Origin of the sequence: Chitinophaga sp. sic0106 (assembly GCF_019219075.1) — a bacterium.
GTDB lineage: Bacteria > Bacteroidota > Bacteroidia > Chitinophagales > Chitinophagaceae > Chitinophaga.
The window spans coordinates 57,672-115,342 of the sequence record NZ_JAHUWJ010000021.1 but is presented as its reverse complement, the minus strand read 5'-3'; the positions used below and the strand labels follow the sequence as shown (position 1 = coordinate 115,342).

Below are 57,671 nucleotides of genomic sequence, written 5' to 3'. Positions count from 1 at the left end.
TTTTTAACTCAGAAACAACCATTAATCTGGCTGTCAACGGCGTATATCTCAGCATTGCAGACAATAACCTGTATGGAGCTAACTTATCCACTACCACAGTAGAAGTTTTGGCCCAGCGTTACAACATTGCTGCATCCGGTAGTACATTTTCACAATATAACGCATATGCCTATAATGACGCAACTGTTCAAGGGGGCTTTGATGCAATCTGGACCAATGCTTATGCCAGCATCCTAAACATTAACAAGTTTCTGAACAAACTGGAAAATTCCAGGCAGGTAATCCCGGCTGGCAAAGCCGACATTCTTAAAGGTGAAATGCTCGGACTACGTGCTTGTTTACATTTTGATTTGCTGCGACTCTTCGGGCCGATCTATAATACCAGCGATTCAACCGCACCTTCCATTCCATTCCGTTCACTACCCACTGCTGACCTACAGTCTATCCTGCCTGCCAACCAGGTCATGGATAGTATCCTTACGGACCTAAACAAGGCTGAATCCTTACTGGCAGGAGATCCTGTGCGCACCGCCGGCATGATGAATAACCTGCTCAATGATGGTACTGATTTTTACAGGATAAGAAACAGAAGGATGAACTTTTATGCTGTAAAAAGTCTGCAAGCCAGGGTACAGCTCTATCGGGGCAGTAAAGCAGCAGCCCTTACTGCCGCTAACCAGGTGATCTCCGAAGGAGAAACCTGGTTACCATGGCTAAATTATAAACGTATTACCAGCGATCAGGCCAACCCCGACCGCATATTTTCCCCGGAAATAATATTTGGAGCAGAATGTAGCCAGATGTACAACAACCAGTTGAAATTTTTCGCAGGCACTGTTACGGATGCTTCTATCCTGGCTCCATATGCTACCAGGCTCTCCGATAATTTCGAAAATAATGAAAATGATTACCGATACGTTTATGTATGGATACTGCCATCCGATGGTGGGAAAAACTACCGGACGTTTTTTAAATATGCTGATATACAAAGCAAAGACAGTTTATACAGATTCCTTCAGCCGCTGATCCGCAAAACAGAGTTGTATTACATTATAGCGGAATGCGAAACAGATCCGGTAAGAGCGCTGACCGCGTTAAATACAGTCCGGTATAACCGTGGCATTACCGACCTTCCTGCCACCGCAAACATTGCTACAGAAATTCAGAAGGAGTATGTCAAGGAGTTTTATGGAGAAGGACAACTGTTCTTTTTCTATAAGCGCAGGAACCTGCCAAGTATTCCAAGAGGCAGCGCCCCTACCGGCGTCATCAGTATGAACAAGGCTACTTACGTAGTGCCGTTACCGTTATCAGAAACTTCCATGAGATAAAAAATATAAAGATGAAAATATTCACAAACCTTTTATATGCTCTGGCACTGACAGTGCTTACGGCCTCCTGTACAAAAGAAGGACTGAAAACTTTCAACAGCAAGGCCGATGTTTATTTCTACAATTTTAAAGGAGCCGTTGCTGCCGGACCTGGGGTTGATAGCGCTATGTTTACCTTTGCATATGCACCGGAGACTGTGAACGACTCTGTAATTAATGTCGGATTCAAGGCCACAGGACCTGTTGCTAATGTGGACAGAAAAATCAATATAAGAGCCAGTATCACGTCCACAGCAATCGAGGGTACGCATTTTGAAGCGCTCCCTCAAAACATTATCCTGCACGCAGGAAAAGCTTCGGATAGTTTCCCGATTCGACTACTGCGCAGCCCTGATCTCTCCAGTGTTCCTGTAGAACTGGAACTGGAATTACAGGCAAATGAAAACTTTGGAACCAATATACAATATACCATTACCAACAGTCTCTCCGGCGCGCGTATCAACTACAATAAATATCGTATATCCATCAGCGATATTTTAATACAACCTGTGGCCTGGAGTGCAGCTTATTTTGGAAATTTTACCAGGAAGAAGTTCAATTTCATCTGCGAAGTATTGGAATTAGCCCCGGATGTATTCACAGATAATACGATGTCCATTCAACAAAAGCAATACTATGGCATCTTTATACAGCGTTACCTGCGAGAACTTGCCGCAAATGGCTCCCCGGTATTAGAAGACGATGGTACGCCAATGGCAATGGGAACTTCCGTACAATAACCACTTTAATCCATGCAACATGAAACATAATTTTTTCCTTTTTATTTTTACTTCCTGGATATTGTGCAGTTGTTATAAAGACAAGGGGAACTACGATTACCAGCAGATTAATGAAACCAGCATTAACAATATTGATAGTGCCTACACCGTATTTATCGGAGACAGTTTGCATATTCATCCGCAATTGTCTTTTTCCAAGGACCCGGCTGGAACTGATAGTGCGTACGAATACGAGTGGTGGGGTATTTCTTCCGCCAGCCGTTTCCAGCAAGTAAGCCTGGGTGTATCCAGGAACCTGGATATCAAATTTGGCTTACCATCCGGCATCTATGATGTATATTATCGCGTAACAAGCAAGAGTACTGGTATCCAGGCCCAACAGAAATTTCGAATCACCGCGCAAACGATTATTTCCGAAGGCTATCTGTTGCTTTGCGATAATAATGGTAAAAGCAGGCTGGATATGCTATCTTATTCCCAAAATGATTTCCGTTACCTGCCCAATGTTCTGAATACAGTGGAATCAAAACTACCGGAACAGGGCAAACCAATAAATATCTACTGTTATCCATATCAACCAACTGTTTACGGCATTTACCTGATGACGGAAACCGGCACTAACCGGATAGACCCCGAATCATTCGACTATAATGCTACTTACAATATTTCCTATGAATTCTTGTCCAAACTCCCTGCAAACTTTGCTCCGCAAAATATCTCCAGTGGCGGAAACTGGGCATGGCTATATGAAAATGGGAACATTTACAACTATTTTCGTGCTGCTAATATTTATTACGGTTTGCCCCTGAATATTTACCAGGGGGAGGTAAATACTTTCCGTACCTCACCTTTTATTGCTGCTACCAGCATAAATGCGATATTGTACGACGAGGATCATAAGCGCTTTGTAAAATCAAATATCCAGCAGAGCTATTGCACACAGCTGCCAACGGGCACAATGTTTAATTTTACCACTGGTAAAGATCTCCTGTATATGAACTACAACAGGTATACCGGAGGTGTTATCTGTGCAGTATTGGAAGACAAACCTTCCGGAAAACGATATATCGGCCGTTTTACAATGGCTGGGGTACAAAATTATTATGCAGAGATCACCGCCACTGATATAATGCAGGCAGAGAACTTCGCATTTAGTCCTGACCTTGGTTTTATGTACTACAATGTAGGCAGTAAAGTTTATCAGTATAATCTCTCCACGAAAATCAGTCACCTGGTACTCGATAAAGGGCAACCGATTACTGTATTGAAGTTTCATACTTTTTTTTATGAAGCATCGGCTTCAAAAACAAATACATACAAAGTGTGGGCGCCCAAACTACTCATTTGCTCCTATGACCCCGGTTTACCATCCGCGGTGTGTGGAAGCATGGACATGCTTACAGTACTGCCAGTAACTGGCGACCTGACGCCGTTCCTGTCATTTGAGGGGCTCGGGAAAGTGGTCAGTCTGTCGTATCGGGAAAGGATCTAAAAATCTCAAATACATATACTATCATGAGAAAAATATTATTAACAGCAACATTATTATTGGTGATCAGTTGCCTGCAGGCAGGTGTGATCATTAAAGGAACCTGGCAACGGAAGAACGCAACCAGCATTAGCTTGTATCGCATCAATCATGGTCGGCTGGAGGAGGTGTCCTCCTGCAAACTTGGCCCGGATCAGCGTTTCGGGTTCTATTTCGAACCGGCAGCCGCAGCGATTTATGTCATTGGTAACAGTAAACCCGGTTATACAGATAAATATAACTTTTACCTGAAGCCACAGGATGAATTGTCTATTGCAATCAATGACAGTAGTTATGTGTTAGAAAAAGCCAGCCCGGAAAACAGGGAAATGGAGCGCTGGCACAACTTCATACGGCCCATTGAATGGAAGGGGGCATACTTTAATGTGGCAAAGAGTACCTATGTCGACTTTTTCCCTAACCTGGAATCAAAGGCTGCGGAGGCGCAACGCTTCGAGGCAAAGAAAACAGGTAATAAGCAGTTCGATTCATTTTTCAATGCTTACCGTAGGATAGATCTTACCTTTTATGCCAGTCTTTTCCTCTCAACACCCCGCACGGCCCATCCTGAAACAGCGCAACTAACTGATTTTTACAGGCAGCTGCATGTGGCTGACTATACAGCCAATACTGATCTGATTCGATTTCCATATGGAGCAAGCTTATTGGAAATGCTTACCAGGCTGGAGTTCCGCCTAGCCGGTAATATGCGCCCGGATATAGCCACCAGCCTGGAACACATCAAAAATGACACACTTAAGGGTGAAATTGTGCTCGTATATGCCAAGCGGCTAAGATCCTACCCCGGTTACAAAGAGCTGGATGAGCAGGATGGTAAATATATCCTTACTGATGACCAGCAGGCTCGTTACAAAGATGAAATTGCGAGGATTGCCAAACTCGTGATCAAACCCGGAACACCTGCCATTGATTTCCGATATCCTGACCAGAACGGGAAGCAAACAGCTCTGAGTGATTTTAAGGGAAAGGTAGTACTGGTAGATGTATGGGCTACGTGGTGTGGTCCTTGCAAAGCCGAATTGCCTTACCTGAAAAAGCTGGAAGAGGAAATGCATGAGAAAGATGTAGTGTTTATGAGTGTTTCCGTGGATGTTGAAAAAGACCATCAGAAGTGGAAAGATTTCATCGTAAACCAGGATCTGAAAGGCGTACAGTTATTTGCCTCCGGCTGGACGGATATTACCAAGTTTTATGAAATAAAAGGAATACCAAGATTTATGGTATTCAATAAGAAAGGAGAAATTGTAAACACCAATGCGCCAAGGCCAAGCACGTCAGAGTTAAAATTGCTGCTGGAAGAGGAACTCAGGAAGTAACAAGTGACTGCTTTGATAGTATAATTCTGACACACCGACCGGTGTGTCAGAATTATACTATGTGGCATTATGGTGCTAAAACGTATTGATCCTATGCACCTACCTACATGCGAATTTGTTGTGTTAATGGTAGTGGAAGAGGCAATGTGGCAAAAACCGAATCGATCAAAAAATAAGAAAGGTTGTAAGTCAAATACTTACAACCTTTCTAGTGCCCAGAACTGGATTCGAACCAGCACACCCTTGCGAGCGCTGCGACCTGAACACAGTGCGTCTACCAATTTCGCCATCTGGGCATCACTGATTTGTGTTACAGGGCTGCAAAGATAGGAATTGATTTTAATCTGCAAAATTTATTTTCTGAAAACCTGTTTTGCCATGAAATTCTTAACTTAACACCTATAACCAAAACGGTTACACGCCTACGAAGCCCGATATGATCAATTACTATATACTGCTGGAACTGCATAATTTCGCCTCTATGGAAGAGGTGAAAACCGCGCACCGCCGACTCTCCAAACAGTACCATCCCGATCTGAACCAGGGCAACAGGGCCGCAGAAGAAAAGTTTAAGATCGTTCAACATGCGTATGAGCAACTGAAAGACCCGGTGCGGAAACGGAACTATGACGATATCCTTCGCGCTAACATCTTCCGAAATAATAACACTACCAGCAGTAACACCAATACAGGTAGCCGGACTTATACCCGCCCGCAGCCTGCTGCTCCTGTAACGCCGCCACCATCGCCGAAACAGGTAAAAAGGGACCTGTATTTAAAGCTGGGCGTTGCAGGTGGCATTCTGCTGATCATTGTTCTCGGCGTGATTTTCGGCAAAGATGATAATCAGCTGGAAAGACTCAAAGCCACTAACCCTTCCGGAATTATTATTCAATCGGATGTAAATACCAGTGAGCTGGGATTTATGCCCGATGGGGGCAAGGAAGAAGTGGTGAATGCGATGGGTATTCCCGAAACGAAAATCTACGGACAGCGAGGACTCGAAATGTGGGTGTACAAAGATTATACGGTATTTTTTCAGGAGGGTAGGGTGGTAGGTTGTATCCGTACTGCCAGGCAAAATATCCGTTAAAGCGACATGAAAACCATTTCTATCAAACCATCTCCGGTGTCGTGAAAGTCTTTACTGCGACCGGTTTCCACAGCCTGTATCGCCTGCATACTTCTGAAGGTCTGGTTGACCGCGCCAAATTCAATGGTTAGTTGCAGCAGCTCGCCCCGGTTGTTACGGTTAAATCTCCCCTGAATAAATGTTTCAAATATTTCCAGCAGCTGCTGATGCACAGGGCGGTTGGCAAATGGGACCGACTGCGGATCCAGCGTGTAATCCATGATCATTTTGTTTCGCTTGTCGGGAGTGGAAAACAATTTCATCAACCTTACAAATTCTTCATTCGTGATATAATGTAGTACGCCTTCAAATATGATGGTGGTAGGGAGATGGGGATCAAACCCGGCCAGCTCCAGCGCAGGAGTCAAGGTTCCCGCGGTGGCCAGGTCGTGGTTTACAAATGCTATTTTACTGGTGTTCAGTCCCAGAGATGTATACAGCTCTTGTTTAATGGCCGTATGACTGCTGTCTACCTCAAATATTTTCCTGATCTGGTTATCATAATGAGAGAGAAGATGAATCGCCAGCGGGTCGAGCCCGGCGCCCAAAATACAAACCTGTTCATCCTGGCGCTCTATTAAACGTTTGCGCAGAAATGAGCGCACACTTCGTTTGCGAAGCAGTATCACTTCTTTAAACAGGGGATAAACGTTTTCCAGTACTTCCCCGAGCGCTCCCACCTGGCTGTAATTGAGCCGGGATAGGTATTGCTGCTCCAGGGGTGAATTATAAACCTCTCCGGCATACTGCATGATCAGGGTGGAGGTAGCGGGAACTTGATATTGGTTGCTTTGCATACATTCGGGTTGTGCAACAAGGTAAAGCGGCGTAACGGAAGTTAAATAGCGGTGGGTGGGGGAGTGAAGAATCGTAATATCAACTAATTTGTATGGGGTGGAAATTTTATTACCTCGATAAGATCAAACTGTAACAATAAGAATTTCCCCGCGTTTAACGGCAAAGCCACTAGTATGAAAAATGTTATTTACCTATTACTGATCACCCTGTTGTTTGCAGCCTGCAAAAAAGATAAAATTGAACATAAAAGCGACTTTCAGAATAGTTATAATGCCTGGATGGATTTTAAGAAAGCAAGTAGTAATTCTTACCGTTATACTGTAGCTACCAGCTCATGGATAGGATTGAATTCAGAAACAACGGTGACGGTTCAATCCGGAAAAATTGTTCACCGCACTTATATAGCGAAAGGTCCTGATGCTAATATACCGTCAACAGTAGTAACCTACGAACAATGGGAAGAAGATGAGGCGGCTGTTAATTCCCACACAAGTGGGTTCGCAGCAGTAACATTGGATGAAATCTATCGGCAGGCGGAACAGGAATGGTTGGTGAAAAGGGCGGATGCTACTATTTCTTTTGAAGCCAAAAACAATGGGATGGTATCCACCTGTGGATATGTGCTAAAAGGTTGTATGGACGACTGCTTCATGGGGATAAGGATTACTGTTATTGAAAAGATCTGATAGCGGGGAAATTAGGTGGTTTGTATCGTTTTTCCTGATTTGTATTCGTTTTACCGTAAAAAATGCCAAAAATATCAGTTTTACAGTACTTTTTATTAAATTTACTGTAAAGGAATGTTATGACTTCAATACCCGTTGGTAGCTTATGGTTGAAAAATAAATTTAATATAACGGGTGTGTCGCTCACACACTGTTCTTACATTGGAAACAATGATTCAATTGAAATCAGTAATAAAGGCAATATTGATCAGGTGTATAGTCGAAAGTATTCTCCTGTGGAGGATACGCCTTTGTCTCATTTGGAGTTCTCCCTAAAATATGATGATTTAAGCCTGGCATTTTTGAGAAAGATCTTTGATTATATTCCAATTCAAGATATTGAGCGCTTTATTGCATCTTCTCCGGCCGGTAAATATTCCAGAAAAATTGGTTTCTTTTTTGAGATGCTGACAGGCAACAAATTGGCGATAAAAAGCTCCATTGGTGGAAATTATGTTGACTTATTAGAAAATGAAAAGTATGTCACGGGTACTGTTATAAAGAACACACGTTGGCGTGTAAATGATAATTTGCTTGGTACGGATTTATATTGCCCGATCGTAAGAAAAACGAATAAGCTAAAGGAATTATTAAAGGACGACATTCGTGCAAGGTTGGAGCAGTTAAAGACTGATTTTTCTCCGGCAGTTTTTAATAGAGCCATCAATTATCTATATAATAAAGAGACAAGATCATCTTATGAAATTGAAAAGGAGCAACCAACTCCTGATAGAATGGAAAAATTCGTTGCCTTACTTACACAGGCAGGTGCCGAAGAATCTGAATTATTGCTTGATGAAAAAAGATTGACCCATTTGCAAAATGCAATTGTTGATAACAGATTTTGGGCTCAAGGTTATCGGGATTTTCAAAATTACATTGGTCAAACCTTACCAGATTATATGGATATGATCCATTACATCTGTCCACCTCCTGTTTTTGTCCGGTCCATGATGAAAGGGCTGGTAAATGTTGCCAATAAAACAAGCAAGGTACCTGCCGAGGTGAGAGCTGCCATCATTTCATTTGGCTTTGTATTTATTCATCCTTTCGAGGACGGTAACGGAAGAATACATCGATTTTTGATTCATGATATATTAGTACATGATAAGGTAGTTCCTAAAGGGCTTATCATACCAGTATCAGCTCATATGTTGAGTAATATGCGTGATTATGATGCTGGGCTTGAGCGTTATTCAAAACCTATAATGCAGGTGATCAAATATGCAAAAAATAGGGATGGAGAATTGGAGGTGCTGAATAAGGAAGAAGTTGAGGCTTTCTACCGTTTCCCGGATTTAACAGAACAGTGTATTTATCTTACGGAAACAATTCATGCGACGCTGAAAGAAGATATGCCGGAAGAATTATTATTTATAGAACGGTACGATGAAGTGAAACGTGCGCTTCAGGATATTGTTGATATGCCAGACCGCCATATAAATTTGATGGTGCTGTTTTTACATCAAAATAAAGGAGTGTTTCCCAAACGAAGAAGAGAACAATTCTCAAAATTAACAGACGGAGAAATCGGAAAAATGGAGACTGAATATCGCAGGATATTTGAATTGGATAAGTTATAAATGCTAAAGCCTTTACAGTTTTGCAGTATTATTATTGATCATGTTTACATCAATTAAAGCACTGTCTGCATGCTAAGGGAGAAACTATTTCATCTTTTTTCACTAGCCTTAAAACGATCTGCTAATTTTATCTGCTGATGAAAAGAGTGTGTTCTTGATAGGTTGGGGCTTGGATGCCAGCTATATTTGGGTAAAACCAAAACGATCAACTTCTTCATACTGTCGCATTTGAAGTATAATTGATTGCGCTATCATTCCAGCACTTTCTTACGTTCAATCCTTTCCTTAGCCTCCATGAAGAGATGATGTATTTTCTTCTCCAGCTCTTTTTTAGGAGGCAGTTCAGTCCAATATTCCGCCACCATAATCCCATCCTTGTGCATTTCCAGCAACTCTACTTGCTCCCGTCTACTTTCAGCACATAGAATTAAGCCTATAGGAGAGAGTTCTCCTTCTTGCTTTTCGTATTTATCCAGCCACTTTAAATACAATTCCATTTGACCTTTGTGTTGGGCTTCAAATTTTCCCAGTTTCAACTCAACTGCTACCAGGCGTTTTAGATTTCGATGGTAGAATAAAAGATCTAAATGAAAGTCTTCGCCATCAATAATCATCCTTTTTTGACGCGCTATAAAGGCAAATCCCTTACCCAGTTCCAGTATGAAAGCCTCCAATTCACGAAGTATAGCTTCTTCGAGATCTTTTTCAAGATAGCTGTTTTGCAACCCCAGAAAGTCTAAGAAATATGGGTCTTTGAAATTGTTATTAATAGCTGGATGGTTACTGGTATTCTGTATATTCGCAATACCTATCCGTTCAAATGTTTTAGTTGAAATTTGTTTCCGTAAGTCCCTGATCCCCAATGCCTGATCTGCCGCTACTTGAGCATAAAACCATTTTGCCTCCGGCTGCTTCACTGGCAATAACTCCACGAAGTGTGACCAACTCAATTGTTGGGACAGTGGTAAGATCGTCTCCAGGTTTTTGAATTGCTCGGCAAACTGCATCATTCTCCTTAAATTCCTTATCTCGAAGTTTTTCCCGTATTGCCTTTTTAATTGTGTCGACAGTGTCGACACAATTTGTTTTGCATACTCCGCCCGCTTATTTTTTAAGACTTCATCGTTAATGCGATGACCAATTTTCCAGAAAAGGACAGTAAGCGTGCTGTTAGCATATGAAAATACTTGCCGCTGGCTTTGCTCAATAAGCAGCGAAAGCTCATTGAATAAAGATTGTTCGATTGATATTGTGCTTTTTCCTTTTGCCATTATGCTATAGCTTATTAGCATTCCAATATTTGGAAGTACCATATCTCATTAGATGAATAATCTGAAAATTAAATAAAGAAAAGATGATAAGCGTTAATCGGAAGTTAATATCGGAGATTAATTCGATTGTAAAAGGAAGTGTTGTTCTATTTTTCACATAAAACTCATTTTTGACAGGATCAATTATCAAACTGCCGGACTTAACGAAGCTGTTAAGGTAATATATACGCTGGACGTGAGTTATATCGAAAATAAAAATGGACAAACCGAGATGAGTTTCGATTTGTCCACTTTCGTGCCCAGAACTGGATTCGAACCAGCACACCCTTGCGGGCGCTGCGACCTGAACACAGTGCGTCTACCAATTTCGCCATCTGGGCATCACTGATTTGTGTTACAGGGCTGCAAAGATAGGAATTGATTTTAATCTGCAAAATTTTTTTTCAAATAACGATTACGGTTATACGAAATATAATTTTTGCTTACTTACCAGTAAGTAAGTAGATTTGCATTTTAATAATTAGATTATCATGTCCGAAACGAGAGAGAAAATCATCTCACTGGCCGATAAGCTCATCCGCGTAAAAGGATTCAACGCCTTCTCCTACAAGGATATAGCACAGCCACTCGAAATGAAAAATGCCGCCGTACACTACCACTTCCCAGGCAAAGCCGACCTCGGAATTGGCGTCATAAATGAAGAACTATACCGCTTCACCCAACAAACACATAAATGGCATAAACTACCGGAAGAAGAACAGCTCAAACACTTTATCGACGTGTTTCGCAAACAAAACCAACACGGAAATATATGCCTCATGGGCTCCCTGTCTCCCGATTATAATACCCTGGCACCCGATATGCAACAGAAAGTACAGGAAATGGCCAACGCCATCCTCCAATGGCTCTCCGATTGCCTCGAAGCCGGCAGAAAACATAAACGCTTTAAGTTCAAAGGCAGCGCCAACGACAGAGCACTGCTTATCATCACCAACCTCCAGGCATCCCTGCTGATGTCCAGAGTATTGGGAAACACCATTTTTTCCAGGATCACCCGCCAATTACTGGACGATATCCTGATCTAAAACCTCTATTATGAAACGAGTAGTAGTAACCGGCCTCGGCGCCATCACCCCGCTTGGTAACAACACCGCCGACTTCTGGAATAACCTCACCGCTGGCGCCAGCGGCGCAGCCACCATCACTAAATTTGATGCGTCCAGGTTTCGCACCCGCTTCGCCTGCGAACTCAAAAATTATGACCCCTCCATGGCGCTCGATAAGGCCGAACTCCGTAAAACAGACCCCTTCACCCAATACGCCTTATCCGCCGCCGCTGAAGCTATCCAGGACGCCGGCATCGACTTCTCCACCCTCGACCCCTTCGATACAGGCGTTATCTGGGGCTCCGGACAGGGAGGTATGCAGACGTTTGAAGAACAGGTAACGGAATACGTACAGGGCGACTTCAACCCCCGCTTTAGTCCATACTTTGTACCGCGACTCATCACCAACATGGCTTCCGGTATGATCTCCATCAAGTATGGCCTGATGGGTATCAACTACACCACCGTGTCCGCCTGCGCTACCTCCAACACCGCCATCATGGATGCACTCAACTACATTCGCCTGGGCAAAGCCAAAGTAATCATTACCGGCGGCTCCGAAGCGCCCATCACCCCCGCCTCCGTTGGCGGCTTCTGCGCCATGAAAGCCATGTCCACCCGCAACGATGACCCCGCCACCGGTTCACGGCCATTCGACGTACACCGCGACGGATTCGTGATGGGCGAAGGCGCCGGCGCACTCGTACTCGAAGAATATGAACACGCCATCGCCAGAGATGCCAACATATACGCAGAAGTAGTAGGCGCCGCCATGACCGCCGACGCCTACCACATGACCGCCACCCACCCGGAAGGCCTCGGCGCCATGAAAGCCATGCAGTTCGCACTCAAAGATGCCGGACTCAAACCTTCCGACGTCGACTACCTCAATGCACACGCTACCAGCACCCCCGTGGGCGACCTCAGCGAAATCAGAGCCATCGCAAAAGTATTTGGTGATAAACCAAAACACCTGCATATCAGCTCCACCAAATCCATGACTGGTCACCTCCTCGGCGCTGCCGGCGCTATTGAAGCCATCGCCAGCATCCTCAGCATCCACAACGGCGTGGTATTGCCTACCATCAATACCACCAGCCTGGACCCTGAAATCCCCGCAGGACTACAGATACAGCTGAATCACGCCATCGAAAAAGATGTGAAAGTGGCGATGAGCAATACCTTCGGCTTCGGTGGCCACAACGGAATCGTTATCTTTAAAGGAATAGAATAAGGTGTCCGGAACCGGACACCCATTGTGCTGTTTGTGAACATTCATTTTTGCATACATACCACGCAATATGCTGAGCCACAGCATATTGCTAATCTGGTATTTTTCTTGGTCCGTGGGTGCTGTCATCGATTACCCTAACCATCTTTCTATATGCTCAAGAATTATCTCAAAGTAGCATGGCGACATATCAAACAGTATAAACTACTGTCCTTTATCAATATTTTCGGCCTGGCAACAGGAATGACCTTCGCATTGCTTATCTATATGTGGATCCTGTATGAAAAAAGTTTCGACGCATTCCACGTAAATAAAGATAAAATAGGTATGGTCATCCAACACGTGGAATTCAACCACGTGAAATCGTCTCAGGCCGTTACACCATTGCCGCTCTATTATGAGCTTAAAAGCAACTACCCGGAAGTAGCCTACAACTCCCGCCTCTCCTGGGTGCAGGACGAAAGCGTGATCTCCGGTGATAAAAAACTGGTCAAGAAAAGCTTGTATGTAGATCCCGACTTCCTCCTCATGTTTTCCTTCCCGCTCATAAAAGGAGATGTTAATACCGTTCTTAAAGATCCCAACAGTATCGTCATCTCCAGCTCCATGGCACAGTCACTCTTCGGCAAAGAAGACCCCATCGGGAAAACAGTGCGCGTAAGCAATAAATACGATATGCTTATCACCGGTGTCATGAAAGACATACCGGAAAACTCTACCTATATTTTTGATTTCCTAGGCAGCTACGAATTCATCATGCAAACAAATGATTTCGTAAAAAACAGTCGAAACGACTGGGGAAATAACTTCATGTCGAATGTGGTACAGGTAAAGGAAAATGCATCACTGGTATCACTGGAGAAAAAAATCACCCGGCTGATAACGGAAAAAGATCCCAAACTGAAAAACAGAATGGTAACCCTGCAGTCAGCGGCAGACTGGCACCTGTTCAATAATTTCCAGAATTGGAAAATTGACGGCGGTCGTATCATATTGGTGAGACTGTTTAGCATCATCGGCATATTTGTGCTGCTTGTGGCTTGTATGAACTTCATGAATCTCACCACTGCCCGTTCAGCAAAACGTGCCCGCGAAGTAGGCGTGCGCAAAGCGGCCGGCTCCACCCGCCGTCAACTCATCCTGCAGTTTCTAAGCGAATCTATGCTCACCGCTATGATTGCATTTGTGGTGTCACTGGTCCTGTGTTTGCTGCTGCTACCCTACGTGCGCCTCCTCGGCTTAGAGCATATCCATTTCAACTCCCTTAATCTGAGCCTGCTGGGCATCATGTTGGCCATATGCCTCGGAACCGGACTCCTCGCCGGCTCATATCCTGCATTTTATCTGTCCGCATTTAAGCCGCTGGAAGTGCTAAAAGGCAAAATAACCAGTGGAGGAAACTCCGGCTTCTTCCGGAAAATACTGGTAGTATCACAGTTTGTAATTTCCTCCGGCCTCATTATTTGCACTGTAATCGTATATCAGCAGATAAAATTTGGACAAGGCAGGAGCATAGGCTATAATCCGGAAAATCTGATCTCTGTAAGAGCCAGCGATGATCTCAATAAAAACTATCAACCATTACGCAATGAGGTGATGGCTTCAGGATATTTTGAGTCGGTTGCACGCGCATCGCAACCCATGACCGCCTTGTATAACAGCTGGTCCGACTTCACCTGGGAAGGTAAATCAGCAGACCTGGATGTTTCCCTCAATGTGATCCTCACAGAATGGGAAATGGACAAAACAGTAGGCCTGAAATTCAGGCAGGGCCGCGGTTTTTCCCAGCAATATCCCACCGATTCCACCGGTATCATTATCAATGAGTCGGCACTGAAAGTAATGGGCTTCAAAGATCCTATCGGCAAAATAATACGCCTGGGAACAAAGCAGCTGCACGTAATCGGGGTAATAGAAAATGTGCTGTTGACTGAACCGTTTAAGCCGGTAGCTCCATTAGTGATGATCTTTACCAAAGATGCTTTCAACAATATTTTTCTGCGACCAAAACCTGGGGTAGACATGAAAGCCGCACTGGCAGCCGTTGCGCCCATCTTCGAAAAATATAATCCGACCCTGAATTTCGATTATACATTTACGGATCGGGACTTCGCAGCGAAATTCGATATGGAAAACCAGGCAGCACGACTGGCAGGCATTTTCGGCATATTTGCCATCTTCATTTCCTGCCTGGGCCTATTTGGACTGGCCATGTTTATGGCTCAGCGCCGTACCCGCGAAATCGGTATCAGGAAGGTGTTGGGGGCCACTACCTCGCAACTCTGGCTGTTGCTATCTACGGAGTTTATGTGGCTCGTTCTATTGGCCTGCCTCCTGGCAAGCCCGGTATCCTGGTACTTCATGCACAATTGGCTGGAACATTATGAATACCGGATTAATATCAACTGGTGGATATTCCCGGCAACGGCCATTTTAGCACTGATAATCGCTGTCGCTACCGTTAGTACCCAATCTATTAAGGCAGCAATGGTGAATCCCGCGAAAAGTTTGAAAACGGAATAATCCTATTAGAAACAAGAAGGGGAAGAGCAATTGCTCTCCCCCTAAAAAATATTGAAACAGCACACCCTCGCGGGCAACTATACCGCTACATTAAACTCACGCAGGGTATCGTTCAGGCTCGTTTTCAGATCTGTAGAAGCTTTACGCTGACCAATGATCAGTGCGCAGCTCACCTGGTATTCACCAGCAGGGAATTTCTTGGTGTAAGTACCAGGAATTACCACGCTGCGGGCAGGTACACGGCCTTTGTATTCTTTAGGCTCCGGACCGCTAACATCAATGATTTTGGTAGACTGCGTCAGCACCACGTTTGCACCCAGCACTGCTTCTTTTTCCACAACCACACCTTCTACCACAATACAACGGGAACCTACAAACACACCGTCCTCAATGATTACAGGGCTTGCCTGCAGTGGTTCCAGAACACCACCGATACCAACGCCACCGCTCAGATGTACGTGTTTACCGATCTGTGCGCAGGAGCCTACGGTTGCCCAGGTATCCACCATGGTGCCCTCGTCTACAAACGCACCAATGTTTACGTAAGAAGGCATCAGGATACAACCTTTAGCGATATAGGCACCATAACGTGCAACCGCGTGAGGTACTACGCGAACGCCCAGGTCTTTATAGTTGGTTTTCAGCTTCATTTTGTCATAGAACTCGAATGGAGCCAGTTCCATGGTTTCCATTGGCTGAATGGAGAAATACATCAGGATAGCCTGTTTAACCCATTCATTCACTTTCCAGCCGTCGGCTGTTGGCTCTGCAACTCTCAGATTACCTTTGTCCACTGCTTCGATAACAGTTTTAACGGCATCTGAATACACTGTTTCCTGTAACAAACTGCGGTCTGCCCAGGCAGCCAGTATCTGTTGTTGTAAATCCATCGTTTTAAATTTTTTGCAAACATAATGCGAATTTTTCTTTCCCGCAATCCTTCATGTCGATGTCCTGACAGTAACTTTATATACACTCCGATTCCACTGCCAGGCTTAAAACTCTCCCGGAAACTCCCTATTTTGCAGCCATGAAAATCGGATTCGACGCGAAACGCGCGTTTCAAAACAATACCGGACTGGGAAATTACAGCAGGAGCCTGATCGACTCACTCGCCATCGGATACCCGCAGCACGACTACTATCTCTTTGCACCTAAGGAAACCAGCATGTACAACTGGAAACGTTTTCCGGACATGCACCTCATCACTCCGCAAAAGCGGGTTCACAAGTGGTTAAAATCAGTATGGCGCAGCCGGATGGTAGTGCCTGTCCTGCAACAACAAGGTATCGATATCTACCACGGCCTCAGCCACGAAGTTCCGTTTGGCATCCATGAAAGCGGCGTAAAGTCGGTAGTGACCATGCACGACCTGATATTCGAAAGGTATCCCAGCCAGTATAATCCGATTGATGTGATGACTTATCGTCGTAAGGCCCGCTACGCCTGCAAATATGCGGATGTGGTGGTGGCCATCAGCGAGCAGACCAAACAAGACCTGATCACCTATTACGCTACCCCTGCCGAAAAAATTAAGGTTGTATACCAGAGTTGTGATCCGGCTTTCGGCCAGTTGCATGCAGCGGACGACATACAGGCCCTGAAGAACAAATACCAGTTACCTGCAAACTACTTCCTGTATGTAGGTTCTGTTATAGAGAGAAAAAATTTGCTCAGTATAGTAATGGCCATGCGTACACTCGATGTAGCAGATCGTTTGCCATTAGTGGTATTAGGCAGTGGCGGCGGATATAAGAAGAAGGTACAGGAGTGGCTTAAACAAAATGGCATGGAGCAGGAGGTGATCTGGCTCAATGAACGGGCAAGGCTGGAAAACAGCGAACTGCCTTACCTGTACCAGGGTACCCGGGCACTGGTATATCCGTCCCTGTTTGAGGGATTTGGTATACCGATATTAGAGGCTTTGTGGAGCGGAACCCCCGTTATTACCTCGTCGGGTTCCTGTTTCGGAGAAACAGCGGGAGACGCAGCCTTGTATGTGGACCCGTTGGAACCCGCTACTATAGCGGCTGCCATGAAACGGATCGTGAATGAAGAAGCGCTGGCAGCAGATTTGCGTACCAAAGGTTTCAAACATGCACAGCTGTTTACCGCTGAAAAGTGTGCCGCCGCCATGATGAATGTATATAATAGTATAAAATAGCAAGTGATGGAGATTTTTGAAGACGATATTGTAGCGTCCCTGGGAGCTTTACGTAACGGAGGACTCATTCTTTACCCTACCGATACCATCTGGGGCATCGGTTGCGATGCCACCAACGAGGCAGCTGTAAGCCGGGTATATGCCCTCAAAAACCGGGACGAAGCCAAAAGCCTGGTGATCCTGCTGGCTGACGTCAGAGATTTATTGCACTATGTGGCCAATCCAAGGCCGGATATAGCCGAGATCATCGCTGGATTTGAACGGCCTACCACCGTTATTTATGAAGGTGCGCTGGGGCTGGCATCCAATGTGATCAACGCCGATGGCAGCATCGCCATCAGGATAGTAAAAGACCCTTTTTGCAGGCACTTGATAAAAAGATTGCGTAAACCATTGGTTTCCACCTCGGCAAATATTAGCGGTGATCCTTCTCCGGCAACTTTTTCTGCGGTAAATCCGGCCATTGTAAATGGCGTGGACTATGTCGTGAAACACAGGCAGGATGAGGCCGCAGCCAGTATTGCCAGCCGTATTATCCGCATCCATAATGATGGTAGTATCACGGTTATTCGCGACTAAAGGCGTTTATTTCTTACATTTGCGCCCTGGTTTTGGGAAAAGGACCTACATCAACAGGATAAATTTAATATGATAAGCAACAAGCCGTTGGATATTCCCTGCTCACTGCAGGAAAGAAAAATATTGGAAAAGATAGCGCTGGCAGCTCAGGAACTGAAAGTGCCAGCTTATCTTATTGGAGGCTTTGTGCGGGATAAACTCCTCGAAAGAAGAACGAAAGATATGGATATAGTGTGTGTAGGAGATGGTATCGCCCTCGCGCACAAAGTAGCTGCCAGCCTGGGCGATCACGTCCCTGTCAGCTTCTTCAAAACCTATGGTACCGCCCAGGTAAAGTGGAATGACCTCGAAATGGAATTTGTGGGCGCCCGCAAAGAAAGCTATCGCCAGGATAGCCGCAACCCGGAAGTTATAGAAGGTTCCCTCCAGGACGACCAGAATCGCCGCGACTTTACCATCAACGCACTGGCTATCAGCCTGCGCGACCAGGACTACGGCTCCCTGCTCGACCCGTTTAATGGCCTGGCCGACCTGGACGCCAAAATCATCCGTACACCACTGGCACCAGCCCAAACCTTCAGCGATGATCCGCTGCGCATGATGCGCGCCATCCGGTTTGCATCTCAGCTCCAGTTTACCATCGTGCCGGAAGCATTTGTGGCCATACAGGAGAATGCAGAAAGAATTCGTATTATTACCCAGGAAAGGATTACTGACGAATTCAATAAAATTATGCTCTCCCCAAAACCTTCAGTCGGACTGGATTTATTATATAAATCGGGTTTGCTGAAAATTATTTTTCCGCAGATGATTGACCTCGTAGGTGTGGAAATGTACGAAGGCAAAGGGCATAAGGACAATTTCTATCATACCTTGCAGGTAGTGGATAATATTGCACAGCATACCAAAGACCTATGGCTGCGCTGGGCGGCACTGCTGCATGATATCGGTAAACCTGCCACCAAAAAATTTGAACCCGGCCATGGCTGGACGTTTCATGGCCACGATGCCGTAGGTGGCAAAATGGTGACCCGCATCTTCTCCCGCTTTAAGTTACCAATGGGGGATAAGATGAAACTCGTGAAAAAGCTGGTAGAGCTGCACCTGCGCCCTATCTCGCTCACCAAAGAGAATATAACTGACTCGGCTATCCGCAGATTATTATTCGATGCCGGCGATGATGTAGACGGACTGATGATGCTTTGTGAAGCCGATATCACCTCAAAAAATAAAGTTAAAGTAAAACGATACCTCGAAAATTTTGAACTGGTCCGTGCCCGCATGAAAGAAGTGGAAGAAACAGACAGGATCAGGAACTGGCAGCCACCTATCACCGGCGAAATGATTATGGAAACATTCGCATTATCACCAGGTAGAGTGGTGGGCGATCTTAAAACCGCCATCCGCGAAGCAATTCTGGATGGAGAAATCCCCAACACCTACGAGGCTGCTTACGCATATATGCTGGAAAAGGCAAAATCTTACAACCTGACCCCAGTTAAATAAAATTGGTATTTTTACATTGCGCAGAATTTTAGCAACAATACGTTCTCTTGAGCGTTAAACCTTTATATATTTTATCTAACTTATAACCTAATTGTCATGCCGGTTTTGAAATTCAGAGTCTACTGGGAAGAAGATGAAAGCGTTTACAGAGATATAGCGATCAAACCTACTCAGACGTTTTTACAATTTCACCAAGCGATCCTGCAAGCATTCGAATTCGACGCTAAACATAAAGCGACTTTCTTTCGCAGTAATGATAACTGGCAAAGAGGTAGGGAAATCATCCTGGAAATGGACAGAACCCCCCGCAAAGTGGAACCCCTGCTGATGGCGGAAACACCAATCGGCGCAGCAGTAAAAGATCCTAACCAGAAATTCATTTACCTGTACGACTTTGCGAAAAACTGGTCATTCCTCGTAGAATTGATCGGCGTTTCCAAAGAAGAAAATATAAAAATCGTCTACCCCGTTTGCGTACGCAAAGAAGGACTGGCACCAAGTCAATACGGTACCAAAGGCCTCGTGGGCGACAAGCTCGTGGAAATGGAAGAAAAATATGACCTCAACAAAGAGGGCATGGATGAAGACGGATTCGGAGAAGAAGGAGAGGACGACGCCAGCAGCGATCAGCAGGAAGAACTGGGCGCCGAAGACGATTTGATGTTCTGATATGCAAAAAACTGTTATTGTCATTGCAGGGCCAACCGCCTCCGGAAAAACAGCCACGGCTATACGAATAGCGCAACTGTTCAATACCTCCGTCATCTCGGCAGACTCCCGGCAATGTTATAAAGAAATCAGCATAGGCACTGCAAAGCCATCTCCGGAGGAGTTGGCAGCAGTGCCTCACTATTTTATCAACTCCCACAGTATCCGGGAAGAGGTAAACGCAGGCATGTACGAAAAGCTGGCACTCCAATATTGCGAAGAAATCTTCGCTGCCAACAACGTGGCAGTGATGTGCGGCGGTACCGGACTCTATATCAAAGCCTTTGCAGAAGGCATTGATGATATGCCCGAAATTCCGGCAGCGGTTCGACAATCCATCATGGATCAATACGCCGAAAAAGGAATTGTCTGGCTACAGGAGGAACTGCAGCGCCGCGACCCGGCATTCTACACCACCGCAGAAATACAAAATCCCGCCCGCCTCATGCGTGCCCTCGAAGTACTGGAATCCACCGGTAAGTCGATTACGGCTTTCCGCACGGCCACTAAGAGGCAGCGCGACTTTCATATCATTAAGATAGGTCTGCATCTCCCTAAAGAAATACTACACGATAATATTAACCGGCGTGTAGACATGATGGTGAGTGCCGGACTCGTGGAAGAAGTGCAGTCTGTGCTTGCATTCCGCAATCACAACGCCCTGCGCACCGTTGGTTACACAGAAATATTCAGCTATCTTGATGGAAACCTGACACTGCCACAGGCCATTGAGGATATTAAAGTCCATACCCGGCAATATGCCAAGCGCCAGCTGACGTGGTTCCGGAAGGACAAGGAATATCAATGGTTTGATCCACGGGAATCGACCCTTGTAGAGGCGCAATGCTTGCGCCTCCTCGCAAAATAAATCGCTTAGATTCAACGCCGGAGCAGGAGCCAAAAACATTGTGGCGCTAAGGGATGCCACATTAAAACAAGAAGCCGGTACTGCCATGCAGCACCGGCTTCTCTTTATGAAAAAACTGATGATTAAAACTTAAACCCTACGGTTCCCATAATATTACTCCTCTTGAAATCCAGCAATGCTGCAGGAGGATAAGTATTAGCATCACTGGTGGAATACAGCTGGTAATAATCCTTTCCTTGCGTATAGCTGTAGGTAAGATCAAAATAGATACCCTTGGTGCGTACACCCAGGCCACCACTGTAAGTCTTACGGCTGGCATCAATGCCCATGTTATAGCTGTCGTTGGAATATGGATTACCATACATGGCAAAACCTCCTCTGGCAGCAAATATCCTTGCAAACTTTACCTCAGCACCCACTTTGAAATTGGACGCTGCTTTATAAAGGTCGCCGATAACGCGGTTGACACCACCTTCCAGGCCTTTGTCTACTTCTTCAAATCTGTATTTGGAGGAGCTGTGATTGACATACTCGTAGTCGGCAGCGAGGAAGCCTGTTACCGCATCCGGGTCCTGCATATTTCCGAAGAAATAGGAGGCACCTGCGCTGGCACGCAGTGGAGCCGTCATATTGTAGCTATAATCTTCACCGGCGCCGCTGGACGACTGCTGACCTTTCCAGCCCTCTGTGTTGGAGGTAAGATCAGCGCTGGTAGCGATGCTCATGCTGTAGAGGGTAGGCAGGCGGAGGGAGCCTCCCAGTCTGAACCGGTCAGTAACTTTATAGAGGATACCGAGTGTTCCGCTGAAGCCGAGGCCGTTGATGGTGGTATATTGTTTATAATCGAAATAGCCGAAATCGTTGTTCTGGTTGCCGGTATTATCGTCTTCAGAAACGGAGAGTGTTTCCTTGTAGGTAATACTAGGCAGGTTCAGGCTCACACCGAGGTAGAGGCGATCGCCGTAGTTGGTGCCAAAGGAGAATACATAATCGTTGATGCCTCCTTTTGTATCAACGGTAGCACGCTGGTAGATGCTTTCCATTACGCCACCTGCGCCGGTAGGCATAGCCAGGGAAATCCATTTGCCATTATCTTCCACGACCAATGCCTGGTTCCAGGCCAGTGCGGAACCGATAGAGCCGTAGTCAGGGTTATAGCTGCTGGACTCCGTTTCTTCTCTCCAGGGCTCCGAATAGGAAGTATAGTCAGTTACGCCGCCTATGTTGATCTGGTTATTGAAGTTCGCGCTGCGGTTCATACCGAGGGCAAAAGAAAAGTTATTCCAGGTATGAGCGCCGCTGTTGGTATTGGTAACGAATACTACCCCGATATTAGGCAGCTGAAAATTCGATTTACTACCTTTTACATCCCGCGGGTCTACCATTGGGAGGTAGGAAGATGTTGTTTTCGAGGTGGCTACCCCACCGGAAATCAGAAACTCTCCGGTTTTAAAAATCCCGATACCGGCCGGGTTGGTAAATGCGGATGAAAAGTCACCTCCGAGTCCTACCGATACGCCTCCTAATGCCTGTGTTCTGGCTGTTCCGCTGGGTTGTTGGTTAGAAAACAACAGCGCTTGCTCTGCTGATTGGGCCATGGCGGAAACAGATAAAAACAACCCTCCGAGTAGAGGATAGATGCTCTTGATCATAAATTAAAACTTAAAATGAGATGTGCTTGCAGGTAATGATTGCTGACAAACGTTTTAGTTGGCTAAAAACGTTCCCTAACGTGCAATTCGTATATGGGTGTAAAAGATAAGCGTAGTTTTTTAGGCTACGCTTATCAGAAAACTCTTTGTATTAACGGCCACCGCGACTAGGACGGGAGTAACCGCCTCCGCCACCGCCACTGTTTACGCGGCTAGGTGCGCTAGGTGCACTGCTGGGCTGATAGCTAGGCTGACTAGGTCTGCTGTACTCTGTACGCTGAGGGCGGGAGTAACCACTGTTGTTGCTGTTGCTGTTGCTATTTTGATATACTGGTCTTTCGTTGCCTGACTGCTGGAATACCCTGCGTGGTCTTTCAGTAGTACTGCTGCCGTTAGATGGAGTATATCTGCCACCAGTACCGTTGGAAGTATTGGCGTAATTAATTCTGTTAGGACGACCATTGGTGCCGGTGTTTGGCCCGATCGGCTGATAACCGCCTCTGTTCGGACGAACCACATTGCCTGACGCTACGCCGCTGCGTACCGGACGGCTATAGTTGTTAACACGGTTGTAGGTAGGAGTGTAGTTACCTTTGTAACCGCCGCCGCCATACCAGCCATGACCACCATAGTAACCACCACCGTTGTAAGGATAGTAGCTATAGTATGGGTTGTAAGCGTAGTAAGGATAACCCCACATGCTGCCATACCAGGGATTGTAGAAGCCACCGCCCCAGCCATAACCAAAGCCCATGCTGAAGGAAGAACCCCAGTAAGGACTGTAACCATAACCAAAGCTGCTGTAAGGATAACCCCAGCCACCAAAACCACCGTAGCCAAGCCCCATTCCATAGTTGAACGAGAAGTTGTTACCCGCGCTCAATCCATCAGAATAGCCATCCCAGTAACTGCCGGAATAATTACTGCCGGTAGAGCCAAAACGCTCTAACCTGCGCTCGTAATCTCCCTGCTCATCACTGTAGGTCACATAAGAACCACCATCCTCTTCGGAGGCAGCCACTGATGTAGCCGTATAATCATCGGGACGGTTGTTGTTTCTGTTGTTGCCGTTACTCGCATAACCCTGTTGCTGCTGTTGGCGGGGTGAATAGTATACATCATCCGGAGTAGACGCGGATTTGTAGGTGCTGGAACAAGCACCCAGGGCTAACGCGCCGGCCATGATGACTAAATATGATATAGGCTTCATTTGAAATATATTTTAAGCGTGATCTGTATCGTAAATCTACTCTTTTTAAACGGATTTCTGCTACACAAAGTTACATCATACTATCTAGTCTATATTATTTTGTTGCAACTGTTTGACACTTTATGATTTTCATGTAGGTTTGTAGCATTTTTCTTTTGAATATTATTCAAAAATTAAGCCAAATAGTAATTTGTTTTCTTTGATATAGATATTTTTTTATCAGGATAATTTTTACCATACATTGGCTGCCAAATAAGGATATATAAATTAGATATTTATTTTATGAGTAAAGAGATCACCGCCCGATCCGCAGATTATTCCCAGTGGTATAATGACCTGGTGCTGAAAGGTGGACTGGCAGATTACTCTGCCGTGAAAGGATGTATGGTTATCAAACCATATGGCTTTGCTTTATGGGAAGCAATGCGCGACGTACTGGACCGTAAATTCAAAGAAACCGGCCATCAGAACGCTTATTTCCCGCTGTTTATCCCCAAAAGCTTCCTCAGTAAAGAAGCTGCCCACATCGAAGGCTTTGCCAAAGAATGTGCTGTTGTAACCCACTACCGCCTGAAAAATGACCCGAACGGCGGCGGCGTAGTGGTAGACCCGGAAGCTAAACTGGAAGAAGAACTCATCGTTCGCCCTACTTCTGAAACCATCATTTGGAATACATACAGAGACTGGATTCAATCCTACCGCGACCTCCCGCTGCTCATCAACCAATGGGCAAACGTAGTACGCTGGGAAATGCGTACCCGCCTCTTCCTCCGTACCGCTGAATTCCTCTGGCAGGAAGGCCATACCGCCCACGCCACCGCAGAAGAAGCCATCGCAGAAACCACGCAGATGCTGGAAGTATACGCCAACTTCGCAGAAGAATACATGGCTGTTCCTGTAGTGCGTGGCGTGAAAACCGCTAACGAACGCTTCGCCGGTGCCGTAGATACCTACTGCATCGAAGCCCTCATGCAGGACGGTAAAGCCCTCCAGGCCGGTACCTCCCACTTCCTCGGTCAAAACTTCGCCAAAGCATTTGAAGTGAAGTTCTCTAACAAGGAAAACAAACAGGAATACGTATGGGCAACCTCCTGGGGCGTATCTACCCGCCTCGTTGGTGCGCTTATCATGGTACACTCCGATGATCAGGGCCTCGTACTGCCTCCGCGCATCGCACCGCTGCAGGTGGTGATCGTGCCTATCTATAAAGGAGATGAGCAGAAAGCAGCCATCGATGCCAAAGTAAACGGCCTCGTTGCCGACCTGAAAGCATTAGGTGTAAGCGTGAAATACGACGACAGCGACAACAACCGCCCGGGATGGAAATTTGCCGAGTACGAAATGAAAGGCGTGCCTGTACGCGTAGCCATCGGTGCCCGCGATATCGAAAACGGTGTAGCAGAAGTAGCCCGCCGCGATAATAAAACCAAAGAGAGTCTGCCACTGGAAGGACTGGGTGCACGCATCCACCAACTCCTGGAAGAAATTCAGCAGAACCTCTATAATAAAGCACTGAACTACCGCGAGGAACACATTACCCGCGTGGATACCTTCGAGGAATTCAAACAGGTACTGGACGGAAAATCAGGCTTTGTATCCGCCCATTGGGACGGTACCAGCGAAACAGAGGAGAAAATTAAGGAGCTCACCAAAGCCACCATCCGCTGTATCCCACTGAATAACCCGCAGGAAGCCGGTACATGTATCCTCACCGGTAAACCTTCGAAAGAAAGAGTGCTCTTCGCAAGAGCTTACTAATATTAGCGGGCAACAAAACACAATGCTTTGCTGCTCTGCGAGAAAAAGATCCGCCACCGGCGGATCTTTTTTCATCCGCCAGGCTCCAAAGGTGCCTTGAAAACCAATCTCACATCAAATAAGTATCTTATTTATTGCAAATATTTGTAATTTCTTAGCCCGCATTCCAAAAGAAACCAGTAAATTTATCCGATGCCCTCATTCCGCTACATACTGCTATGGATGCTGGCCTGCTTTTGCGTCCTAACGGAAGCCCGCTCCCAGGGCCTCATGATCCGTAATTATAACGTGAAAGACGGTCTGGCAAACGCTACAGTGTACGCTGCCGAACAAGATAAAAATGGATTTATCTGGTTCGCTACCCCCACCGGCGTTAGCAAATTCGATGGGAAACGATTCCGGAACTACTCCAAAAAAGACGGACTAACAGATAACGACGTCGTAAAACTGGCAGCAGATTCCAAAGGGCGGGTCTGGTTCTTTACCCTCAACGGAAAGCCCTCGTTCTACCTCAACTCCGTCATTCACAACGAGGACAACGACTCCAGCCTTACCTTCAACTCCCATAGCCACTACCTCCAGTATGCTTTCGACGGAGGCCCTAAATCCGGCTACGTTTGGTTTCTCAACTCCAACAACCGCATTCTTCAATATACCGGCAAACAGTTTACTTACGATAAACTAGGCAACTCCGGCAGCGACATCTACTTCCTGCTCAAAAACGACAGTATATTCAAGCCCTTACAAACTTCTTACGCACTCGAATCCCTGAAGGACCCTAATAATGCCGGACAGCGCATAATTACGGTATGCCCGTATCCGTTAGAAGATGCTGCCTTTCAGGAGCGTATTAAAAAACACGCCATTACCATCCTCCGGAATACCCTGTATTCCTTTACCAAAAAAGATGCGATCTGCTTCTTTAACGGCGCTGAATGGGGTATCCGGGAAGATATCAGTAATATCTGTATCGATAATGATAACCTCTGGGTAGGTACCCAGCGGGCTTTATATCTCGTAAAAAATTTTTTTAAGGGAGAGAAGAAAGTCACCCGCCTGCTGGAAAATCACTATATCACCTCCCTGCTCAAAGACAGAGACGGAAATATATGGATCACCACTTTTGGAGACGGCGTCTATTATATCCCCTACAAAAATTTCTACTTCAGCTACCTCGATAATACCAACGGACTATATTCCCACTCGATCTTCAGCATCTACAAAGACAAAAAAACAGACCTGCTGCTGATAGGCCAGAACGCCGGTATCCTCAATACCATCGACGCGCAGGGAAGCATCCGGCAGTTTACGCTGGATACCACTTCCGGTCGCAATAGTGTCTTACAAATATTACCGGAAAAGGAAAATTCTGTGCTGATTGCTACAGATAATGCACTCTTTCAGTTCAACACACTATCGCAGAAATCGAAACTGTTGAAGTCTGTGAAGATGCTCAAGGACGTGGATATCTCACCGTCCGGCAAAATTCGTATAGCCGCCAAAAATCAGGTCATCGCCCTGGATGATTATGCCATCAGCGACCTCGATATGCTGGTGACCTCCATCGCCTCAGTGGATGATTCCACGTACTTTGTAGGTACCAACAACGGCCTGTATTTCTGCTCTGATAACAGTAAGCAGCTAATGCGGCCTGGTAATAATACCCATCTCAAGCAGAGTATCAAGGACCTGAAGTGGATCAACGGTTACCTCTGGATCGGTACCAGCGATCAGGGAATTTATGTGATGCACCACGATTCAGTGGTGAAGCACCTGTCCACTTCCATTGGTCTGGCGAGCGACATCTGCCAGCAGCTGTATTATGATGGGGTAGGACAGCTATACGTGGCCACCAATAAGGGCGTCAGCGTGATCGATGTAAATAAACAGGAAATTGTAAGAAACATTACTTCCAATGATGGACTGATGTCGGACGATATCAGGGGCGTATTTTATGATGATGGGTTGCTGTACATTGCCACCTCTAACGGCCTTTGCTATTTTAAAGGTAATAATCTGCCGGTAGACTCAGTACCACCGGTGATTTACCTGAGTAATATACGGTATGGCGACAGTACCTTTCTGCCTTCCAAAGACTTTGTATACCTCTTCCAGCGTAAGGCTTCCTTTGAGGCAGAGTTCGGGACCATTGTGTTTGATTTGCCGGAACAGGTAGAGTATCAGTATAATTTTAGTGGCGACAGTACCACCGGCTGGGTTACCACAATGTCCAATATCATTCCGTTTCCGGACTTACAGCCGGGCACCTACAAACTGATGGTGAGGGCCCGGAAGTATAAGAGCGACTGGTCGCAGCCGCTGAGTGTGAATATCAATATCCTGCCACGCTGGTACCAGCAATGGTGGGCGAGAGGCATCCTGTTCCTGTTAGGGTTACTACTTATTCTGATTATTCTGCGTTATATTGTGAGAAGAATCAAGCAATCGGAAAAACGGAAAACTGAGTATAACCGACGGATTGCCGAGTTGGAAGCCAAAGCACTGACCAACCAGATGAATCCGCATTTTATCTTCAACTCCCTGAATTCTGTGCAGCACCTGATTTTGGAGAAAGAAGAAAAGCAGGCGCTGAATTTCCTGGCAGATTTTGCCACACTCATGCGTCAGATGCTGAATAATTCCCGGAAGTCCTATCTATCACTGGAAGAAGAAATTGCTTTTCTGACAAGATACCTGGAGCTGGAAAAAATTCGTTTTGCACATTCCTTTACTTACAAGTTTATCATGGAAGATAAACTGAAAGACTATACGATTTACATACCTCCGATGATTATCCAGCCGATAGTGGAAAACGCTATCAAACACGGTCTGGCTCCTAAAAATAGTAGTGGATACCTGGAGATCAGGCTGGAAATGGTGGATGACCTGCTTTATTGCTCCGTAGACGACGATGGAATTGGATGGGATAAGTCCAACGCTTTGAAAAGCAACAGACTTGTAAAGCACGAATCCACTGCCCTGAGTGTAATCAAAGAGCGTTTGCAGATTATAAAATCTTTTAATGGAAGTGTTGGAAAGTTAGAAATTATTGATAAATTTAAATCTGGTTTCGGCAATAAGGAAGGTACCTTAGTTGAAATACTGATTCCCATTGTTAAGATGTTATGAGTAATATAAAAGCTGCCATTGTCGACGATGAAGTTCGCAACATTCATATTTTGCGTAATATCCTGGAAAACTACTGTAAAGATGTCACTGTAGTTGGGGAGGCACAAAATATTCATGAGGCGGCGGAAATGATTAAGAACAACGCCATTGATGTATTGTTCCTCGATATTGAGATGCCCCCGCATAATGGGTTCCAGTTGCTGGAAATGTTTCCTGTACTGAATTTTGAAGTCATTTTTATCACCGCTTTCCAGGAATATGCCTTGCAGGCAATTAAGTTTGCCGCGCTGGATTACCTGCTCAAACCCATCAAGGTGAGCGAGGTGGAAGACGCCCTGGAAAAAGTGAAAAAGAGTAAGAAAGGTCGCCTCAACGAGCTGGCTTCTATCCTGAAAGACTATGTCAAAAACAACGACAACGCCTTCTCCAAGATAGTAATCCCGGTAAATGACGGGTATAACGTAATTGACCTGAAAGACATTATCTACTGTGAAGCGTTTGACAGCTATACCAAAATTCAGTTGATCAATAACGTATCGCATCTCATTTCCAAATCACTCAAAGAGTATGAAGAAATGCTGTCTGATAAGGGTTTTTACCGCGTGCATAAGTCCTTCCTGATCAATATCCACCATATTGTGAAGATTATTAAGGGCCTGGGTACTGCTGTTGTCATGAGTGATCAGAAGAACATTCCTATCTCTTCCCGCAAGAAAGAAGAGTTCTTCTCCCAGTTAAAAGGTGTAATAAATCTTTAATTTATATTTTTTAATGATATTTAATAGCCGGTTGAGTTAACGCTTAACCGGCTTTTTTGTGCATTTACTAGCCATTTCTATGCATTGACGGGAAACCGGTTCTTTTATCATATATATATCTTATTTTGATCATGGGTTTTCATAGATATGGCTGATTGCCTGTGAAGTTTTTTTAAGCGTACAGGTATTGCTTAAGATGAAAGAGCCGCGAGAGCGGCTCTTTTCATTTTGGTATCTCCGGTATGCAGCAAAAAAAAGGACCGGGTATCACCCGGTCCCATCCTAAAATTTTATATCGGACGCCTTCGATTAGAAGCTCTCGCTCGATCCTCCACCAGTTTGGATATTATAATAGTAGATGTTAGTGCTTTTTTCCGGATATAATCCTATCAGCTGCACATTCCCTTTTCTGTCCAGCACTTTGGCAAGATCGTCGGGGCTGGCGATGGACTGGTCACCTGCTTTAATGATCAGGAAGCCGGGAGCCATGGTAGTTTGTTTTTTCAGGATACCGTTACCGATACCGCTTACCCATACACCTCCGCGGATACCGAGGCGGCGGGCATCGTCCTTATCGAGGGCGGATAAATCAGCCCCCAGCCGGTCGAGCACGGTGGTTTTTACCACATCTGTATTACCAGCCAGGTTTCGCAGGGTCACATTATCTGCCGTGTACTCTTTATTGTTACGGAGGTAAGTAATGCTGATCTTATCGCCTGGTTTGTAACGGGCAATCTGCTCGGTCATCTGGGATGGACCAGGGATTGGCGTACCGTTGATCCGGGTGATGATATCACCGGCCTGCAGCCCTGCGGCTTTGGCGGAACCGTTATCTACCACTTCTGTTACCTGCACGCCAGGTGCATCTCTTCTTACGCCCAGCTCTTTGAGCTGTTCATCGGAGAGGGAGGCGATAACGCTGCTAGGCATATAGGATACGCCCAGGTAAGCGCGTTGGACGTTGCCGTACTTCATCAGGTCGTTCACCACTTTTTTGATCAGGTTTACCGGAATCGCGTAGGAATAGCCGGCATAAGAGCCTGTAGGAGAAGCGATGGCGGAGTTAACGCCGATCAGCTCACCGGTGGTGTTGATAAGTGCACCACCACTATTACCCTGGTTAACCGCAGCATCTGTCTGTATAAAGGATTCAATGGCGCTGTTGCGGCTGCCACGGCTTTTATTGATACCGATGGTACGGGATTTCGCACTTACGATACCGGCAGTAACGGTAGCATCCAGGTTTAACGGATAACCGATAGCGAGTACCCACTGACCGATTTCCACGTTGTCGGAGTTGCCATACAGGAGGTATGGGAATCCGGCACCTTCAATTTTGATGACGGCGAGGTCGGTGCTGGGGTCAGCGCCGATCAGCCTGGCTTTATAAGATTTAGCGCTGTTGCTGAGGGTAACAGAAATCTCATCTGCGTCGTCGATCACGTGGTTGTTGGTCACGATGTAACCGTCATCGGAGATCAATACGCCTGAACCGCTGGCCATCTGGCCTGGAACGTAGTAGCGGCGGCCATCTCCGCCACCATTGAACTCATCACCGAAAAACTCATCACCAAAAAGATCCTGGAGGATGGAGCGCTTGCGCTGCAAGCCATTCGTCACCTGGCGGGGGTTGATTCTCGTTTTAATATGTACTACCCCTGGTACCGCTGCCTTTGCTGCTGCGGTAAAATCACCGGGTGGGACTGCACTGCCATTTTCTGTGCCGGGCATGTAGCGGGCGTAATTTACAGGGACCTCTGTAGAGCCGTTCTGATAAATACCTGCCTGCCGGGGTTGGAAATATTTGCTGTACACAAATATGGAGGCAGAAGCAGTCACAATGCTGATGCAAACAATTGTAACAATTTGCTTGAATTTCATATTATAGTGTGTTTAGCTATACGAAAAAATTTGTAATGCTCTGCTGGCAATTTTAATGCCTTGGGTACAAATTTAATAGTCGGCACGAATCAAATATCCCATACTCCATTCACTTTAACAGATTTTTATATCAATCGTTAATTTAAAGTAAACTAAGATCATCATAATACTGACAGGGATGCATTCACTACCTGTCAAGTTAACAACTACAAGCGACATTTTGTTAGACGCCGAGCATAAATGCCATGGTGTCTACGCCATCCGCATAATCGCGGAGGGAGGGTTGCTGTGCATAGCCGAAAGGTGTAAAATCCTTGCCTACGAGGCATTGCAGTACTTCGTCCTGTCCCAGCTCCGCAGCGAGGGCCTGCTTATCGGTATAGTAGCCATAATGCAATACGCTTAGTGGGCTGAACAGGGACGCTGCTTCATGCAGCAGTACGGTACCGTTGGTGATATGATAACTGTTGTTGAGCAGCAGCAGGGCCAGGTTATAGTCGTAGTTGTTCTTGTATTTGTGGTGGTCCATCAGGTAGCTGTATTTATCAAGCGCATCCAGCAGGGGCTGGAAGTTATAGTCCTGCGGCACAAATATTTTGGTGACGTTGCGGCACCCAAGGCCAAAGTACAGCATGATGTCGTCTGCCAGTGCATCCAGTTCAGCCGGTGATTCTTCGCCGGTTAATACAGCGGCGGAAGTCCGGTTGTGGCGGATGATATGCGGGAATTTGGCGAAATAGTAGTTAAAGTAGCGGGCAGAGTTGTTGCTGCCGGTAGCAATATAGGCGTTACAGTCCTTGAGCATGTCGAGCACCTCCGTCTGGCCGGCGATTTCCGGGTACCATTCCTCCATTTTCTGCAGGATATGCCTCATCAGGATCTCGTCTTTGCTGGATAATTTCAGTTTCACCTGGTGTCCGCTGATAAATCCGCAGAGCCAGTCATGGAATCCTACCAGGGGAATGTTTCCGGCGGATACGATCCCTATTTTGCTGGGGGTACGGGTTTGAGCCGCCGCCGGGTAGGACTGCAGCCATTCGCCCAATTTAGCGGGTTCAAGAAAGTATTGGCAGATATTGTCCAACGCTTTATCGATGAAAGCCGGGATAAACCAACCATTGGCGATATAAGCCCTATCCTTTACCGCTACCCATTCAGGGCTGTCACCGGCCAGATATTGGCCCAGGCGCACCAGCGCTGCTTCTTTTTCTGCTATATTCATGAATCTTTATAAATAATGACTTGATTAAACCGGGAATATTTTATTTTTGTTCCACAAAATTAATGGCTTACTACTTAAACAAAAAGTTTACTCTATGGCAATTAAGATAACAGATGAGTGTATTAACTGTGGCGCTTGCGAACCTGAATGCCCAAACAATGCAATTTATGAAGGCGGAGTAGAATGGGCCATTGCAGACGGTACAAGCGTAAAAGGCGCTTATACCCTGATGGATGGCAGCTCTATGGATGCTGACCAGCGTAATGCTCCTATCAGCGTAGATACATACTATATCGTTCCGAATAAATGTACTGAATGCCAGGGTTTTCATGAGGAACCGCAATGCGCAGCTGTTTGCCCTGTAGACTGCTGTGTTCCGGACGAAATGTACCAGGAAACAGTAGATGAACTGCTGGGTAAGAAAGATAAACTGCACGTCTAGTTAATATTATTCAAGGAAGCTACTGCCGCTCTGGAATGGTGCCAGAGCGGCTTTTTTTTGCCCGGTTATGGGGCATAACTTTTAGTTATAACGTATCCTGAGCCAATTACTTACCTTCGCGCCTGCATAGATTAATAACTAAATCTTATTCCCTATGGCACTTAGAATTACAGAAGAATGCATCGGTTGCGCGGCCTGCGAACCGGAATGCCCAAACAACGCGATTTATGAAGGTGGAGTGGAGTGGTCCCTGATGGACGGCACTTCCCTGACCGGCACTTTCACCCTGAAAGACGGTACCGTTACCGATGCGGCTACAAGGCAATCGCCCATCAGCAACAGCGTATATTACATTGTACCAGACAAATGCACGGAGTGCCAGGGCTTTCATGATGAGCCCCAGTGCGCGGCTGTTTGCCCGGTGGATTGCTGTGTTTCGGACGAAATGTACGCCGAAACCATAGATGACTTGCTGGCCAAAAAACAACTGCTGCATGCAGAATAATAATTAACCTTCCGGAAACCGGCGCCTGCCGGTTTCCCATCATATACCCCACCGCCCATTTCCTCCTCTTGCACGGCAAAAAACTTTCCTTAACTTTACCGGCTTATTGCTCAGACATCTTATGAAGAAGAACATAGCTTTAGTTGCCGGCGGATATTCCGGAGAGTATGTAATTTCAGTGCAAAGCGCTGTAACGATTGAAAATAACCTGGATAGCAGCAAATATGCCGTCTATAAAGTGATTATTACCCGTGAAAGCTGGTCGTATACTGCGCCGGATGGCACTGTACACGAAATTGACAAGAACGATTTTTCACTGACAGTTAGTGGCAATAAGATAAAATTTGACGCCGTATTCATTGGTATTCATGGCACTCCGGGCGAAGATGGACGCCTGCAGGGGTACTTTGAAATGCTCGGTATTCCATATACCAGCTGCGGTATGGTTACTTCCGCTATCACCTTTAATAAAAGCTATTGCAATAAAATTGTAGCTGCCTTTGATGTGGTGAATGTGGCTAAATCCACCCACATTTTCCGCGAGCAGCCTTATAATACTGCTGATATTCTGGCAAAACTGCGTTTACCCCTCTTCGTTAAACCGGCAGAAGGCGGCAGCAGCATAGGTATGTCAAAAGTTAAAACTGCAGAAGAGCTGCAACCGGCTATCGACAAAGCTTTCAACGAAGACTCCCAGGTACTGATCGAAGAGTTTGTGAAAGGCCGTGAGCTGACCATTGGCATGTACCTTTCCGGTGGCAAGCTGAATGTACTGCCTATTACAGAGGTGGTGAGCAGTAAAGAATTTTTTGACTACGAAGCAAAGTACACACCGGGTGTATCCAACGAAATAACACCGGCGCCGGTACCGGATAATATTACCAGCCTGGTACAACAAACGGCCTCAAAATTGTATCATCTGTTGAACTGTCGCGGTATTGTCCGTATCGACTTTATTTGGGATGATACCAATAATAAACTATTTTTCCTGGAGGCTAACACTATGCCGGGCCAATCTGAAAACAGCCTGGTGCCTCAGCAGGTAAGGGCGGCCGGAAAAACGCTGCAGGAATTCTACGGCGCCGTGCTGGAAGAAGCGATGGCAAAGTAACCTGTAACTGATTTATCACTTTTAACGTAATAAACTGTGTTTGATTTTATTACCAAACGATCTTTCCTTGTCAACTTACTGGCGGCTGTCGCCATGTTTTTCCTGTTGGCAGTGATCTTTTTTTCGCTGCTGCCGGTTATTACCAAACACGGTGAACAACAAACCGTGCCGGATGTAAGAGGCCTTAAACTGGAAGAAGCGATTTCTAAACTCGAAGCCGCCGGCTTCGACGCAGAAGTGAGAGATTCTGTATATATCGATAGTATCCCACCGCTGGCGGTATGGGCACAAACGCCTGATAAAGGTGCCGTGGTTAAAGTAAACCGCACCATACACCTTACGGTAAACAAAACCGTGGCGCCAATGGTAGCCATGCCTGACCTGGAAGGCCTTACCTTCCGTAGTGCGGAAATGATGCTGAAAAGTATGCGCCTCAACGTAGGGGATACCATCTATAAACCAGACTTCGCCACCAACACGGTATTGCAGCAGTTGCTCAATGGTCGCACGCTCAAGGCAGGTACCATGATCCCGGAAGGCACCAGCATTACGCTGATCCTCAGCTCCGGCCGCGGTAATACCGAAAACCCCGTGCCTGACTTCATCGGCCTTACCTATGCGGAAGCCCGTGAAATCCTCAGCGCCAGCAGCCTGAATATTGGTTCTGTAATCATTGATCCCAGTGTAAGCGATACTGCCAACGCATTCGTATACAAACAGTATCCTACCCGGAAAAATGAGATCGGTGACTTTAACATGGTGCGCTCCGGGGAGTCGGTAGACCTCTACCTCACCGCCACCAAACCTGTGAAGGATTCCACTACGCCAGTGGCTCCGGCGGAGGAGGAATAGTCAAAAAACCTTAATTTTATCCTCACAATCATTAAAAAGAATATTATATGCAAAACATAACAGCAGAAGCACTGAAAGCCCGCCTCGATGCCGGTGAAGAACTGATCCTTGTAGATGTAAGAGAACCACATGAGGTGGCTGAATTCAATATCGGTGGTATCCCAGTACCATTGGGCCAGATCCAGATGATGCAGATCGACGAGCTGGAAGGCCTGGAAGATAAAGAAGTAATTGTATACTGCCGCAGCGGTAACCGCAGCGGTCAGGCAGCCATGTCCCTGGAAACACAGGGGTTCACCAACGTGGTAAACCTGACAGGTGGTATGCTGAAATGGAGAGAAATCTACGGTTAATCACCGTTTTTTAGAATAATTATCTAGTTAAAAACCGGTTGGTATTTTTACCAGCCGGTTTTTATTTTTGTGAGATATAACCTATACCATAATGAAATTAAAAAAGTTAGCCTGGCTGCTGGTATGCATGCCTACATCATTATTTGCACAAAACCTGGAATATGTGACAGGATTGGGAAATATCACCACCAATTGTTTATTATTAACAGGAGGAGAAAAACAGCCGACAACAGGAACTGGTCTGCTGCTTTCCTATGATGTTGGAGGAGGCGGCAGCTACGTCGTTTCTCGCAGTTGGCATAATACCGATCGGATTCCCCTGGTTTTTGACGCAAGTAAATATTCTTTTAAGATTAATAACTTTACCAGAATGTCAATTACGAATGCCGGTACTATTGGAATTGGTACAGAAAGTCCTACAGTAGGTTATTTAATGGATGTTAACGGTTCTGCATTTGTCAGGGGTTACTTTCTTTCTGGTGGTTCGATCGAAAGCTCTATCGCCAGCAAATGGGTGGATGCAAATGGAGTAACACAAGATAATGGGATTGGTGGTACCATCAGAATAACTAATCCTTCCAAAGATAAATCAGGCGAAGGACGAGATTGGGTATTGTACAATATGACCGGTGGCTACGGTAACAGCCTTCAATTCTGGAACTATGATAAAGACGGATGTGCTGGGCCGCTATGTAAAGCAAGAATGGTATTAGGAGACGATGGAAAAGTGGGTATCAACACTGCAAAACCTGTTGAACAACTGGCTGTAAACGGCACTATCCTCGCCAAACGCGTCCGCGTCAGCACTAACACCGCCGACTGGCCCGATTACGTCTTCGCCGACAACTACCAGCTTCCCTCTCTCCACACCGTGGAAGCCTTCATCCGCGAACATAAACATCTCCCTGAAATACCTTCCGCGGCAACAATAGCAGAAAAAGGACAGGATTTAGGTGAGATGCAAAAGCTGCAGATGCAAAAAATCGAGGAACTGACACTGTATATTATTCAGCAGAACAAACTGATGGAGGCGCAGAATAAGCGCATGGAAGCCATGGAGGCCCAGCTGGCTGATCTGAAGAAGAAATGATTATGTAAGATGCCTGCGTCGGTAGGCACCGGCATCTTAGCCTATAAGGAGGACCGACGGTCCTCCTTATAGGCTAAGAAATTCGCTATCTGAGATTGTTACCGCTCGTGCTTAATCGCCGTCACCTCTATCTCCACCAAATACTCCGGGTTAATCAACTTACTCACTTCCACCATGGTAGTAGCCGGCTTTATCGCCTGGAAAAACTCACCGTGTGCGCGGCCATATTCTTCCCACTGACTAATATCCGTTACAAACATCCTGGTACGTACCACATCATGTAATGTAGCACCAGCGCGTATCAGCACCGCTTCAATCTTCGCAAGAATAAATTTCGTTTGTTCGTAAGGGTTACCCGGAGCTACCACTTTCCCTTCATCCTCTGCCACCGTACCGGAAACCTCAATGGTGTTGCCTACCTGTACGGCTCTGCAGTAGCCCACTTTATCTTCCCAGGTAGCGCCGGATGCGTAATTGGTGCGTGTCATAACGTATTTTTTTACAAAGTTATAAATACTATTTACTATCGGCAGGGGTATTTCTGAATTTCACCACTTTCCCCAGCAAATCAAACCAGAAAGGCGCTCCTAAACTGATAGCCATGGCAGTTATTGCCCAGCCAGCCAATACCATCCAGCCGTTCGACTGGTAAGGGTGTGAGAGCCCGTATGGCTGGGCCGCACTGAACTCGCGGTGAATACCGAGCACGTTGCGCGCATCGCCGGCATCGTTGCGGAGCATGGCATACACGCCTATCACGGAAGTATCACCTACAAAGGCTTTCAGGGAGGTATCGTTGCGGAGGAAGGCACTGTCCTTATACAGGAGGTGGCGCTGTTCCAGCGTGTCTATCATAGCGCTGTAGTTGTAACTGCGGCTACTGGCCAGCTGTACCATTTCCTGACGCACCGTTTTGTCTTTCATCAATATTTTCGCAACGGCAATAGTGTCTACATTAAATATGCCTGCTACTACAAAACCAATGATCAGCAGCCAGGTCTGGCAATGCTTACGATACCAGCTGCTGGCCCGCTGCATGGTTTCGTTGAACCAGTTTTCCAGCTGTATCCTGAACTGCGGAATATCCTGACCGGCATCCGCAAACAAATTGCGTATATGCGTGAGCGTACCACCACCCAGGCCTAAGCCGTTTTCTTCCAGCGCGGCTGCAATAGTAGCGGCATCGGTGGCTCTTTCAGCAGTGCTGGAGCGTAACAGGTGGACGATCGTCTGAGAAAAGGTAGCAGGGTTAATATACGACGGCCTGGACGAGGCGGTATTTTCTCCCAGATATAAAATGGAAGGCGATTCATAGAATTTCCTTAGTACTGGCGCATCCGCAAAAGGCCTGAAATAGTGCACCACACTCCACCCTTTTTCGTAAAACCAGGTGAAAAACGTGAATTTTCCGAAATATCCGAGGTCATTCCGATGGCGGTCTCCATCCAGCATCCGGCGCAGGCCCTTGGACAAAATACGGGCACGCAGGCCTAAGGCGCGCGCTATCATCTCCTGTAAAATGGTTACAAACAGGCTGTATAAGAGGTATATGAATACCAGCCCCAAGGCAACATCGATGGCAAGGTTACTAAACATAGCATAGGTATATCGGGTCAAAAATAGGGAAGTGCTGCGCAGTGTATCTACTTACCCCGCGCGCTAAAATTCAAAAAAGCAGCAGCTGCCGCCTACCCAGGTGTCGCGGCTGTTAAAGCCAACACCAATCATTTTTCCTTTACTCAACCGGGATAAGTTGTGTACAAGCATAGGCCTGGCGGAATTATCCGGCCAGATGTACATCATGCGGATTTCGCAGATGGCATTACCATCCGGCGTTTCAATGATGGGGGCATAGGCCACTTTTCGCTGTAAAATCCAGTTTTCCGGGTCAGTTATAGCGTCTAAATCCTCCTGGGTCACTTCAATTTTTACCCCCTGTCCGGCGAAAGAAAACAGTGGCTTGAGCACGTAGTTTTCCAGGTCGGCAGGCACCACCGGTAATTGGTGGAGGTACCAGCTTTTAGGGATGTAGTCGCTGTGCAGCAGCGGCATGGTAAACTTACTGATCCGGTAAAACCAGTTGGGATGCGTGATCCACTCTACCTCCAGGTCCTGGAACAAGTTTACATGCGCATCCAGCTGTTCCTGCTGCCGGAGCAGGTCATCGAAAATAATGCGGTTGTAAATACGCTTCACCCGCGTTTGTACGCCATCGCGCATATAGAAAAGGCGATTGCCTTCCTGTATCAGCTCCGTAATGCAAACCGGCCGGATGCCGAGGTATTTTTCGGTGGCATAAAAGTCGATCCGTGTCTTTTGCTCGTCAGGCTTCACTTCCAGCAGGATCACTTCTGCGGGGATATGATCGCCAACAATCATATCCCGCAGCAACTGATAGTACTGCTGATCGTCTAATCCGTTGAAGTAATTGTTCAGCTGCGGGGGTATCTCAAAATGCTTTCTGAAATTGCCGGCCATCACCTGTTGAAAGGCGTTCATGGTGGGAAAGCCCTGCAGCTCTATGAGCTGAGGCTCCGGTTCTCCATCCTCTCCGCGGGTAATGGCAAAATCGATCACCATAAAATGAGGACGCTCATTTTCATTGGGCACCCGCAGGTTCGCCGGGATAGCCGCTTCCGTGAGTGCCTTAAAATCCGGGCGCAATATTACGTTTACAATTTCTTCGCAGGCCTGTACCAGTTTGGCGGTAAGGGCGGCGGGTACGAACACCGGTGTTTCGGCCACCCGGAATGCGGGTGCTACGCCAGCTTCCTCAGCCATGCCCTGCAGAAAGCTGCGGTAGGCTGTATCGGTAAAACTGTTGTTATAGGCTTTTCGGACGGACGGAATCATATTAAAAGAAGGTGTTTTGATCATCGTTGTGTGCTGCCACCTGTACGCTTCTTTCGATGGCCGCCAGCCGGTCGCTCAGTGCGCCGTAAATGGCATAATCCAGGAAGGCGGTGATGAAGCGGTCATGTGTAAGCATGATTTTATCCGGATCGGTCAACTGGGTAATCATGCTTTCGTATTTTTCTTCACCGTGGTGGGAAATCACCTGTTCTTTCTTTTCTTCCTGCAGGAGATACATGTGCATACCGGCGGCATCGGCCTCGGGATGGAACTGTGTTCCTATAAAATGTTCGTTAAAACGAATGGACATAGTGGCTCTTTCCAGCGGCACATGTGGCCTTTCTTTTTCGATGGCCAGTACCTGGGCTCCCATAGCGGCCAGATTAGCTTCGTTGAGCTCAATCACTTGCCAGTTGCGGGAATCCACGATATAAAACGGATCGGGAAGGGCGCCAAATACTTTTTCCTGCATACCTGCTTCTGTTTTATGTACGGGAAAAACACCGAAGGCGGGAGATTTACGTCTGCATACATTCCCTAACTGATAATAACGGCACATGATCTGGTAGGAGTGACAAATAAAGAGCATCGGCTTCTTCACAGTCTCGGTTTTATTCCAGGCCATCAGGTTTTCCACGAGCTGGAAATAAGCAGTTTCCCAGTCGCTGCCTTCACTGTCTACCGGACTGCCGGGACCACCGGTGGAAATGTAAATATCGTAGGAGGTATCAGGTACCTGCTGTTGGATTCTTACTTCAAATTCATCGAATGTCAGTTGAAGCGAATGCATTTCTGCATATTTCGTCAGAATCTCGCGGATGCAGCGCATACCCTCATTGGGCACGCCTTCGTACATATCCAGCACAGCTATTTTAACGTTTCGCATGGGGCAAAATTACGAATTTCGCGGGGAGGAATGCGGCATTTAGCAGTTCACCAAAAATTGTTGCTGAATGAAATCGGTAACGGCAACGAGGTCGTTGGTATCCTCGTATATCTTCAGCTGGCGGTCGGCGCCGGTACCGTTCTGTAAAATATGGTTAGTGGCATCAATTACTTCGCGGCTACCAAGATCATCCACTACGTCGTCGATGAAGTCGAGCAGTTCGCCAATCAGTGCGCGGGTATTGACTTCCATCTCCTTCCCGAAATCGATGAGGTTGCCGTCGATGCCATAGCGGGAGGCGCGCCATTTATTTTCGTTTACCAGCGCGCGGTTATAGATGATGAAGTTGAGATTCTGCATGCGCAGTTTGTATATTTTGGCACACACCGCCTGGAAAAGTCCTGCCAGCGTGATGGTATCGTCTACCGTCATCGGCACATCGCAGATCCTGAATTCCACGGTGTTGAAGAAGGGGTGTACGCGGAGGTCCCACCATACTTTCTTGGCATTGTCGATGCAATTGGTTTTTACCAGCAGCTTGATGTAGTTATCGTACTCTTCAATGCTGGCAAAGTAATCGGGGATGCCCGTACGGGGGAATTTGTCAAAAACCTTGGTACGGAAGGATTTGAAGCCGGTATTGCGGCCTTCCCAGAATGGGCTGTTTGTACTCAGGGCAAAAATATGCGGCAGGAAATAACGCACGGAGTTGGCGATATGCAGCGCCATTTCGCGGTTTTCCATGCCTATATGTACGTGCAGTCCGAAGATCAGGTTGGACCTGGCGGCGTCCTGCATTTCATTTACGATTTCGAAATACCGGGGATGGTCTGTGATCAGTTGCTGCTGCCAGTGGCTGAAAGGGTGGGTCCCGGAGGCGCCTATGCTGAAGCCCAGGTCGCCGGCAATCTGGGAGATGGTTTTACGCAGCAGTGCCACGTCTTTACGGGCATCGTGGATGTTGGCGCATACCTGGGTACCTACTTCTACCACGGCCTGGTGAAATTCGGCTTTCACCTGGTCGTTGATGACTTTGTGGGCCTGCTCTACGATCTTTTGTTCATGCGATCTCAATTCACGGGTAACGGGGTCCATTACCATGTATTCTTCTTCTATACCCACTGTGAACGCATTGTACATATCTGCTGCTGTTCTTTTATTTTGAATACAAATGTATGCCGGGAAATCAATCGGCGGAATTTTTTTTCATAATACCGGGAGAGATGAATTTTCCCCAGGTAAGGTTGTCGCGGCCAGGCTCCTGTTTCTGCGCCCTTTCAATCGCATACTGTGCGCTGGTTTCCACTACCCACTCAAAGTTTTCGGGGCCAATGGAGTGTATGTCCGCGTCTGGTGCAGGGTTACAGAAGTCGATGGCATAGGGTATGTTATCCCTTACTGCAAATTCAACCGTATTAAAGTCGTATCCGAGGTATTGGTTTAGGGAGATGGTAGCGGCCTCAATGCTGTGCAGCAACGTGTCGCTCACATCAAACCCGGCCTGGTAGCGCTCCGCATGGGGATGCCTGGGATTGTAGGGCATGATATGCACGTATTTGCCACCGATGCAATAGCATCTGAAATAGGCGGTAAAATCGATTTCTTCCTGCAACATCATTACCAGTTGCCCGGTTTGCTGATGTATGGCAAAAAACTCTTCTTTATCTGCCAAACGATATACATTCCGCCATCCGCCGCCGTCATAGGGCTTTAGAAAGGCCGGAAAGCCTACATATTCAAAGATCCCGTTCCAGTCGAAAGGGTAAATAAGGTTGCGGAATGATTTTTCATTGGTATTATCCGGGTGTTGGAAAGAAGGCAGCAGCGCGGTTTTAGGCACGTGTACGCCAATTTTTTCGGCCAGGGCGTTATTGAAAAACTTGTCATCTGCACTCCACCAGAATGGGTTGTTGATGACGGCTGTGCCGCTGGCAGCGGCATTTTTAAGGTAGGCCCGGTAAAACGGTACATCCTGGGAAATACGGTCTACTATTACGGCATAGTCACTGGCATCTCCCTGTAAAACCTTATCTATGGTTACAAACTCGGCCAGGATGCCCGGCGGGTTTTTCCGGTTAATACGGTCCACGAATGCCTGCGGAAAGGTGTTTTCCTGTCCGAATAAAATACCAATCTTTTTCATTATTTAACGGATTAATGCAAGGTAGCCTGGCAGCATGGTTTTCCAGGTAGCCCAGTCATGGGTGCTTTCCGGCCGGATGTCCAGCCAGTGGGTAATATTTTTTTGTGCCAGCAGGTCCGACATCTGCTCGTTCTGTGAGCGGGTAACGTCATTGTCGGCCACACCCAGTATGATCCCCATGCGCCATAGGTCCTGGTGCTGGTTGCCGGGCATGAAGTCGGCCGGATTGCTGAAATAAACATTATCGTCGTAGTGGCCATCCACCCGCGACTTCACATCAAAAGTGCCGCTGAGGGAAAACAGGTAGCTTACAATGTCCGGATGCCGGAAGGAAAAAGACGCCGCATGAAAGCCGCCAAAGCTGCAGCCGGCGGTGGCAATGCGACTATGGCCCGTTTCTTCCACTATCCTCGGGTAGATTTCCTCCCGCAGCAGCTGGTTATAACGGGCATGGTTCAACGCTCTTTCTGCCGGCGAAATATGTTTATTATACCAGCTGCTGGTGTCGAAGCTATCAGGGCAATAGACTTTAATCCTTCCCTGCTCTATAAACCAGCGTATCGACTCAATCAGGCCCATGTCCTTGCTTTCGTAATACCTGCCCATAGAGGTAGGAAACAACAGCAGGGGATAGCCGGCGTGGCCGAAAACCAACATCTCAAATTCCTTGTCAATACTGGGTGAATGCCATTTATAGAAGTTCTCCGTCACGATAATAGCTTTGTCTAAATTTAAAAAAAAGTTTCGTCACTTGATTATCCTTATCTTCAGATATGGTCAGGAATGATTTCGTGTATGCCCCTCAGTTAAACAGGGAAGTGCTGCTGGACATCTACCAGTACAGTGATTTACCGCAAGTGCTGCTGCTGGTAAACGATGGTCAGGAGTTAAGAAAAATGGGGATTTCTTCATTATTAGATAACACAAATCTGCCGGTGGTCATCGTGGGTATTCATGCAGGCCCGCGGCGACTGCAGGAATACGGCATTGCGGGCCATCCCGACTTCCAGGGCAACGGTGCGGAGGCTGATCGCTATTCGGCGTTTATTACCGATACCTTATTATCCTCGCTTTATCACCTTTACCCTCGCTGGAGAGGCCTTCAGGTGGGCTTTGCCGGCTTTTCGCTGGGTGGGTTGTCGGCACTGGATATAGTTTGGCAGCATCCTGACCTGTTTTCTTTTGCGGGTGTATGCTCCGGAAGTCTCTGGTGGCGGGATGTGCCACTGGGCCCTGGTTATTCTGATGCCCAACACCGGATCATCCACCGCCTGATCCGCAACGATGGCTTCAAGCCCGGACTGACGTTCTTTTTTGAATGCGGCACGGCAGATGAAACGGCTGACCGCAATGGGAACGGAGTGATTGATGCCATTGATGATACCAAAGACCTGATAGAAATATTAAGGTCTAAAGGATACAACGATATTACGTATTATGAAATACCCGGTGGCCGGCACGATGTGCCTACATGGGACCTGGCGATAAAGCGGATGTTGCAGCTGCCTTATTTTGCCGGCGGATAAAAAATAATAATCTCCACCCGCCTGTTTTTCTGCCGCCCTTCCGTTGTATTATTCTCCGCCACCGGCATCGATTCCCCCATACCATTTATAACTGCAAAGGCTATACGCTGTTTGCGCTGTTTTACGTAGGCTGCTATAGTATTAGCTCTTCGCATACTGAGGTCCTGGTTGTATAAGGCGGTTCCTTTATTGTCTGTATGACCGGTAACGGCCAGCTGAATACCTGTTTCATCCGGAATTTTTGCTACCAGGCTATCGAGGGTACCCAGCATTTTTTTGTTGAGAGAGCTGCTGTCGAAGGCAAAGAGGATATCAGGAATAATGAGTGTATCCGTGCGCGTTACAGGTATGGCAGGCGGCAGTGGGGCAGGTTGACAACTAATAATCTCTACTGTTTCCAGGCTATCCATGCCAGGCCGTGGGCTGGTGTTTCCTTTGATGATGAAATCGTCGAAGCTGAAGCCACGCCTGTAAACGAGGTATTTTGCTACTTCGTTGGCACGGTCGGTGGCAATGATCTCATTATATTTTTGACTGGGTTTAAGATAGGAATAGCCGTTTATCAGGATTTTTTGTTGCACCTCTTCGGGTTTCAATTTGAAAGTTTCTCCTAACTGGTCGGCATACACGCGGCTGATATCTTTTTTGTTGCCGGAAAAAAATTCGGGAGCAAGCAGAATGGTATCGCAACGGCCGCTACGCTGGCTTACACGGGTAGGCAACTTAATTTTGGCACTCAATGCATTACTATATAGAGAGGTGCTGGGGCGGGCGTAACTATGGCGCCAGCGATCGTTGTACAGCAGGGCACGGATGGAGTCAGCCCCTGCAAGGTCATAGGTTTGGCCGTCAATTGGTGTCAGTGCTATACTATCGATGTAGCACAGCAGGTTCCTGGCGATTTTGGCAGGCAGCGTGGTCATGTTGCCCATTACCAGGTAGCCGTAGTGGTCGGCGGCAGTAAACTCCTGTTCCAGTTTAATCCAGTTATTGGTAGGTTTCCCGGTTGTTTTTTTGGTGAGATGTAAAGTCGGCGTGGTTTGTAATGCCACAGGCAGGTCCTGAACCGTTTCTGCTGTGTCTAGCTTGACATCCAGGAAACCGGCACTTTCGGGGGCATCCAGCATAAATACTTCCATTTTGTAGCGGGTGCCCTTGATAAGTTTATTGAGTAGCTGTGTTTTGTAGTAAGGTCTGAAAGTGGTATTGACTTTGGATTCCATGGTAAGTGTGACCATGTGGTTAGCCTGTAGGGCATCCCCGTCATAGATCACTTTGCTGAAAAATGGCGCGGTCGGAAACCAGGCCCTGGGCGCGCATTTGGCGAAATATTCAATGCAGATGTTCACTTCGTCAAATCCGGGATTAGGGAGTAGGTTTTGCGCAGAAGCGAGCATGCCGGATAGCAACAGTAACGTGGTCAGGGTGAATTTCATAAGGTGAATATTGCTTTGGGATAACGCATCATAGGGTATTTTTATTTTCAGACAATAAAAAAGGCCGCTGCATTTGCAGCGGCCTGAAATAATATATCTCTTCTGGATTAGAAGCTGTAGCGTAAACCCAGCTGACCTCTCCAACGAGCAGTGAAGTTGTTGATCAGGTATGGTGTTTCTTGACCATAACCGTTAACAATTCTTGATTTATTGTATTGGAATACCGGAGTACCGTTATCAAATCTTCTGAAGGTGATAGGTGTAGAAGCGTTGTTAGAGATGAAGTAAGTTTTACCCCAGTCGCTGTTCAACAGATTACCTACGTTCAGGATGTCGAAAGTGATTTCCAGTTTATGTTTTTTGAAGCCAATCTGCTGCGCAATTTTCAGGTCGAAGATATTTTCGAACGGAGTGCGGGACGCATTTTTCTTAGCATTTTCACCTCTGTGTTTGCTCAGGTAGCTGTCGTTGCTGATCAGGCGCTCCAGATCTTCTCTCTGCTGTGCTTCTGTACGATTGAAGGAAGCGGAAGTGATAGCGTCAAATCTCATGGAAGATACCTCTGTTTGAGTAGGGATGTAGATCAGATCATTGTTTCCGCTACTGTTCAGGTCATCGTTGGTAGGATCAACCTGGTTGAAGTATACCCATGAATAAGGCATGCCGGATTGACCGTTATAGAACAGGGTAACAGTAGTTTTCAGATTGTATTTAGGGTCGCCGTAAGTAAAGCCTTTAGATACAACTGCGAGTACGCGGCTACCCATGCTGTAGTTGGAACGTGCTTTTTCCAGTTTATTCAAACCATTAATGTTTGGTCCGAAGCGCCAGTTAGAACCGGCAGTAGAAGAAGTACCATCGTTTACTGCATAAGCATCGCCGTAAGAGTAACCTGCTTTAAAGAAGAAGCCGGATTTAGTGGTTTTAGTTAACTCGGCAGATACGTTGTATGCGTAACCTTCGTTAGTATTTTGCAGCAGCAATACCTGGTTGCCGAAGGCAGTAGTAGCTTGTTTCCATTTAGGGCGTTTCATGCCTCCACCGAGAGAGACGCTGTCAGGAACACCATTGGTAACAGAAGGAACGATGTTCAGGTTGTTCCAAACCACGTTGTTAATGGTTTTGCTGAAGTTACCTTCAACCGTTGCAGTCATACCCCAAGGCAGTTGTCTTTCAACAGCGAGGTTGGTTTTGAACAGCTGTGGGAATTTGAAGTTTTTATCTGACAGGTTGATATTGGAAGGACGGCTGGTCAGTGTTGCTCCATCTTCCTTCAACTCGTAATATCCGTATTGACCGTAGAATGGATCGTTTGCATTATAACGGAAAGCAAAGTTAGCAGGTAACTGTGCGTTAGACAGTGAAATATTGGTATATACGTTACCGGTGTTACCATATTGATTGGATATCCATACAAAAGGTACACGGCCGGTAAATATACCTGCACCGCCGCGGATAACGGTTTTGCTGTCGTTCGTAACATCCCAGCTGAAACCAACTCTAGGCGCAAACAGCGGAGAAGATTTCGGGATGGTAGTAGTAGAGTAGCCAGCAAAGTTTGGATCTTTGGAGAAATCTGTGTTGTCCGGAGGTGTAGTTGGGAATACCGGGATATCAATACGCAGACCTACAGTCAACGTAAAGTTTCTTCTGATGTTCCACTCATCCTGTGCATAAACACCGATTTGTGCCGCTTTGAAACCAATACCTTCTCTTTCAGTTGAATCAGCAGTAGTATAGTTGATCTGGTATTGTCTAGGACGCAGGCCATTCAGGAAACCGTTGATGGAGTCATAAGTATATGCTCCGAAAGCAGCCTGGATGAAGGTATTTTTAATATTGTAAAATTCTGCATTTGCACCTACGGTGATGGTATGCTTACCATGATACATAGTCAGGTTATCTGTAAATGTCCAGATGTCCTGGTCCAAAGCATTTGCGGAAGATGAAAATTCAGAACCCAGATTGATGGTACGCCCGTTGTCGTTAATAACTACGTTCGGGAAAGGATTACCAAGATAAGATCTTCTGTCTCTGATATTATTATAACCTACTCTGAATTCGTTACTCAGCTTGTTAGAGAAAGTAGAGTTCAGTTCCAATACACTTGAGTTGGTTTTGGAAGGGAATGAGTAGTTATTGTTCATGTAATTGGCTGCAGTCAGTGTTCTACCCAGGTTGATATCGCTGGCATTCACATAGTTATGACGCAGGGTCAAACGATGTTTTTCGTTGATGTTCCAATCGATACGACCAAAGAGAGAAGTAGAAGTTTTCTTACGCTCCTGCTCTCCGAAAGAACCCAGGTCATAATTGTAAGTAGTTTTTACAAAGTCGTAGATCTTCTGCAGTTCAGCAACGGTTACGTTTGACTGACCTCTTGTTGGATCGAAATCTGCCAGGTTGTTACGCTCACTTCTTTCAGCGTTGGCGTAGAAGAACAATTTATTTTTGATGATCGGGCCACCGAAAGATGCACCGTAGATTTTGCTGGAGAAATCACCATATTTAGATTTGGTGGTGTCTGGAGCTTTACCAACAAAGTTCTGGTTCTGAAGGAAGCCATAAGCTGCACCATGGAACTCGTTAGTACCACTTTTGGTGATCGCGTTAATACCACCGCCAGTGAAACCACTTTGTTTTACATCATATGGATTAAGTACAATTTGTAACTGATCAATTGTTTCAAATGAGATAGGGTTAGCACCTGCCTGACCACCATTGGTACCAGAAGCTGATAAACCAAATACGTCATTGGCAACGGCACCATCCACTGCAAACTGGTTGTATTTGTTACTTTGACCACCAAAAGAAATCCCCATTGGCGAACCATCTTTACCGTTGGTCGATACGGAAGCCTGCGGGCTCAGACGTGCAAAGTCCTGCACACTTCTGTTTACAGTAGGTAAAACATCCAGCTGAGAACGGGATACGTTCATGGAAGTACCACCATTGCCCTGGGCTACAGCCTTGCTGGCAGTGATGTTAACTTCTTTAAGTGCAGTGGAGCCTTCATTCAGCTTAGCGTTAAGACGCAGCGGAGTTCCAAGTTTCAGGCTCAGGTCATTAAATGTCTCAGTAGCAAAACTTATGAAAGAGATTTCAACCTTATAAGGTCCGCCTACACGCATATTAGGAATGGTGTATTCTCCCCCGTTGCGGGTGGTTGTACCATAAACGGTACCACTAGGTAAGTGGGTGGCTTTAACAGTAGCCCCGATGAGCCCTTCACCCTTAGCATCAGTCACCACACCATTAATACTGGAGGTGGTTACCTGAGCGTAGGTAAAGAGGGTAACAAGTAATAAAGAAAATGTAAAGAGTAATTTTCTTAACCCCATGATTTGAGAAATTTGATTCATGGCGCAAAGATGCGACATTCTCATGGTTAAATTTTAACTCTATATTAACTAATCGTTAAGCAAATTGTGGATAACTTGTGTGCCGCCAAAAAAATTGAAAGCTATTTAGGAAATGATTTCTCCACCTTAGCTTTAACTAATTTTCCTGCCAAAATTTAGCAGCCATCAAATTGTCCATTCTGTTAATGATTGGTTAAGGAGCCATGGCCGAACCTTTCAGGGGATTTGTTTGTTCTATACTACTTACTCTCTGTGATAAAAATATATGTAAAAATCATGCTGCGTATCTGGCATGCCTCCAACATTTTTTTGCCCCGGAAACCAACCATGAATGCTTCAGTTTTCCACCATTAATTGTCGTAACTTTGCGCCATTCATTATTACTTGACCGAAGGATTTTTTTATGTTAGATACAATAGAAGCAGCAATAGAAGATATAAAAAACGGTAAACTGGTAATAGTAGTGGACGATGAGGACCGCGAAAATGAGGGAGATTTCATCACCGCAGCCCGCAACGTAACGCCCGAAATCATCAACTTTATGAGCATTCATGGTCGCGGACTCATCTGCGCCCCCCTTGTGGAAGAACGCTGTGAAGAACTGGGACTCGACCTGATGGTAAGGGATAACACCGCTCTGCACCAAACACCTTTCACCGTTTCGGTTGACCTGCTCGGCCACGGATGTACCACCGGTATCTCCGCACACGACAGGGCTAAAACCATCCAGGCGCTGATCGATCCGAATACCAAACCGGAAGAACTCGGCAAACCGGGACATATCTTCCCGCTAAAAGCTAAGTCCGGAGGAGTGCTCCGCCGCTCCGGCCATACAGAAGCCACCATCGACCTGGCCCGCCTCGCAGGATTTGAACCCGCCGGCGTCCTGGTAGAAATCATGAACGAAGACGGTACCATGGCCCGCCTGCCTGAGCTGCGCGAAATAGCCACCAAATTCGATCTCAAACTGATCTCCATCAAAGACATGATCACCTACCTCCTCAGTAAGGAAACCCTTATCGAAGAAGGAGAAAGAGTGCAAATGCCCACCAAATACGGCAACTTTGAACTGATCGCCTATACCCAGCTTAACACCGGCGAAATACATATGGCCCTCAAAAAAGGGGAATGGGAAAAAGATGAACCCGTACTGGTACGCGTTCACTCCAGCTGTGTAACCGGAGATATCCTCCACTCGCTGCGCTGCGACTGCGGCGAACAACTGCACGCCGCCATGCAGATGGTAGAAAAAGAAGGGAAAGGCCTTATATTATATATGAACCAGGAAGGTCGTGGCATCGGACTCATGAACAAACTCCACGCCTATAAACTCCAGGAAGAAGGCCGCGATACCGTTGAAGCCAACCTGGAACTGGGCTTTAAAATGGACGAACGCGATTATGGTGTAGGTGCCCAAATCCTCCGCCACCTCGGTATCTGCAAACTTCGCCTCATCACCAACAACCCACGCAAACGCGCCGGCCTGCTGGGATACGGTCTGGAAGTAGTGGAAAACGTACCTATCGAAATTCATCCCAACCCACACAACGAAAATTATCTCCGTACTAAAAGAGATAAACTCGGACATGAAATTATGAAAGGCTAAGGTCTTGTCTTAATATAATATGGTGTAGAGCCGCAATGCTTGCGGCTCCTTGCTTAGGTTCAGCTTATAATTAGAATCAAAACGAGGAGCCGCAAGCATTGCGGCTCTACTTTTTGGTATTAGTAGAATCCGCCACCCGCGTAGAGTCCGCCGGTGGCTGCTGCACCGGCACCCGGCGCCTGTTCTTATTAAACAGCTCCAGGAAACGGTCGTATTCACGTACATAGGAAATACCCAAACCGGATTTCGTACGGTTGTTGAGGTTATACACGTCGTAATCCGACTTGCTGAAGGCGTTGATACGGACACGGCCATCAGGCGTCAGGAGATATTCTATACGGAAGTCGCCCGCAAAGCGGTTGCTGCTGGCGGAAGTAGCGGTTTTGCCCCAGTCGTAGTCGCCACCAGCATAGAGCCGGAAGCGGTTGTTAAACAGGTTGCTTGTTACACCGGCACTCACCTGGTTACGGTCTACACTCGAGTTATCTGGAAGGCCGCCCACATTGTAGGCGCGGTAATTAACGTTGATACCGATGCCACTGCCCTTGAGCAGCGCGCCGGTAATGTTATTGAGGATAGCAGAAGCCTGCGCGGAAATTGCCTGTCCCACACTGTTTTTACCGGTGATACCCACGTTGGCGCCGCCGCCGGCATCGTCCGGCAGGAACTGGTTGGCAATCAGCAAACCGTAAATCTGCAGCAGGGCTTTGTTCTGGTCGTTGTTGATTTCCTTGAGCTTCGCCGCCACCCCACTTTCGTAAGATAGGGTACCTACCTCCGGCAGCTCGATGGAATAGGTGATATCAGGCTTCATCAGTGCACCCTTCAGGTTAATCAACACGTCCACACGTTCCTGGCGGGTGGCCAGCTTATCGTTTGTGGCCATGGTGGCAGCCTGGCCTACCAGGTTATACAAACTTACCTTTGGCAGCGAGTATTTGGCGGTAATGTTCATGATGGCTTCAGAAGGGTCGCCATTCCAGCTGATGCTACTGTTTTTTTCGATGTCAAATTTCCAGCTGGTCACCCGCTGGAAGTTGAAGTTATAGGAACCGTTGCTGATTTCGTAGTTGCCGAACATACTGAAATCACCGTCGGTATTAGCGATGATCTGCAGGTTACCGGTACCGTTGGCAGAAATAATATCCCCGGTGGTGGCGTCCAGGATCACATCAATTTGTGCATCCGGGTTGGCGGCAATGTCTAGTTTGATGGTGAGTTTGGTATCGTCCTTCTTCTTCTTTGCCGTTTGTTCGGTACCGTAAGTTTTGAACTTGATATATTCATATTTCCCGATATCCTTACTGTCTGATATAGGGAGATAGAAATGCGTTCCCCTAACGGGTCTCGCGAGCACGTGCATTTGCAGGTCATTCAGCGGTCCGGAGAAATATACCTTACCGTCAGCTATTACATCTCCATAAAACAAATCATTATCATTGGCACTGGTATTCAGGAAGAGGAATTTCCTGCCGGTTACATCAAAATCGAAGTTCAGCTTGTCGAAATGATCATGGGAAATATAGCCGTTGGCGGTGCCTTTGGTATTAAATTTATCAATTACAGTAAAGCTGCCGAACTCAATAAGGTTATCATCCACATTCACATTCAGCTTAGGAATGCGATACCGCGTTCCGAGATAGTCCACCGTAACGCCCACGGTATCCAGCACGAGCTTACCCCTGATCGAAGGCTGTGCGGTAGTTCCGCCCACGGTCAGGTTGCCGGCCACCGTGCCTGTAAGGTCACGAACATAGCCCACCAGGTATTTATTGAGCAGACTAATGCTACTCCCATCCATATTGATGACGGCATCCAGCCCATTATCTGATTTCGATAAACCTACCCGGCCCTGAGCATTGAAGTTCATGCCATAGTTGTCTGATTTAACGGCAAACGTAGCCTGGCCGGTATGTTGGAGGTAGGTACCGTCCACGGTCACCAGGCCAATGGAATCATTGTCGATCCGCAGCTCCCGAGTACGCAGGGCGGCATTGATATCCAGGTTGTTGGTAGGGTCGGAAATGTTGATGGTACCATCGGTGATCCCTTCAATGCGCGTGGTCACGAGCTGTGCAGGTATCACATCGGCCAGGTTTAAATTTTTTAGGGTGATGATAAACCTGGATTCATCCGGATTGAACTCGTTAGTTTCAACGGTTACACTCTGATCGTTACGGGTAATTTTCAGGTTTTTCACGGTAAGGAAATGCTTGCTCCAATAAATCTCGTTACCTGGTGTAACGTTCCACTGGCGCTCGTTTACCGTAAATGCGCTGTTGAGGAAGTTCACTTTCATCCCTTGCTGCACCGTGACTACACGGGCATAAAATCCATCCAGACTAGTGGTATCCTGCGCCTGTAGATCTACTTTTATATAAGAAGTGTCATTGGAAGAGTTAGCAAGTATCAGCGGATTTACCAATACTTCCTTGCCGCTGTTTAGTACTTGCCCCACTGTACCGCTGAGGTTTACCTTGCGGGCGTTACCATCTCCCTTTACCTGAATATCCTTTAACTGGTATTGTAAAATACTGGCTTCCGGTACCTGGATATTAAGGCCAAGATTGCCGGTTTCGGTATTCAAACTACCTTCTACAGTGCTATAGTCAAAGCCGGCCACCTGGTTGGTGAAGCCTTTGATCAGCTTGGCCACATTCCCAAATTCAAATTTGAACTGGAAGTCCTCGTGGATATCATTGTTGGAAGGCTCCAGGAAATAGCTGGGATAATAACGGTACAGCAGTTGCTGAAAGGCATCCGGCAGTTCCAGGAAAGAATATTTTCCTTTTACATAGCCTTGGACTTCGCTACCGTTGATTTGTAGTGTTTTCTGATCGCCCTGTGTTTCGGCCTTGAGTGCCAGGGAGTCGAACTCGAGGCGACTATTATCTTTGAACAGCGACACATCATACATGCGGGCGCTTCCTTCGAAGTTATCGATATTGCTACCTGCAAAGTTCAGGTCCAGCTTAGCTTGCAGCGTTAATGAATCGTTTACAAAATGCAGGGCTTTGAGGTCGCTCTTGCGGATTTCGGAATTAAACTGGAATACTGGCAAGGCCTGGTTAAAATCGATGGTGCCTGCAAAGTCCATGTCCAGGTTCGGGTCATCCACGGCGAGGGCGCCATTGAAAAACTTCCGGTTCATTTCCCCTTTGGTCTTAATGTTCTGGTAATTGTAACCATAGAGGGATATACTTTGGACATCCGCGTCCAGCGATACTTTCAGCGTACGGAAGTTAAACCCGGCGCCATTTAGTGTAGCCTTCAGCGTTACTTCGTTCAGATCCGGGATATTGAGTAAGCTCCCGAGATTGAAGTTGGTGGTATTCAAACTACCGGAGTACACCGGCACATCGCGGTTGGTTTTAAAGTTCAGATCGGAATTCACCTGTCCCAGGTTGGTCTGGAACTGGCCATAGGCCACAAAGTCGTTGATGAAGCCGGTATAACTTCCTTTAAAGTTAATGCTGGTAAGGCGGTCAATTCTCACAGCGGAATTGATGTCTTTCACGACGGGCATGATCTGCATTACATCTGCGCCGGTGGTCATGAGATTATCCGCGTGGAAGTCGATATAAGTTTCATTGATATCAGGTAGCCCGCGCATTTCCAGCGAGCCTTTGAGGCGCGTGGTGTTTCCTGCCTGCAGGTCTATATCGCTGGCTTTGAGGTTGCTCACCGGTCCCCGGGCGTTGCCGTTGATGGTAATTTCTTTTTTCCAGGTAGAGAGAGGAGGGGCAAAGTAGGCAATATCGTCGCTACTCACCTTACAGTTCTTGAAGTTAGCGCGCATATACACCAGGTCGATGTAATCGCTCATGTCGTCGAAGTCGCTGTACTGCATGGTATAGTAATCTCCTATATGACTCCGGTTTGTTTCCAGGTCCAGGTGGGAGAACTCCATTTCTACCGGCGACATCTTAAACCTGCTGGTCATTTTTTTCACTTCAAAGCCGCTGCGCTCTTTGGTGGAGAGGCTGAGGTCCCCGATGATACTGTCTTTATAGATGCTGGTATTAGTCAGGGAGAGGTTGATATTACTGAACCGGATATGATGGGGGGCAAAGTAACCATCTTCGATTTTCGTAGAGTCTTCCGGGTTATCCACGCCAAAAAGTCCCTTTTTGATGGTTAGTTCTTTGACGATCAGCTTCCAGTTATCGTTGTTCCAGCGCAGCTGTGTGCTATCGTACTCCACGGGTGTATTCACTCTGGGCCGGCGTTTGCGCAGGGGAGAGGCACTGTAGCTGCTGATGATGAAGCTGGGTTCGTCCAGTGATATTTCCTGTATGTCGATATTATGTTTCTGAAGGTCGAGATTTTTAGCATCGAGATAGATGCGTTTGGCATAGCCGCGCATATCTTCTCCGATCCATTGGTCTACCTGGTTGATACGGATATTGCGGAGGTCTACTTTTTTGAGGTCGAATGCAACGCCGCCGCTTTGCTGTTGGGTACCTGTTGAGGGGCCGCTGAAGGCGTCGGAGATAAATTCGTAGTTCCAAACGGAGTCGTTCCGGGGGCGGAGCAGGTTTACCTGTGCATTGTCGAGTCCTACGAATTTAATCACGGGTCTGTCTGCAAAAAAGAACCAGTCTGTAATCCTGAGCTGCAGTCTGCCGGCGTAGAGGAGGGTATCTTTGTTGAGGTCTTCGATAAGCGCACCTTCCAGGTCCAGGCTATTGAACAGCCGGATATCCACATGTTTGATTTCCACCCTGGTTTTTAGTTGCTCCGACAGGCGGCTGGTTACTTCATGCACCAGGTAATTCTGGATCACCGGAATGTTTACCAGTATCCCGATCAAGATGATGAGGCCCAACAAACACAAGAGAATGACTGATAATATTTTCCGTACTTTTTTCAGGCGGCTAATTTTATCCGGCAAAAATAATTAATAGTTGCTAGCCACATGCAGCAAAAGCAGAAATATCTGCTAAATTTATCCCAAAAGATGCTATATGTTCAAGTATTGGGTAATACCTTTTGCAGCGTTGCTGTTGGGAAGTAGCGCTGTACGGGCTGCAGCCGGTGATTCTGCCATACATCAGCCTAAATATGTGCTGGTGATTCATGGGGGTGCCGGTACTATTCTGAAATCACAAATGACACCGGCGAAGGAGGCCGCCTACAAAGCCGGGCTAACAAAGGCCCTGGAAGCTGGTTACGCAGTAATTCAGCGGGGTGGGCAAAGTTTGGATGCCGTAGAAGCAGCCGTGCGCGTGATGGAAGACAACCCATTATTCAATGCAGGCAAAGGAGCCGTGTTCACCAATGAAGGCCGCAACGAAATGGATGCTGCCATCATGAACGGTAAAAACCTGGCGGCAGGGGCGGTAGCGTCTGTAACCACTATCCGTAACCCGATAACTGCTGCCAGAGCGGTGATGGAAAAATCGCAGCATGTGATGATGATAGGCAGTGGTGCAGAAAAATTTGCGAAACAGGCAGGCTGCGAGATAGTAGACCCTGAATATTTCTATACGGAGGATCGCTGGAAGTCACTTCAGAAAGTGCGTGCAGCCGATTCCACGAAAATGCAGCTGGATCACGATTCTGCCGTGAAAAAAACAACTTTATTGGGTATTGAAAATAAGGATGCGAAATTTGGAACCGTGGGCGCCGTTGCCCTTGATAAGCAGGGTAACCTGGCTGCGGCTACATCTACCGGTGGTATGACCAACAAAAAATTTGGCCGGGTAGGCGATAGCCCGCTGATAGGTGCCGGCACTTATGCAAACAATGCTACCTGCGCTATTTCGTGTACGGGTTGGGGTGAGTACTTCATTCGCCTGGTGGTAGCTAAAACAGTGAGCGATCTGATGGCTTATAAAAACCTCTCGGTCCAGGATGCGGCGGCAGAGCTGATTATGAAGCAGGTGCCCCAGCTGGGTGGTGATGGTGGACTGATTGCGCTGGATAAAGACGGAAATATGGCGATGCCGTTTAATACTGCTGGCATGTACCGCGGTATGGTCACATCGGATGGTAAAATTGAGGTGTTTATTTATAAGGGAGATAATTAAGGCGGTAGTAGTGTTATTGATTACCAATTAACTTCTTTTCGGGGAAGGAAGTATCCTTTGATACAATTAGGATTTCTTATACAAACCTGGAGGTGGGTTTTCTCATGAAATCCGGCACTGTGATATAAGAGATTACCTTCAAAAAAAACACCTCTCACAGAGTCAAATGGAGGTAATTTATTTGATTCGATTTCTGCATGAATATTTTTTATCACAGCGCAGTCCAATTTTCTGATGATCCGATCTTTTGAGGTCGGATCATCAATGGGATTAAGATTGACAGGCATTTTTTTACCCACCTTAGCAAAAGACTTTTCCACCGTGTCATAGGAGTATTTAACAAGATCTAACCATTTTTTATCAGTTAGGTCAAGGCAATTTCCTAAATTGAACACTGCGCCAATTACCCCTGGTGTATTGATTTTAACCCCTTTTGGAGGGTTCTTCGCATAATCCCATGCTCTATCATAATTATTTTGCCAAAAATAAATTCCATCACCATGCCAGTCCCACGAATTCTTACTCGATCTTAAAGTAGTATTTCCATTGATTACCTTATTGCTTAAATCAGCCTCACATCCATGAAAACCAATGGTTAATCCGGGATCGGATGAATAGATATATCGTTCCATTTATAACGGAAAATTGGGGGAGGAAGAAATAGTTAGGTTATTTCTGCTTTGGGGTAAGTTTAA

At 46.6% G+C, this 57,671-nt stretch carries 46 protein-coding genes and 2 tRNA genes (2 of these 48 cut by a window edge); 27 read left to right on the top strand and 21 right to left on the bottom strand.

The features are described 5' to 3' along the window. The 4 genes in view from KW844_RS24430 to KW844_RS24415 are tightly spaced (at most 23 nt apart) and all read left to right on the top strand, a layout consistent with a single transcriptional unit that may run on beyond the window. Window positions 1–1,331, top strand: the 3' portion of a protein-coding gene (locus tag KW844_RS24430) for a RagB/SusD family nutrient uptake outer membrane protein (RefSeq protein ID WP_218379416.1). The gene continues 106 nt to the left of window position 1, outside the view; the window shows 1,331 of its 1,437 coding nt (coding positions 107–1,437); the start codon falls outside the window, past its left edge; its stop codon occupies window positions 1,329–1,331. An 11-nt stretch (window positions 1,332–1,342) separates the two neighbouring features. Then, window positions 1,343–2,110 (top strand): DUF4843 domain-containing protein, encoded by a 768-nt coding sequence (locus tag KW844_RS24425; protein WP_218379415.1) that lies wholly within the window; start codon window positions 1,343–1,345, stop codon window positions 2,108–2,110. 19 nt (window positions 2,111–2,129) lie between these two features. Next, complete coding sequence (locus KW844_RS24420; RefSeq protein ID WP_218379414.1) at window positions 2,130–3,602, top strand: PKD-like family lipoprotein; 1,473 nt, start codon at window positions 2,130–2,132, stop codon at window positions 3,600–3,602. A gap of 23 nt (window positions 3,603–3,625) precedes the next feature. Beyond that, window positions 3,626–4,975: a TlpA disulfide reductase family protein gene (locus tag KW844_RS24415; protein ID WP_218379413.1), complete on the top strand. Its 1,350-nt coding sequence runs from the start codon at window positions 3,626–3,628 to the stop codon at window positions 4,973–4,975. A gap of 212 nt (window positions 4,976–5,187) precedes the next feature. Here the strand turns inward: KW844_RS24415 and KW844_RS24410 are convergent. After that, window positions 5,188–5,271: transfer RNA gene (locus KW844_RS24410), tRNA-Leu, on the bottom strand. A 140-nt stretch (window positions 5,272–5,411) separates the two neighbouring features. Between KW844_RS24410 and KW844_RS24405 the strand changes: the two genes are divergently transcribed. Beyond that, window positions 5,412–6,068, top strand: coding sequence for a J domain-containing protein (locus tag KW844_RS24405; RefSeq protein WP_218379412.1), 657 nt, complete (start codon window positions 5,412–5,414; stop codon window positions 6,066–6,068). Here KW844_RS24405 and KW844_RS24400 read toward each other — a convergent pair. Beyond that, window positions 6,065–6,904 (bottom strand): class I SAM-dependent methyltransferase, encoded by an 840-nt coding sequence (locus tag KW844_RS24400; protein ID WP_218379411.1) that lies wholly within the window; start codon window positions 6,902–6,904, stop codon window positions 6,065–6,067. The genes KW844_RS24405 and KW844_RS24400 overlap by 4 nt on opposite strands. A gap of 174 nt (window positions 6,905–7,078) precedes the next feature. Here KW844_RS24400 and KW844_RS24395 point away from each other — a divergent pair, with 174 nt between their 5' ends. Further along, window positions 7,079–7,591 carry a hypothetical protein gene (locus KW844_RS24395; RefSeq protein WP_218379410.1) on the top strand — a complete coding sequence of 171 codons (513 nt, stop codon included), beginning with the start codon at window positions 7,079–7,081 and terminating at the stop codon, window positions 7,589–7,591. Between the two features lie 119 nt (window positions 7,592–7,710). Beyond that, entirely contained in the window at window positions 7,711–9,213 is a 1,503-nt protein-coding gene (locus KW844_RS24390; RefSeq protein WP_218379409.1) for a Fic family protein, read from the top strand. Window positions 9,214–9,464: 251 nt separating this feature from the next. Here the strand turns inward: KW844_RS24390 and KW844_RS24385 are convergent, their stop codons facing one another. Together KW844_RS24385 and KW844_RS24380 are read right to left on the bottom strand one after the other, a co-directional pair. After that, window positions 9,465–10,484: a YhcG family protein gene (locus KW844_RS24385; protein ID WP_218379408.1), complete on the bottom strand. Its 1,020-nt coding sequence runs from the start codon at window positions 10,482–10,484 to the stop codon at window positions 9,465–9,467. A 296-nt stretch (window positions 10,485–10,780) separates the two neighbouring features. Further along, window positions 10,781–10,864 (bottom strand) — tRNA-Leu (locus KW844_RS24380). Between the two features lie 150 nt (window positions 10,865–11,014). Here KW844_RS24380 and KW844_RS24375 point away from each other — a divergent pair. The 3 genes from KW844_RS24375 to KW844_RS24365 all read left to right on the top strand — a co-directional run bounded on the left by KW844_RS24375 (window position 11,015) and on the right by KW844_RS24365 (window position 15,344). Next, window positions 11,015–11,569 (top strand): TetR/AcrR family transcriptional regulator, encoded by a 555-nt coding sequence (locus KW844_RS24375; protein WP_218379407.1) that lies wholly within the window; start codon window positions 11,015–11,017, stop codon window positions 11,567–11,569. A 10-nt stretch (window positions 11,570–11,579) separates the two neighbouring features. Beyond that, window positions 11,580–12,824: a beta-ketoacyl-ACP synthase II gene (fabF, locus tag KW844_RS24370; protein WP_218379406.1), complete on the top strand. Its 1,245-nt coding sequence runs from the start codon at window positions 11,580–11,582 to the stop codon at window positions 12,822–12,824. 150 nt (window positions 12,825–12,974) lie between these two features. After that, window positions 12,975–15,344 (top strand): ABC transporter permease, encoded by a 2,370-nt coding sequence (locus KW844_RS24365; protein WP_218379405.1) that lies wholly within the window; start codon window positions 12,975–12,977, stop codon window positions 15,342–15,344. A gap of 77 nt (window positions 15,345–15,421) precedes the next feature. On the opposite strand, the gene KW844_RS24360 is transcribed toward KW844_RS24365, so the two are convergent. Continuing rightward, window positions 15,422–16,234, bottom strand: coding sequence for a 2,3,4,5-tetrahydropyridine-2,6-dicarboxylate N-succinyltransferase (locus tag KW844_RS24360; protein ID WP_218379404.1), 813 nt, complete (start codon window positions 16,232–16,234; stop codon window positions 15,422–15,424). A 140-nt stretch (window positions 16,235–16,374) separates the two neighbouring features. Between KW844_RS24360 and KW844_RS24355 the strand changes: the two genes are divergently transcribed. From KW844_RS24355 to miaA, 5 genes are all read left to right on the top strand, one after another. Continuing rightward, complete coding sequence (locus KW844_RS24355) at window positions 16,375–17,508, top strand: glycosyltransferase family 1 protein (RefSeq protein WP_218379403.1); 1,134 nt, start codon at window positions 16,375–16,377, stop codon at window positions 17,506–17,508. A 6-nt stretch (window positions 17,509–17,514) separates the two neighbouring features. Next, on the top strand, window positions 17,515–18,087 hold the full coding sequence (locus KW844_RS24350) for an L-threonylcarbamoyladenylate synthase (RefSeq protein WP_218379402.1): 573 nt from the start codon (window positions 17,515–17,517) through the stop codon (window positions 18,085–18,087). Between the two features lie 69 nt (window positions 18,088–18,156). Then, entirely contained in the window at window positions 18,157–19,593 is a 1,437-nt protein-coding gene (locus KW844_RS24345; RefSeq protein ID WP_255578610.1) for a CCA tRNA nucleotidyltransferase, read from the top strand. A gap of 96 nt (window positions 19,594–19,689) precedes the next feature. Continuing rightward, window positions 19,690–20,262 (top strand): plasmid pRiA4b ORF-3 family protein, encoded by a 573-nt coding sequence (locus tag KW844_RS24340; RefSeq protein WP_218379401.1) that lies wholly within the window; start codon window positions 19,690–19,692, stop codon window positions 20,260–20,262. 1 nt (window position 20,263) lies between these two features. After that, on the top strand, window positions 20,264–21,169 hold the full coding sequence (gene miaA / locus KW844_RS24335) for a tRNA (adenosine(37)-N6)-dimethylallyltransferase MiaA (RefSeq protein WP_218379400.1): 906 nt from the start codon (window positions 20,264–20,266) through the stop codon (window positions 21,167–21,169). A 122-nt stretch (window positions 21,170–21,291) separates the two neighbouring features. Here miaA and KW844_RS24330 read toward each other — a convergent pair whose 3' ends face one another. After that, the gene (locus KW844_RS24330) at window positions 21,292–22,821 is read right to left on the bottom strand and encodes an OmpP1/FadL family transporter (protein ID WP_218379399.1); all 1,530 of its coding nucleotides are present in this window, start codon (window positions 22,819–22,821) and stop codon (window positions 21,292–21,294) included. 151 nt (window positions 22,822–22,972) lie between these two features. Then, entirely contained in the window at window positions 22,973–24,031 is a 1,059-nt protein-coding gene (locus KW844_RS24325; RefSeq protein ID WP_218379398.1) for a hypothetical protein, read from the bottom strand. A 282-nt stretch (window positions 24,032–24,313) separates the two neighbouring features. Between KW844_RS24325 and proS the strand changes: the two genes are divergently transcribed. From proS to KW844_RS24310, 3 genes are all read left to right on the top strand, one after another. Further along, on the top strand, window positions 24,314–25,789 hold the full coding sequence (gene proS, locus KW844_RS24320) for a proline--tRNA ligase (protein WP_218379397.1): 1,476 nt from the start codon (window positions 24,314–24,316) through the stop codon (window positions 25,787–25,789). A gap of 192 nt (window positions 25,790–25,981) precedes the next feature. Next, window positions 25,982–28,918 carry a histidine kinase gene (locus KW844_RS24315; RefSeq protein ID WP_218379396.1) on the top strand — a complete coding sequence of 979 codons (2,937 nt, stop codon included), beginning with the start codon at window positions 25,982–25,984 and terminating at the stop codon, window positions 28,916–28,918. Beyond that, a complete protein-coding gene (locus KW844_RS24310) occupies window positions 28,915–29,676 on the top strand; it encodes a LytTR family DNA-binding domain-containing protein (RefSeq protein ID WP_218379395.1) in 762 nt (253 codons plus the stop codon). Before KW844_RS24315 ends, KW844_RS24310 begins: the two co-directional genes overlap by 4 nt. A 309-nt stretch (window positions 29,677–29,985) precedes the next feature. Here KW844_RS24310 and KW844_RS24305 read toward each other — a convergent pair whose 3' ends face one another. Further along, window positions 29,986–31,557, bottom strand: a complete 1,572-nt coding sequence (locus KW844_RS24305) for a trypsin-like peptidase domain-containing protein (protein WP_218379394.1) — start codon at window positions 31,555–31,557, stop codon at window positions 29,986–29,988. Between the two features lie 223 nt (window positions 31,558–31,780). Beyond that, on the bottom strand, window positions 31,781–32,779 hold the full coding sequence (locus tag KW844_RS24300; RefSeq protein WP_218379393.1) for an acyl-CoA reductase: 999 nt from the start codon (window positions 32,777–32,779) through the stop codon (window positions 31,781–31,783). A 94-nt stretch (window positions 32,780–32,873) separates the two neighbouring features. Between KW844_RS24300 and KW844_RS24295 the strand changes: the two genes are divergently transcribed. From KW844_RS24295 to KW844_RS24270, 6 genes are all read left to right on the top strand, one after another. Continuing rightward, complete coding sequence (locus KW844_RS24295) at window positions 32,874–33,221, top strand: 4Fe-4S dicluster domain-containing protein (protein ID WP_218379392.1); 348 nt, start codon at window positions 32,874–32,876, stop codon at window positions 33,219–33,221. 154 nt (window positions 33,222–33,375) lie between these two features. Continuing rightward, complete coding sequence (locus tag KW844_RS24290) at window positions 33,376–33,726, top strand: 4Fe-4S dicluster domain-containing protein (RefSeq protein ID WP_218379391.1); 351 nt, start codon at window positions 33,376–33,378, stop codon at window positions 33,724–33,726. 121 nt (window positions 33,727–33,847) lie between these two features. Continuing rightward, complete coding sequence (locus KW844_RS24285; protein ID WP_218379390.1) at window positions 33,848–34,837, top strand: D-alanine--D-alanine ligase; 990 nt, start codon at window positions 33,848–33,850, stop codon at window positions 34,835–34,837. A gap of 36 nt (window positions 34,838–34,873) precedes the next feature. Continuing rightward, a complete protein-coding gene (locus KW844_RS24280; protein WP_370626515.1) occupies window positions 34,874–35,689 on the top strand; it encodes a PASTA domain-containing protein in 816 nt (271 codons plus the stop codon). A gap of 47 nt (window positions 35,690–35,736) precedes the next feature. Continuing rightward, on the top strand, window positions 35,737–36,042 hold the full coding sequence (locus KW844_RS24275; RefSeq protein ID WP_218379389.1) for a rhodanese-like domain-containing protein: 306 nt from the start codon (window positions 35,737–35,739) through the stop codon (window positions 36,040–36,042). A 91-nt stretch (window positions 36,043–36,133) separates the two neighbouring features. Continuing rightward, window positions 36,134–37,132 carry a hypothetical protein gene (locus tag KW844_RS24270; protein ID WP_218379388.1) on the top strand — a complete coding sequence of 333 codons (999 nt, stop codon included), beginning with the start codon at window positions 36,134–36,136 and terminating at the stop codon, window positions 37,130–37,132. A gap of 98 nt (window positions 37,133–37,230) precedes the next feature. On the opposite strand, the gene KW844_RS24265 is transcribed toward KW844_RS24270, so the two are convergent. From KW844_RS24265 to KW844_RS24235, 7 genes are all read right to left on the bottom strand, one after another. Continuing rightward, window positions 37,231–37,620, bottom strand: coding sequence for a RidA family protein (locus tag KW844_RS24265; protein ID WP_218379387.1), 390 nt, complete (start codon window positions 37,618–37,620; stop codon window positions 37,231–37,233). A gap of 28 nt (window positions 37,621–37,648) precedes the next feature. After that, entirely contained in the window at window positions 37,649–38,728 is a 1,080-nt protein-coding gene (locus tag KW844_RS24260; protein ID WP_218379386.1) for a hypothetical protein, read from the bottom strand. A gap of 63 nt (window positions 38,729–38,791) precedes the next feature. Next, window positions 38,792–39,985, bottom strand: coding sequence for a hypothetical protein (locus KW844_RS24255; protein WP_218379385.1), 1,194 nt, complete (start codon window positions 39,983–39,985; stop codon window positions 38,792–38,794). 1 nt (window position 39,986) lies between these two features. Further along, on the bottom strand, window positions 39,987–40,871 hold the full coding sequence (locus tag KW844_RS24250) for a type 1 glutamine amidotransferase (RefSeq protein WP_218379384.1): 885 nt from the start codon (window positions 40,869–40,871) through the stop codon (window positions 39,987–39,989). A gap of 39 nt (window positions 40,872–40,910) precedes the next feature. Further along, the gene (locus KW844_RS24245) at window positions 40,911–42,011 is read right to left on the bottom strand and encodes a carboxylate-amine ligase (protein WP_218379383.1); all 1,101 of its coding nucleotides are present in this window, start codon (window positions 42,009–42,011) and stop codon (window positions 40,911–40,913) included. 46 nt (window positions 42,012–42,057) lie between these two features. Beyond that, window positions 42,058–43,014, bottom strand: a complete 957-nt coding sequence (locus KW844_RS24240; RefSeq protein WP_218379382.1) for a RimK family alpha-L-glutamate ligase — start codon at window positions 43,012–43,014, stop codon at window positions 42,058–42,060. Between the two features lie 3 nt (window positions 43,015–43,017). Continuing rightward, a complete protein-coding gene (locus tag KW844_RS24235; protein ID WP_218379381.1) occupies window positions 43,018–43,725 on the bottom strand; it encodes an alpha/beta hydrolase-fold protein in 708 nt (235 codons plus the stop codon). A gap of 62 nt (window positions 43,726–43,787) precedes the next feature. Between KW844_RS24235 and KW844_RS24230 the strand changes: the two genes are divergently transcribed. Continuing rightward, entirely contained in the window at window positions 43,788–44,540 is a 753-nt protein-coding gene (locus KW844_RS24230) for an esterase family protein (RefSeq protein ID WP_218379380.1), read from the top strand. Here KW844_RS24230 and KW844_RS24225 read toward each other — a convergent pair. Beyond that, window positions 44,522–45,976 (bottom strand): OmpA family protein, encoded by a 1,455-nt coding sequence (locus KW844_RS24225; RefSeq protein ID WP_218379379.1) that lies wholly within the window; start codon window positions 45,974–45,976, stop codon window positions 44,522–44,524. The genes KW844_RS24230 and KW844_RS24225 overlap by 19 nt on opposite strands. A 107-nt stretch (window positions 45,977–46,083) precedes the next feature. Next, window positions 46,084–49,317: a TonB-dependent receptor domain-containing protein gene (locus KW844_RS24220; protein ID WP_218379378.1), complete on the bottom strand. Its 3,234-nt coding sequence runs from the start codon at window positions 49,315–49,317 to the stop codon at window positions 46,084–46,086. Between the two features lie 424 nt (window positions 49,318–49,741). Between KW844_RS24220 and KW844_RS24215 the strand changes: the two genes are divergently transcribed. After that, entirely contained in the window at window positions 49,742–50,944 is a 1,203-nt protein-coding gene (locus KW844_RS24215; protein ID WP_218379377.1) for a bifunctional 3,4-dihydroxy-2-butanone-4-phosphate synthase/GTP cyclohydrolase II, read from the top strand. Window positions 50,945–51,050: 106 nt separating this feature from the next. On the opposite strand, the gene KW844_RS24210 is transcribed toward KW844_RS24215, so the two are convergent. After that, complete coding sequence (locus tag KW844_RS24210) at window positions 51,051–55,838, bottom strand: translocation/assembly module TamB domain-containing protein (protein ID WP_218379376.1); 4,788 nt, start codon at window positions 55,836–55,838, stop codon at window positions 51,051–51,053. Window positions 55,839–55,911: 73 nt separating this feature from the next. Here KW844_RS24210 and KW844_RS24205 point away from each other — a divergent pair, with 73 nt between their 5' ends. Next, entirely contained in the window at window positions 55,912–56,976 is a 1,065-nt protein-coding gene (locus KW844_RS24205; RefSeq protein WP_218379375.1) for an isoaspartyl peptidase/L-asparaginase family protein, read from the top strand. Window positions 56,977–56,996: 20 nt separating this feature from the next. Here the strand turns inward: KW844_RS24205 and KW844_RS24200 are convergent, their stop codons facing one another. Further along, on the bottom strand, window positions 56,997–57,608 hold the full coding sequence (locus KW844_RS24200; protein ID WP_218379374.1) for a hypothetical protein: 612 nt from the start codon (window positions 57,606–57,608) through the stop codon (window positions 56,997–56,999). A gap of 37 nt (window positions 57,609–57,645) precedes the next feature. Continuing rightward, a protein-coding gene (locus KW844_RS24195; RefSeq protein ID WP_218379373.1) for a hypothetical protein crosses the window boundary here: on the bottom strand, window positions 57,646–57,671 show its final stretch. The gene runs 169 nt beyond the window's last position; 26 of the gene's 195 nt are visible here — the last part of the coding sequence; the start codon falls outside the window, past its right edge; it ends in the stop codon at window positions 57,646–57,648.

Bases quoted from the DNA above. Each gene is read 5' to 3' on its own strand.
- KW844_RS24425 (WP_218379415.1), top strand. From the start codon at position 1,343: ATGAAAATATTCACAAACCTTTTATATGCTCTGGCACTGACAGTGCTT.
- KW844_RS24420 (WP_218379414.1), top strand. From the start codon at position 2,130: ATGAAACATAATTTTTTCCTTTTTATTTTTACTTCCTGGATATTGTGC.
- KW844_RS24415 (WP_218379413.1), top strand. From the start codon at position 3,626: ATGAGAAAAATATTATTAACAGCAACATTATTATTGGTGATCAGTTGC.
- KW844_RS24405 (WP_218379412.1), top strand. From the start codon at position 5,412: ATGATCAATTACTATATACTGCTGGAACTGCATAATTTCGCCTCTATG.
- KW844_RS24400 (WP_218379411.1), bottom strand. From the start codon at position 6,904: ATGCAAAGCAACCAATATCAAGTTCCCGCTACCTCCACCCTGATCATG.
- KW844_RS24395 (WP_218379410.1), top strand. From the start codon at position 7,079: ATGAAAAATGTTATTTACCTATTACTGATCACCCTGTTGTTTGCAGCC.
- KW844_RS24390 (WP_218379409.1), top strand. From the start codon at position 7,711: ATGACTTCAATACCCGTTGGTAGCTTATGGTTGAAAAATAAATTTAAT.
- KW844_RS24385 (WP_218379408.1), bottom strand. From the start codon at position 10,484: ATGGCAAAAGGAAAAAGCACAATATCAATCGAACAATCTTTATTCAAT.
- KW844_RS24375 (WP_218379407.1), top strand. From the start codon at position 11,015: ATGTCCGAAACGAGAGAGAAAATCATCTCACTGGCCGATAAGCTCATC.
- fabF (WP_218379406.1), top strand. From the start codon at position 11,580: ATGAAACGAGTAGTAGTAACCGGCCTCGGCGCCATCACCCCGCTTGGT.
- KW844_RS24365 (WP_218379405.1), top strand. From the start codon at position 12,975: ATGCTCAAGAATTATCTCAAAGTAGCATGGCGACATATCAAACAGTAT.
- KW844_RS24360 (WP_218379404.1), bottom strand. From the start codon at position 16,234: ATGGATTTACAACAACAGATACTGGCTGCCTGGGCAGACCGCAGTTTG.
- KW844_RS24355 (WP_218379403.1), top strand. From the start codon at position 16,375: ATGAAAATCGGATTCGACGCGAAACGCGCGTTTCAAAACAATACCGGA.
- KW844_RS24350 (WP_218379402.1), top strand. From the start codon at position 17,515: ATGGAGATTTTTGAAGACGATATTGTAGCGTCCCTGGGAGCTTTACGT.
- KW844_RS24345 (WP_255578610.1), top strand. From the start codon at position 18,157: ATGATAAGCAACAAGCCGTTGGATATTCCCTGCTCACTGCAGGAAAGA.
- KW844_RS24340 (WP_218379401.1), top strand. From the start codon at position 19,690: ATGCCGGTTTTGAAATTCAGAGTCTACTGGGAAGAAGATGAAAGCGTT.
- miaA (WP_218379400.1), top strand. From the start codon at position 20,264: ATGCAAAAAACTGTTATTGTCATTGCAGGGCCAACCGCCTCCGGAAAA.
- KW844_RS24330 (WP_218379399.1), bottom strand. From the start codon at position 22,821: ATGATCAAGAGCATCTATCCTCTACTCGGAGGGTTGTTTTTATCTGTT.
- KW844_RS24325 (WP_218379398.1), bottom strand. From the start codon at position 24,031: ATGAAGCCTATATCATATTTAGTCATCATGGCCGGCGCGTTAGCCCTG.
- proS (WP_218379397.1), top strand. From the start codon at position 24,314: ATGAGTAAAGAGATCACCGCCCGATCCGCAGATTATTCCCAGTGGTAT.
- KW844_RS24315 (WP_218379396.1), top strand. From the start codon at position 25,982: ATGCCCTCATTCCGCTACATACTGCTATGGATGCTGGCCTGCTTTTGC.
- KW844_RS24310 (WP_218379395.1), top strand. From the start codon at position 28,915: ATGAGTAATATAAAAGCTGCCATTGTCGACGATGAAGTTCGCAACATT.
- KW844_RS24305 (WP_218379394.1), bottom strand. From the start codon at position 31,557: ATGAAATTCAAGCAAATTGTTACAATTGTTTGCATCAGCATTGTGACT.
- KW844_RS24300 (WP_218379393.1), bottom strand. From the start codon at position 32,779: ATGAATATAGCAGAAAAAGAAGCAGCGCTGGTGCGCCTGGGCCAATAT.
- KW844_RS24295 (WP_218379392.1), top strand. From the start codon at position 32,874: ATGGCAATTAAGATAACAGATGAGTGTATTAACTGTGGCGCTTGCGAA.
- KW844_RS24290 (WP_218379391.1), top strand. From the start codon at position 33,376: ATGGCACTTAGAATTACAGAAGAATGCATCGGTTGCGCGGCCTGCGAA.
- KW844_RS24285 (WP_218379390.1), top strand. From the start codon at position 33,848: ATGAAGAAGAACATAGCTTTAGTTGCCGGCGGATATTCCGGAGAGTAT.
- KW844_RS24275 (WP_218379389.1), top strand. From the start codon at position 35,737: ATGCAAAACATAACAGCAGAAGCACTGAAAGCCCGCCTCGATGCCGGT.
- KW844_RS24270 (WP_218379388.1), top strand. From the start codon at position 36,134: ATGAAATTAAAAAAGTTAGCCTGGCTGCTGGTATGCATGCCTACATCA.
- KW844_RS24265 (WP_218379387.1), bottom strand. From the start codon at position 37,620: ATGACACGCACCAATTACGCATCCGGCGCTACCTGGGAAGATAAAGTG.
- KW844_RS24260 (WP_218379386.1), bottom strand. From the start codon at position 38,728: ATGTTTAGTAACCTTGCCATCGATGTTGCCTTGGGGCTGGTATTCATA.
- KW844_RS24255 (WP_218379385.1), bottom strand. From the start codon at position 39,985: ATGATTCCGTCCGTCCGAAAAGCCTATAACAACAGTTTTACCGATACA.
- KW844_RS24250 (WP_218379384.1), bottom strand. From the start codon at position 40,871: ATGCGAAACGTTAAAATAGCTGTGCTGGATATGTACGAAGGCGTGCCC.
- KW844_RS24245 (WP_218379383.1), bottom strand. From the start codon at position 42,011: ATGTACAATGCGTTCACAGTGGGTATAGAAGAAGAATACATGGTAATG.
- KW844_RS24240 (WP_218379382.1), bottom strand. From the start codon at position 43,014: ATGAAAAAGATTGGTATTTTATTCGGACAGGAAAACACCTTTCCGCAG.
- KW844_RS24230 (WP_218379380.1), top strand. From the start codon at position 43,788: ATGGTCAGGAATGATTTCGTGTATGCCCCTCAGTTAAACAGGGAAGTG.
- KW844_RS24225 (WP_218379379.1), bottom strand. From the start codon at position 45,976: ATGAAATTCACCCTGACCACGTTACTGTTGCTATCCGGCATGCTCGCT.
- KW844_RS24220 (WP_218379378.1), bottom strand. From the start codon at position 49,317: ATGGGGTTAAGAAAATTACTCTTTACATTTTCTTTATTACTTGTTACC.
- KW844_RS24215 (WP_218379377.1), top strand. From the start codon at position 49,742: ATGTTAGATACAATAGAAGCAGCAATAGAAGATATAAAAAACGGTAAA.
- KW844_RS24205 (WP_218379375.1), top strand. From the start codon at position 55,912: ATGTTCAAGTATTGGGTAATACCTTTTGCAGCGTTGCTGTTGGGAAGT.
- KW844_RS24200 (WP_218379374.1), bottom strand. From the start codon at position 57,608: ATGGAACGATATATCTATTCATCCGATCCCGGATTAACCATTGGTTTT.